The organism is Pantoea sp. K16 (genome assembly GCF_048452805.1).
Taxonomy (GTDB): domain Bacteria; phylum Pseudomonadota; class Gammaproteobacteria; order Enterobacterales; family Enterobacteriaceae; genus Pantoea; species Pantoea agglomerans.
In genome coordinates this window covers 1-57,259 of sequence record NZ_JBLWNV010000016.1, presented here as the reverse complement: position 1 = coordinate 57,259, position 57,259 = coordinate 1, and the positions used below count along the sequence as shown (strand labels likewise).

The window sequence follows — 57,259 nt, the reverse complement described above, 5'->3', positions numbered from 1 at the left end:
AGAGGCTCGCGGCCACTGCCGTAATCTGGCGGGTGAAACCCAGCTGGAACAGGCGGTGATTCTGCTGGCACAATGCCGTGCCGTGGTCAGCAACGACTCAGGCCTGATGCATATCGCCGCGGCGCTGGATCGTCCACTGGTGGCGCTCTATGGACCAAGCAGCCCTGACTTTACGCCGCCGCTGGCAAAGCAGGCGCGAATTATTCGCCTGATTACCGGCTATCACAAAGTGCGCAAAGGCGATGCCGAACAGGGCTATCACCAGAGCCTGATCGATATTCAGCCTGAACGCGTACATCAGACGCTGAGCGAACTGCTCGCGCCACAGGAGGTGCCATGCACGTCCTGATTGTTAAAACTTCATCAATGGGCGATGTGCTGCATTCGCTCCCGGCACTGACCGATGCAATGCATGCCATTCCCGGCATCCGTTTCGACTGGGTAGTGGAAGAGAATTTCGCACAGATCCCTGGCTGGCATCCCGCAGTAGATAAGGTGTTACCGGTTGCGATTCGCCGCTGGCGCAAACACTGGTTTGGCAGTCAGCAGCGTGAAGAGCGCGTGCTGTTTAAGCGCGCGTTACAGTCACGTGAGTACGATATCGTGATTGATGCACAGGGCCTGATCAAAAGTGCCGCGCTGGTCACCCGCTTATCGAAAGGGGTGAAACATGGGCAGGACAGCCGTAGCGCGCGTGAGCCGTTCGCCAGCTGGTGGTATGACATCCGCCATGAGGTCAGTAAGCGACAGCACGCGGTTGAGCGGACGCGCGAACTGTTCGCCAAAAGCCTGGGCTATGAAAAGCCGAAAAGTCAGGGTGACTACGCCATTGCCGGACACTTCCTGCATCATCTGCCCGCTGACGCACATCATTACCTGGTCTTTCTGCATGCCACAACGCGTGACAACAAGCACTGGCCGGAATCACACTGGCGAGAGCTGATTGAGCTGATGCAGCCCAGCGGGTTGCGGGTGAAATTGCCCTGGGGTGCTGAACATGAGCATCAGCGTGCGCAGCGCCTTGCAGAAGGATTTGAGCATGTCGATGTACTGCCTAAGCTGACGCTGGAAGCGATAGCACAACAGCTGGCGGGCGCACGGGCGGTGGTCTCAGTGGATACCGGATTGAGCCATCTGACGGCGGCACTGGATCGCCCCAACCTCACGCTGTATGGTCCGACCGATCCTGGACTGATTGGCGGTTACGGGCAGAACCAACAGGCACTGAGCGCCCCGAATCATAATCTGGCAGAGCTGACTGCTGACACGGTGGCAGAGAAACTGCGGGCCGTTATTACGGAAAACATGCCATGAACTATGTGCTGATCTACCTGCTATTGCTGCCTTTCCGGGCCATAATGCGGCTGTTTTACCGGCCAACCGGACGCAGCCTGATCATCCAGACGGCGAAGATTGGTGATTTTATTAATATCACCCCGATGCTGCGTGCGCTGGGTCAGTCTGAGTTGCTGATCAGCAAAGCGGTGGAGCCGCTGGCGCGTCACGATGACACGGTCAGCCGCTATTTCCTGATTGAAGAGGCGAAGCGCAGCTTTTTTGCCAAACTGAAGCTCGCGTTCACTCTGATGAACCGCTATGACAACGTCTATCTGGTGCAGCCAAACAGCGTGAACCTGTTTTTCGCCGCGCTCTGCAACGCATCGAACAAGCAGTTTCTGCGCACCTATGTGCGTAAGTCCTACCATAAGACCTTCTATCGCAGCGCCAGCGGTATTGTCGACCACACCAAAACGGATTTAACGCTCGACAGCTACCTGAAGCTGATTAATCGTGACTACCGCTACACCGATTTTCCTAAGCATGCGACCTCACCGCTCTGGCAGCCGCCTGCGCCGCCCGCCGCGCTGCTTAATCCGCGCAGCGGTATTAAAATTGGCATCAGTATTTCTGCTGGTAACCGGGCTAAAACCATTCCTGCCAGCATCTGGCAGCAGCTGATGGCGTCGCTGGCTGACCTGCCCTGCACCTTTTATGTGTTTGGCCCACCGGCTGAGCAGCCGTGGCTGGATGAGTTACTGAGCCTGACCGGCCCGAAAGACAATATCGTCAGTCTGATTGGTGAGCTAAAACTGGAAGAGGTTCCGTGGGCCATTGCACAGATGGATTTCTACATCTCCTCTGACTCTGGCAATGCTTATATTGCGGATGCGCAGCAGATACCGGTGATCATGCTTTACGGGCCGTGTGAAGTCCGGGAACAGCGTCCGGTCAATAACGTTTTGTTTATCGGACCGGATAATATTGCTGCGTCGACGTTCGTTTTTGCCACCCGTTTTCAGTTTGATCAGCCTGCTGAAAAATTATTCGGGCTGGATCACGATAAACTGACTAGAATACAAACGTTTATTACTCATAATCTGGAATAGTGAAGCGTAATGGCAATTACCCCTCTTGCTGAGGCCGTTCAGCAAAGTCAGCTGCTGGTTAACACGCTTGCTGACACGGATGATAATCCGGTTCATGTTGCGTTTGGCATCAACTACGCCTACGCGCGTGGCCTGGGCATTACGTTGTTTTCACTTCTCAGCCATCATCCTGATACCGCTTTCCACGCCCATGTTTTTTCAGACTCGCTTTGCGAAGAGGATGTGGAAAAACTGCGTTCACTGGCCACGGGCCATCGTCTGGCGATCACGCTGCATATCTTTAACCGTGCCTGGGTTGATCAGCTGCCTGCGGTCGGACGCTATCCCAAAAGTATCCACTACCGTTTCCTGATCCCGGAAACCGTAGCGAGCTACAGCGATCGGGTGATCTATATTGATGCTGACACCCTGGTGGTGGGCGACTACTCTCGCCTGTTCACGCTGGATATCACTGATTACACGCTGGCGGCCTGTAATGACACACCGCGAGCGCGACATAACCAGTGCGCAAGGCTGGGGCTGAAGCACCACCACTATTTCAACTCCGGCTTTATGCTGATTAATATTCCACGCTGGCTCGAAAGGCAGACCACCGCGCGCATTACCGACGTGCTGGTAACGCGGGGCGCAGAGTTTGGTTTTCCCGATCAGGATGCGCTGAATATCGTGCTGGAGGATGAGGTCCTGATCCTGCCAGACCGCTATAACCACATTTACGACATCATCGCCAATAAAGTCTGGGATCACACGGGCGTGCCTGAAGAGACAGTGATGATTCACTACACCGGTAAATGCAAACCCTGGCATGCATGGGCTGGCAGCGATCTTTCCCACCGCTACTACAGCTATTACCAGCGCTCACCCTGGGCTTCACAACCGCTTGATACACCAAAGCATTATAAAGAGATGAAGCGATTCGCCCGCGTAAAATGGCATCAGAAACAGTATGCTGAAAGCCTGAGCTGGATGATGAAGTATGTCAGTCTCAAGTTTTTTAAACAGAGTGAGCAATAGCACACTCAGGTTTATCAGATTGATGCGGGCGCTGTTATTTCAGCGCCTGACTTTCCCGTCACTTATCCCGCCGGCTGTTTGCCACGACCTCTGTAATAACGACGCTGACAGCAAGCCAGCATAATAATCTGTTTACCTGCGCGATCACATTGCGTAAAAAAAGCGCATATAGCGCATTATTATTGTCGGGCGTGGTTTTTAGTAAAGCAGGGATGCAACATCGTTTTATAATTGTGAACTCCCTGATTTCACTCTGCTGATTTGGAAATGATTTATGACGAGGCAACGCCCTTTCGCAGTGAATACAATGCTGGTGCAGATATTGTCATGAGTACTTCTCCTCTGCTGAGTATCATTACCCCGATGTACAATGCGGGCAGCATGTTTGATGAGTTCATGCAGTCACTGCTGGCGCAGACGCTGACTCTGCTTGAGATCATTATCGTCGATGACGGTTCAACCGATGGCTCAGGCGAGCGCGCCGATCAGTATGCACAGCAGCATTCTCACATTCGTGTGATACATCAGGAAAATGGCGGCGTCTCGCGCGCCCGCAACGCCGGACTGGCGATTGCCCGCGGGAAATATGTCACCTTCCCTGATGCGGATGACACCATGCAACCCGATATGTATCAGACGCTGGTGACGCTGGCGGAGGCAGATAATCTGGATGCGGCACAGTGCAACGCCGAGTGGTTTTTCAAACACAGCCAGCGGGTAAAGCCGCTGATTCCGCTGGATCGCCTGCGCAGCACGCCGGTGCTGAGCGGTGCCGACTGGCTGAATACCGCGCTAAAAACCCATCGTTATATGCATGTGGTCTGGCTGGGCATCTATCGCCGGGAACTGATTGAGCAGCATCAGTTGCAGTTTGAACCCGGCCTGCATCATCAGGATATTCCCTGGACCACCGAGTTTATGCTGCTGGCAAAACGCGTGCGTTATACCGAAGCGGTACTCTATCGCTACTATATGCACGACGCCTCAATCAGCAATCGCAAACGTACCGGCGAGCGCAACGTAGAGTATCAGCGTCACTACATGAAGATTGCGCGACTGCTGGAAGAGCTCAATGACCGCTATCGTGACCGCGTGAAGATCTACCCGTCGTTTCACTATCAGGTGACCCATGAAGCGCTCAGCGTTTGCCACAGTGTAAGACGTGAGCCTGACGCCCGCGCACGCCAGGCAATCATTGCCGAGCTGTTCGCCACCCGGACACACCTGCGCATGTTACGCAACGCCCGGGGAATTAAGCAGTGGTATCAGTTGCTGTTGTGGCTGGCCCGGCTCTATCGCTGGCGTGATAAATAACCTTTGAGGCTGGCTTTATCCTAAAAAGGGTTTGCCCTACAATCGGTTCACTGAATTCTGAGAACTCTTGTTTATGGCCAGCCTGACTCCAGCAAACATCTCTCCAAAAAATATATTACTGATTAAGCTGCGCCATCATGGTGACATGCTGCTCACAACGCCCGCCATCAATGCGCTTCATGAGCGTTATCCGCAGGCCAGCATCGACGTGTTGCTCTATCAGGAGACGCGTCCGATGCTGGAAGCGCATCCGGCTATCCGCCATTTGCACGTCATCGATCGTAAATGGAAGCAGGAGGGCACCTGGCGCAAGCTGGGCCATGAGCGTGCATTAATTCGCGCCATACGTGACGCACATTATGATCTGGTGATTAATCTGGCCGATCAGTGGCGGGCTGCCCTGATTACGCGTCTCTCCGCGGCGCCAGTACGTATCGGTTTCGCTTTTAAAAAACGTGATAACGTCCTGTGGCGATGGTGTCACAACCAGCTGGTCTCCACACACAATCACAGCAAGCTGCATACCGTTGAGCAGAATATGTCGGCGCTGGCACCCCTCGGCATCAGCAGCGACGGCGCACGTGTCTCAATGCACTACAGCGACGCTGACCAGCAAATTTTGCTGACCCGACTGGCAGAACACCAGGTAACCGCGCCCTATATTGTGGTGCAGCCGACCTCACGCTGGGGCTTTAAATGCTGGGAAGAGGAGAGTGTTGCCGCCACGCTCGATCAGCTGGCGCAGCCGGGCCGCAAAGTGGTGCTGACCGCCGGGCCGGACAAACAGGAGCTGGCAATGATCAACCGCATTCGGGCACTGTGTGCGTCGCCGGATGTGGTTTCGCTGGCCGGTCAGTTTACTCTGCCGCAGCTGGCGGCGCTTATCGATCATGCCCGGCTGTTTATTGGTGTCGACTCTGCACCAATGCACATGGCCGCCGCACTTGAAACGCCCTGTATTGCGCTGTTTGGCCCGACCAAGCTGCAGCACTGGCGGCCATGGGGCGACAATAATCATGTCATCTGGGCGGGGGATTATGGCCCGCTGCCCTCACCCGATTCCATCGACACCAAAACAGACCAGCGTTATCTGTCGGCCATTCCGGTGAAGGATGTGGTCGCGGCAGCGAGGAGCTATCTGAATGAGTAAGTTACGGCTGGCGATTGTCCGGCAGAAATATCGTCCGGATGGCGGTGCCGAGCGTTTTATCTCACGCGCGCTGGAAGCGCTGGGCAGCGAGCAGCTCGATCTCAACATCATTACCCGCAGCTGGCAGGGCACACCCAACCCTGACTGGCATCTGCATATCTGTAATCCTGCAAAGCTGGGCCGGGTATCCCGTGAGCGCGGTTTTGCCCGTGCAGCACGCGCCTGCTGGGAGCGCGAAAAGTTCGATATTGTGCAAAGCCACGAGCGCATCGCGGGCTGTGATATTTTTCGCGCGGGTGATGGTGTTCATCGCGTCTGGCTGGAACAGCGCGCCCGCATCGTCTCATCGTGGCAACGACTGAGTGCTGTGCTCAGCCCTTATCATCGCTATGTCCTGCAGGCGGAAGCGGAGATGTTTAACTCTCCGACGCTGAAAGCGGTGATCTGTAATTCTGAGATGGTAAAGCGCGATATCCTGCGCTGTTTCTCGCTCGACGCCGGAAAAATCCACGTTATTCATAATGCTATCGATGCCAGCCGTTTCCAGCCCGCCACGGAAGCTGCACGTCGCGCCACCCGTCAGCAGCTGGCGCTGCCCGATGCGGCCACCGTACTGATTTATGTCGGCTCCGGCTTTGAACGCAAGGGGTTGAAAGCGGCGATACAGGCGCTGGCTGCCAGCGACCGTTATCTGATTGTGGTGGGTCAGGATAAGCAACTGCAGCGGTATCAGCAGCTGGCAAATCAGCTTAACTGTCTGGACCGCCTGCGCTTTGTCGGCGTACAGCAGGATGTGCAGCCGTTCTATCACGCGGCTGATGGCCTGCTGCTGCCCACCCTCTACGATCCTTTTCCTAATGTGGTACTGGAGGCGATGGCCTGCGGCTTACCGGTGATTACCAGCACTGGCTGCGGTGGCGCAGAATTTATTACCGCTGGTCAGGAAGGCTTCGTCTGTGATGCGTTGGATATCAACGGGTTAAATCAGGCTGTTAATGCATTACCGGCGCTTTCCGTCGATTCACGAATGGGTGACGCGGCGCGGCGCAAAATTGAACCTTATGGTCCACAACGGCTGGCGCAGGCGCTGACTTCGCTTTATCAGCAGGTCCTGAGCAGCAACTGACAATGTGGGATGAGTGCATGCGGGGTTTCTGATAACATGCCGCCATCTGATTTTAATCTGCTTTTAGACGCGAATTTGCTGTAACGGTAACTATGACGACCTTTTACACCGCATTGCTCTACTTAATTCAGCCACTGATTTGGCTGCGCCTGTGGCTGCGCGGTCGTAAAGCGCCTGCCTATCGCAAACGCTGGGCAGAACGCTATGGCTATTGTGTCGGCAAAGTTAAGCCCGACGGCATTGTGCTGCACTCGGTCTCTGTGGGTGAAACCCTGGCCGCGATCCCGCTGGTGCGTGCTCTGCGTCATCGTTACCCGACCCTGCCGATTACCGTCACCACCATGACGCCTACCGGCTCTGAACGCGCGCAATCTGCATTTGGCAAAGATGTGCATCACGTCTATCTGCCTTATGATCTGCCGGGTTCGATTAATCGTTTTCTGGATACGGTCAACCCACGCCTGGTGATCATCATGGAAACCGAGCTGTGGCCGAATATTATCCGCATTCTGCACCAGCGTAATATTCCGCTGGTGATCGCCAATGCCCGCCTCTCGGCCCGATCGGCCAAAGGCTACCGCAAGCTGGGTAAATTCATGCGCCGGCTGTTGCAGAGCATCACGCTTATCGCGGCGCAGAATGCGGAAGATGGCGACCGTTTCCTGAGCCTGGGCCTGAAACGTTCTCAACTAACGATTACCGGCAGCCTGAAGTTTGATATTTCCGTGACGCCAGAACTGGCCGCCAGAGCGGTGACGCTGCGTCGTCAGTGGGCGCCGCGCCGTCCGGTGTGGATCGCCACCAGCACGCACGAAGGCGAAGAGGCCATTGTGCTGGATGCCCATCGCCGCCTGCTGCAGACCTTCCCGGATCTGCTGCTGATTCTGGTGCCCCGCCATCCCGAGCGTTTTAACGATGCCCGTGAACTGACGCAGGAACGCGGCTTCAGTTTTATCCTGCGCAGCAGCGGCGAGATCCCGTCTGGCTCAACGCAGGTGGTCATCGGAGATTCAATGGGCGAACTGATGCTGCTATACGGCATTGCCGATCTGGCCTTTGTCGGCGGCAGCCTGGTTGAACGGGGTGGACACAACCCGCTGGAGCCTGCTGCCCATGCGCTTCCGGTTCTGATGGGACCCCATATCTGGAACTTCAAAGATATCTGCAGCAAGTTGCAGGAAGGCCAGGGGCTGATCACCGTCACCGACGTGATTTCGCTGGAAAAAGAGGTCACCAACCTGTTACAGGATGATGATTACCGCCGTTATTACGGACGTCATGCGGTAGACGTGCTGCACCAGAATCAGGGTGCGCTACAGCGTCTGCTACAGTTACTCGAACCGCATCTGCCACCACGGGCCCACTAATGTCAGCACGCCAACGTCTTTCCGTGGTGATGATCGCCAAAAACGAAGCGGAACTGCTGCCTGAATGCCTGGCCTCGGTCAGCTGGGCCGATGAAATTATCGTGCTGGACTCAGGCAGCCATGACAACAGTGTCGACATCGCCACACAGGCTGGGGCGAAGGTCTACCTCAATGATGACTGGCAGGGCTATGGTATCCAGCGCCAGCGCGCGCAGCACTATGCCACCGGCGACATGATTCTGATGATCGATGCGGATGAACGCGTGACACCTGAACTGCGCGCCGCGATTGAGCAGGTACTGGTCGCGCCACCCAGCCGTACGGTTTATAGCCTGGGCCGCAGTAATCTGTTTCTCGGCCGCTTTATGCGCCATAGCGGCTGGTATCCTGACCGAGTAATGCGACTCTATCCTCGCACCTTCCGCTACAATGACAATCTGGTGCATGAATCACTGCAGAGTGACGGCGCGCCAGTGGTGGCATTACCCGGCGATCTGCAGCATCTGACCTGCCGCGATTTAATCGCCTTTCAGCGCAAGCAGCTGGCCTATGCCGAAGCCTGGGCTACGGAACGCCATCGGCGCGGTAAGCGTTGCAGCCTGTTTTCTCTGTTCAGCCATACGCTGGGCGCGTTTATGAAAACCCTGCTGCTGCGTGCCGGTTTTCTCGACGGAAAACAGGGCTGGATTCTGGCGGTGGTCAATGCGCAATATACCTTCAATAAATATTCAGCCCTCTGGGCGCTGAATCATGCTTCGGCAAAAGGGCGAGTATGATCACGAAAGCCATCTATCCCGGAACGTTTGATCCTGTGACGCTCGGCCATCTCGACATCGTGACGCGGGCAGCGCAGATGTTTGATCAGGTCATTCTGGCCGTTGCCGCCAGCCCCAGCAAAAAACCAATGTTCAGCCTGGATGAGCGCGTGGCGCTGGCCGGTGAAGTGATAGCCCATCTGCCCAACGTTGAAGTGGTCGGATTCAGCGACCTGATGGCGAATTTCGCCCGTGACCAGCAGGCGAATGTGCTGGTTCGTGGCTTGCGTGCAGTGTCAGACTTTGAATATGAAATGCAGCTGGCGCAGATGAATCGTCACCTGCTGCCAACGCTGGAGAGTGTTTTCCTGATGCCGTCTGAAGGCTTCTCGTTTATCTCATCTTCGCTGGTCAAAGAGGTGGCGCGTCACGGCGGCGATGTTACCGCCTTCCTGCCCGCGCCGGTGCATCAGGCATTGCTGGCTAAACTGGCTTAATGCTGGCAGTTCGGGCACCAGTAGGTGCTGCGCTGCCCGTGTCTGCCGCTGACAATCGGCGTACCGCATGCCCGGCAGGGTTCGCCTGCCCGCCCATAAACCTGTAACTGCTGTGCAAAATAGCCGGGTTTACCGTCGGTCTGTAAGAAGTCACGCAGTGTGGTTCCGCCCTGCTCAATGGAGCGTAACAGCACCGCTTTGATGGTATTGACCAGCAGTTCCGCTTCGGCCTGCGACAGACTGCCGGCAGCACGATCGGGAATGATCCCGGCGGTAAACAGTGACTCGCTGGCGTAAATGTTGCCCACGCCCACCACCACTTTGTTATCCATCAGCCACTGCTTGATGAGCGTCCGCTTGCCGCGTGACTTCTCAAACAGGTAAGCGCCGTCAAACTCCTCGCTAAGCGGCTCCGGCCCGAGATGTGCCAGCACGCTGCTGCCCGCCAGATCGCTGCTCCAGAGCCATGCACCAAAGCGGCGCGGGTCGGTGTAGCGCAGCACTTTGCCGTTGCTCATGACCAGATCAACATGGTCATGCTTCGCCGCTGGCAGCTCTTCTGACAGCACGCGCAGGCTACCGGACATGCCAAGGTGGATAATGATCCAGCCATGCGGCAGCTCCAGCAGCAGATATTTCGCCCGGCGCTGCACACTGAGCACCGGCTGATCGCTCAGCGCCAGGATCTCCTGCGAAACAGGCCAGCGCAAACGTGAATTACGCACCACGGCGTGAAGGATGGTTTCACCGACCAAATGCGGTTCGATACCGCGACGGCTGGTTTCAACCTCTGGCAACTCTGGCATACCCTCTCCTCAGCGTTTTACACAAACAAAAAACCCGGCCGGAGCCGGGTTTTTAGCAGAACACTAAAATTACTTAATTTTAGCTTCTTTGTAGAGCACATGCTGACGTACAACCGGATCGAACTTTTTCAGTTCCAGCTTCTCTGGTTTAGTACGTTTGTTCTTCGTGGTGGTATAGAAGTGACCTGTACCAGCAGAGGAAACCAGCTTGATCTTCTCACGAATACCTTTAGCCATGATTCAGTTCCTTAGTACCTTAGTACTTCTCACCACGGGCACGCATATCGGCTAACACCGTATCAATGCCCTTTTTATCAATAATACGCATACCTTTAACAGATACACGCAGAGTAACGAAGCGCTTCTCGCTCTCAACCCAAAAACGGTGTGAGTGCAGGTTCGGAAGGAAACGGCGTTTCGTCGCGTTCATTGCGTGGGAACGGTTGTTACCCGTCACCGGACGCTTTCCAGTTACCTGGCAGACTCGTGACATGTCAATATCTCCAAAAATCAAATCAGCTCGAGCTTTAAAAATTAGGTTTGGGCCGCCTCGTCAGGCTTGCAGCCCGCCAGGCGAATTCCATGGAACCCGCTAAGCTGGCCTAACCGCCAAACCCGAGATTCTCAAAGGTGGCGTAGTATACGCCGCTCAGCCCAAGTGCTCAAGTCCCGAACAGATAAAGATCCCGAATGATCGGGCAAAAAGCCGCCACCTGGCGTGAAATTTCCCCCTGTCAGAGCCATCCCCGCTCGGCAAAGGAGACATATTCGCCATGACCAATCACCAGATGATCGAGCAGACGGATGTCGAGTAGCTGGCAGGCTTCGCTGACTTTATGGGTCACTTCACGGTCTGCACGGCTCGGCTCCGCCATGCCCGACGGGTGATTATGCGCCAGTATCAGAGCGGCAGCATTGAGCTTCAGCGCTTCCCGGACGATCTCGCGGGGGTGAACTTCCACGCTGTTAATGGAACCAGAGAACATATTTTGTGCCCGCAGCACCCGATGCTGATTATCCAGAAACAGTGCCATAAAGATCTCACGCTCCTGATGGGCTAACAGACTTTGCAGATACTGGCGCGTGATTTGTGGATTTTCCATTGCGCTTTCGCGGGCCAGCTTACTGGCGAAAAAACGCTTCGCCAGTTCGGCAATCGCATGAAGTTGTGCCAGCTTGGCATCGCCGACCCCTTTGATTTCACCGAATGCCGCTTTGTCTGACGTCATGAGCTGATAAAGCGAGCCAAAACCGTCCAGCATCTGTCCGGCCAGCTCCAGGACGTTCTGTCCAGGCGATCCGGTACGGAGAAAAATGGCCAGTAGTTCGGTATCGCTGAGGGCATGCGCACCCAGCTTCCGGAGTTTTTCCCGTGGTCCCTTTATTTTCATGTCCGCTCTCCCTGAGATGAGCCTCAGCATGGCCCATCATGAAGAGTGCAGCTATCAGTGAAGCTGCAATCTACGAGACGGCTCGCAAACGCAGTCAGTGAAAAGGCGCATCCGCGCTTTTGTGATAAAGTCCGTGCATTCGCCGCCGCGAGCGGCAGAGAGCTTAGTGAGGCCAACATCATGATGGGATTAGCCGGCAAAAAAATTCTTCTTGGCGTGAGCGGCGGTATTGCTGCTTATAAAGCACCTGAGCTGGTGCGCCGCCTGCGCGATCGCGGTGCTGATGTCCGCGTGATGATGACAGAGGGTGCGAAAGCATTTATTACTCCGCTCAGCCTGCAGGCTGTCTCCGGCTATCCGGTATTTGACGATCTGCTTGATCCGGCAGCGGAGGCGGCGATGGGTCATATTGAACTGGCAAAATGGGCCGACCTTATTGTGCTGGCACCGGCCACTGCTGACCTGATTGCCCGTATTACTGCCGGTATGGCAAACGATCTGGTGACGACCGCCGTGTTAGCGACGGCCTCACCCGTGGCAGTGGTGCCCGCTATGAATCAGCAGATGTATCGTGCGGCGGTGACCCAGCATAACCTGCAGAGCCTGCAGGCGCGTGGCGTGCTGATTTGGGGACCGGACAGCGGCAGCCAGGCCTGCGGCGATGTCGGGCCGGGCCGGATGCTCGACCCGCTGGTGATTGTTGACCATGCGGTGCAGTGGGCTACGCCCGTCAACGATCTGCAACATCTCAACATTATGATTACCGCCGGTCCTACCCGTGAGGCGCTGGACCCGGTGCGCTACATCACTAACCACAGCTCCGGCAAAATGGGCTTTGCTATTGCCGCCGCCGCCGCCAGACGCGGTGCACAGGTCACGCTGGTCAGCGGCCCGGTCAACCTGTCTGCGCCAGCGGGTGTGCGGCGAATTGATGTGACCAGCGCGCTGGAGATGCAGGCCGCCGTCATGAGTGAGATAGATAAACAACATATTTTCATTGCAAGCGCAGCCGTGGCAGACTACCGGGCAGCCGATATTGCGGCCGATAAAATCAAGAAACAGGGCGGCGATGATAACGTCACGCTGAACCTGGTAAAGAATCCCGATATTGTTGCCGGCGTCGCTGCACTTCAGGAAAACCGGCCATTCGTCGTTGGATTTGCTGCTGAAACACAGAATGTGGAAGAATACGCCCGGCAAAAACGGGTGCGCAAGAATCTGGATCTGATCTGCGCTAACGACGTCGCTAAAGCCGGACAGGGGTTTAATAGCGACACCAATGCTCTTCACCTTTTTTGGCAGGATGGAGAAAAACGCTTACCGCTCAGCGATAAGTCTCTCCTTGGCCAACAATTAATAGACGAGATTGTCAGCCGTTATGATGAAAAAAATAGACGTTAAAATCCTGGATCCGCGCGTCGGCAAAGAGTTTCCACTGCCGACCTATGCGACTTCAGGTTCCGCTGGGTTAGATTTACGCGCCTGCATTGATGATGTTCTCGACATCGCACCAGGCACCACAACGCTGGTTCCGACCGGCCTGGCAATTCATATTGCCGACCCCGATCTGGCCGCTGTGATCCTGCCGCGCTCAGGCCTTGGCCATAAACATGGCATCGTGCTGGGCAACCTGGTGGGTCTGATTGACTCCGACTATCAGGGACAGCTGATGGTCTCGGTCTGGAATCGCGGCCAGGAAAGCTTCTCGCTGCAGCCCGGCGATCGCATGGCACAACTGGTCTTTGTACCGGTGGTGCAGGCGGAATTTAACCTGGTCGAAGATTTCGACGCCAGCCTGCGCGGCGAAGGCGGCTTCGGCCACTCCGGTCGCCAGTAACCCGCATTACCGACTTTCACTTACGCCCGTTATTTTTTCCTCATCGCCACAGGACGCGTTCCTGTGGCAGATGCGTAGGTGTTGCCTGTTTTTAGGTGAATTTCAGGGGTCTTTAAGGTCATGGCAGAAAAAAAAGTCGCGAAGCGGAATCGTCGCGAAGAGATTTTGCAGGCGCTGGCGCAGATGCTGGAGTCGGGTGATGGCAGTCAGCGCATTACCACAGCCAAACTGGCAGCCACGGTGGGCGTTTCCGAAGCGGCGCTGTATCGTCACTTCCCGAGTAAAACACGAATGTTCGATAGCCTGATTGAGTTTATCGAAGACAGTCTGATTACCCGCATCAATCTGATCCTCAAGGATGAAAAAGAGACCATGACGCGTCTGCGTCTGATCGTGCAACTGATTCTGGGATTTGGTGAGCGTAATCCGGGACTGACGCGCATTCTGACCGGCCATGCATTGATGTTTGAGCAGGACCGACTGCAGGGACGCATCAATCAGCTGTTTGAGCGGATTGAAGTGCAGCTGCGGCAGGTGATGCGGGAACGGAAAATGCGCGAGGGCGAAGCCTTTCAGGCTGATGAGGCGCTGCTGGCAAGTCAGTTGCTGGCTTTCTGTGAGGGTTTACTGTCACGGTATGTCCGTTCTGAGTTTCGTTTCAGTCCTACCGCAGACTTTGAGGCTCGCTGGCCGCTGATTGCCGCGCAGCTGGCGTAAAGCGTAAAAGAAGGCGGGCATTGCGCCCGCCTCTGTTAAATCCCGTACGCTTTCTGATAGGCACGTACCTGAGCCAGATGATCGGCCATCTCAGGCTTCTCTTCCAGCCAGGCAATCAGGTCTGCCAGCGTAATAATTGCGGTCACTTTGCAGCCGTAATCACGTTCCACTTCCTGAATCGCCGACATTTCTCCGCGTCCACGCTCCTGACGATCAAGCGAGACCAGCACGCCTGCCAGAGTGGCGTTGTGCGCACCGATAATATCCATCGACTCACGAATCGCGGTGCCTGCGGTGATCACATCGTCCACCAGCATCACTTTGCCCTGCAGCGAACTGCCAACCAGCAGGCCACCTTCGCCGTGATCTTTCGCTTCTTTACGGTTAAAGCAGTAAGGCACATCGCGGTCATGATGATCCGCCAGCGCCACCGCCGTGGTGGTGGCAATCGGAATGCCTTTATAGGCCGGGCCGAACAGCAGATCAAAATCAACAGCGCCATCCACCAGCGCCTGCGCGTAGAAGCGTCCCAGCAGCGCTAAATCCCGTCCGCTGTTAAACAGACCAGCATTAAAGAAATAGGGGCTTTTACGCCCGGACTTCAAAGTGAACTCACCGAACTTCAGCACCTGCTTGTTCAGGGCAAATTCAATAAACTGACGCTGCCAGGCTTTCATTTCTCACTCCTCAAATAAAGAAAAGGCGACTCTGAGGTCGCCTGTTACATCAATTTTCCAGCGCTGCTTTCTGCGCCTGAATTAATTCCTCAATTCCGCCCCGAGCCAGCGCCAGTAGCGTTAACAACTCTTCATGGCTGAACGGTTCGCCTTCGGCAGTGCCCTGCACCTCGATCATGCGGCCATCTTCCAGCATCACGACGTTCATGTCGGTTTCTGCGGCTGAGTCTTCAACATACTCCAGATCGCACAGCGCTTCGCCTTTGACGATGCCCACTGAAATCGCCGCGACCATGCCCTTCATCGGGTTCGCTTTCAGTTTGCCGCTGGCCACCAGCTTGTTCAGCGCATCAGCCAGCGCCACGCAGGCTCCGGTGATTGATGCGGTGCGAGTGCCGCCATCAGCCTGAATTACGTCACAGTCGAGCGTAATGGTAAATTCACCCAGCGCTTTAAGATCAACCGCGGCGCGCAGTGAACGGGCGATCAGACGCTGAATCTCCAGCGTACGTCCGCCCTGCTTGCCTTTTGCAGCTTCACGCGCCATACGGCTGTGGGTCGAACGCGGCAGCATGCCATATTCGGCCGTTACCCAACCCTGGCCCTGGCCTTTGAGGAAACGCGGAACCCCTTCGTCTACCGAGGCAGTGCAAAGCACTTTCGTTTCGCCGAATTCCACCAGAACGGAACCCTCTGCGTGTTTGGTGTAATTGCGGGTCAATGTGACTGGACGCACCTGTTGTGCGCTACGGCCTGCTGGACGCATGGGTATTCTCCGGCTTGCTAATGATTGGCTGCGCATTATACGGACTTCCTTGTCCGCTGTCTCTTACGCTGGTCTGACGCAGGCATCAGATGAAATTCCCCGCCAGCTGTGGCTAAATGCGCGTTCCTTTCTCTCTGATAAAAAAGACATATGGCCGCCATTCTTCATTTCCTGCTGGCGCTGGTGGTGATCTTCGCCCTTGCGCTGCTGGTCAGTCATGACCGTAAACAGATTCGCCTGCGCTTTATTATTCAACTGATTGTGGTGGAAGCCGCGCTGGGTTGGTTCTTCCTTCACTCTGCCGGAGGTCTGGCGCTGGTCGGTTCGTTCGCCGGTTTCTTTGAGACGCTGCTGGGTTTTGCCGCACAAGGCACGGAGTTCGTGTTTGGCGGAATGAGCAAACAGGGGCTGGCATTTATCTTCCTTGGCGTGCTCTGCCCGATTGTCTTTATTTCGGCACTGATCGGCATATTGCAGCACTGGCGCATCCTGCCGCTGCTGATCCGTATTTTCGGGACGCTGCTGTCGAAGATTAACGGCATGGGCAAGCTGGAGTCGTTCAACGCCGTCAGCACGCTGATTCTTGGGCAGTCGGAAAACTTCATCGCTTATAAAGGGATTCTGGGTGATATCCCGCCGCGCCGGCTCTACACCATGGCAGCGACCGCGATGTCTACCGTTTCGCTGTCGATTGTCGGTGCTTATATGTCGATGATCGAACCGAAGTATGTGGTTGCGGCACTGCTGCTTAACATGTTCAGCACCTTTATTATCCTGTCGATCATCAACCCGATGAAAAGCCAGGATGAGCAGCCTATCGCGCTGGATAAACTGCATGAAGAGCAGAGCTTCTTTGAGATGCTGGGCGAATACATCCTGGCAGGCTTCAAAGTCGCGATGATTATTCTGGCCATGCTGATTGGCTTTATTGCGCTGATTGCTGCCGTCAACGCGCTGTTTGCGGCGGTGTTCGGCTACAGCTTCCAGCAACTGCTCGGCTACCTGTTCTATCCTCTGGCCTGGCTGATTGGCATTCCCAAAGCCGATGCCCTGCAGGCGGCCAGCATCATGGCAACCAAACTGGTGGCGAATGAGTTTGTGGCGATGATTGAACTGCAGAAAGTCGCGGCGGGCATGAGTGCGCGTGGGCTGGGTATTCTGTCGGTGTTCCTGGTCTCGTTCGCTAACTTTGCCTCTATCGGCATTGTGGCAGGCGCAATAAAAGGACTGAATGAGAAACAGGGAAATGTGGTTTCCCGTTTTGGCTGGAAGCTGGTCTATGGCTCCACGCTGGTCAGTCTGCTCTCCGCAGCCTTTGCCGGTCTGTTTATCTGATTATTCAACGGGCGGCAATTCTGCCGCCCGCTTTCGCCTTAGAATCCGACGCAGACGGGTGCATCCACCCGCATAACCGACTCCTGACCAAACCGTTTTTTATAGAGGCTGCGTAACGCCTCAATATCAACGTTGGTGGCGGGGTCGATCCCGTGGATCAGCATCAACGCCTTACTGTTCTCCCGTGCCAGCTGACCGTTCTCGCCCAGCCATTGCCCTTTGGCATCATAGACCGACAGGCCCGCTTTAAACCGTGGCGTGACCTCATTATCCACGAAGTTCATCCAGTCGAGTGAACTCACCCTGCCGCCATCAGGCTTGCTCAGTCCAAACCACAACGTGGTCTGCATCATCATGTCGCCACCCGCACAGATAGGTTGCGGTTTAGTGGGCGGCGAGTGGCGTGCCTGGCAACCTGCCAGCAGCAGAGCCATCACAACAGGAAGGGCAATAACGCGAGACATAGATCAGTCATCCTCACAAAGGGTCAATGGTCATCATAAGTGGCTGTCGCTGAAAGCGGAAATGGTTCGTTATTTTCCTGTGCGACGCTTATGCCTGTTATGCCGTGGCTCGCCTCGCTATACTTCACCCATCTATCCGCAAATTGAGTACCGCTTATGATCCGCAGTATGACCGCTTATGCCCGCAGCGAAGCCAAAGGCGAATGGGGCAGCGCCGCCTGGGAGCTGCGTTCCGTGAACCAGCGTTATCTGGAAACCTACATCCGCCTGCCGGAACAGTTTCGTGGGCTGGAGCCGGTTATCCGCGAGCGCATTCGCCAGCGTCTGACGCGCGGTAAAATTGAGTGCAACCTCCGTTATGATGCCGATCCCAGCGCACAGGGCGAACTGATGCTCAACGAAACGCTGGCGAAACAGCTGGTGCAGGCTGCCAACTGGGTAAAAATGCAGAGCGACGAAGGCGCGATTAATCCGCTGGATATTCTGCGCTGGCCGGGTGTGATGTCTGCGCAGGAACAGGATCTGGATGCCATCAACACCCAGTTGTTGCAGGCACTGGATGGTGCGCTTGATGACTTTATTGCGGCACGCGAAAGCGAAGGTACCGCCCTGAAAGCGATGATTGAGCAGCGTCTGGAAGGCGTCTCGCAGGAAGTCAGCAAAGTGCGTGCGCAGATGCCTGAGGTGATCAAATGGCAGCGTGAGCGGCTGGTCGCCAAACTGGAAGATGCTGAAGTCCAGCTGGAAAACAATCGCCTTGAGCAGGAACTGGTGATGATGGCGCAGCGTGTTGACGTTTCTGAAGAGCTGGATCGTCTGGATGCGCACGTTAAAGAGACTTACAACATCCTGAAAAAGAAAGAAGCAGTTGGCCGCCGTCTCGACTTTATGATGCAGGAGTTCAATCGTGAGTCGAACACGCTGGCTTCGAAGTCGATCAACGCCGAAATCACCACGTCAGCCATTGAACTGAAGGTGCTGATTGAGCAGATGCGCGAGCAGATTCAGAATATCGAGTAAGTTTTCACACCTGCACAGAACATCCCACAAGCCCATGTTAAATGGGCTTTTTTACTTTTCCATGATGCCCATATTCCCCTGTCAAAGTTCACTGGTTTTGGGAGTAAAGTGGGGAACTCGTCTGCTTAACCAGCTATAAATGAATAGTCAGAATGGTGTAGTCCTGAGTCAGGTTTAACAGGTCAGTTATATGGGTAACATTTTTTCCTGTGAGGTCAGGGATAGTCATTGGTCATAATAAAAGGTGGGACTTACACGCCTTCACTTTTCCGACCATGCCGTTTAGTATTACATCAGTCTGCTTAATACCTGCGACTGGTAGTTATATGAACAGGGCTGTAACAAAGAAGCATTGGATTTTACAGATATGTCGATATTAAAATAATTTAGCATTCGATTAATTACATGATTTTTTCAGGATGAAACATTAATATCACAAGGATGTCATCATGCCAGCATTGAAGTTTCCTGCCACCATTTTTCAAACGAAGCACAAGTTTAACGATTACAGCACTGATGATATGAAGTGTGGAGATTTTACTGAAAAACACCTGAGAAGTAATTTAGGCCTGGATGATGTTTCAAATGTCGTCGATCCCTGGACTGGAAAGGAAGTATCAATATTTAACGCCTTCCAGGATACCCGTCGAAAATCCAGAACGGAAATGGCTGAACTTCTTTTCAATGAGTTTCTTCGCCTTTCTATGCCTGCATATTACCTTGGGCAACATCAAATATTCAACAATCTCGTAAAGCATCTTTATCACGGTAACGGAAAAAGCTATTCCAGTCCCTTTCTTGATAGTGCATATAAGACGCTAATATTAGATGGTCAAACATCGCCACTCTCACCACTTACAGTAATCAAATCTTCATTAGATAAAATTATTGTTGATGGACAAAAAAGCTTATCAGTTACAGATAAAGATTTAATAACACAAGCTATAGGCAATTCTATACTTCCTAAGTTTAACCGTTGGGCTGACAGTTTCAATGGATTAGGTATGTCGATACATGATATTCATGCTACAAACATACTGATAAACCAGCTCGATATAACTGATAATGGTTATATCGCAAAAATAACTTTTACAGGGCAAGATCATTTCGGTCTCGATAAAACTGACATCCAGAATCCTAAATTTCATTTTATCAGAGCCTTTCGTATATGGTTTATCCTTCAAAGATGGGAATATTTTGCTTTTAAGCCTTTTTTAACCAATATGAAAGCTGAGTTTGAAATAAATAGCAGGAGAAACTAATGCGAATTAAAAAGATTATTATTTTTATTGTGGCATTGGCATTGTTACTATTGTTTTACGTAAGCTTCTTTAGTTCTCCAAAGGTGCTTGCAATTCATGGTTCTGAAGCTAATAAAGAATTATTAGTTAAAAATATCCCTTTCACTGATAGCGATAAAATCGAGTGGTGGGATAATAATGGAGTTAAAACCATCTCTTCCCCTGAAACTTACAATGTTTCAATCTGGAAGTTTGATGGGAAGTATCAAAAGCGCGCTCCCAGGAACTCAGGTGTTTTTCCAGACCATGATACTGATTACTTATTATGCTTCGACGACATGAAAACAGAAGAAAATTGTATAGACAAGTCAACCTGGATCATGGAAATCACTAAGACAAAGGATGGTTACACTTACTACCGTCTTGATGGCGAGTCTTACTATCGAAAACCTTCTGGTGAACTGGTCAAAGGTGAAAGATTTACGACAACCATCAAGCCAGTAAGCTGATGAGCTTGTAGCTATGCTCATTGGATAGTGGATTGATGGGCAGAATAGTAAACCGTCATAAAAATCAAAGTAAACCATTAATTTTTATAGGTTTTAATTAAAGTTACCATTTGGATTCAGAATATCGGGTAATATCCACTCACCAAAGCGCTCGCAGTGGCGCTTTGTTCCCCTCTCAGGCGCTGTCAGCACTTAAAGAGTTAGCTCCTTCCGCGAATTGATCGCTTTTTCAGCGCGGCCAGCATCAGAATCAGGTAAAGATAAATAAATAATCATTTCCAGACTGTTCCTGAAACGGCCTCGCTTACAATTAAAGCTTCTCCCAGACCAAGATTAACTAGTTGAAAAATAATAATTTTATCGGATTAATGTATTTTTATAGCCGGTTTTGCTGCATATCCATGAAACAGGTCAATCCTGTCGACTCCTGACTTTACCTTTATTTGAAGGCACTTTTTGATAAAATGTTGGTCGAAATCAGTACAGCTGTACCGCCTTAAGACTCATGGAAGTGCTCTTTGTGCGATGCATCCCTCTATCCCATGAAGGTTGTTAATGAAAAACACCGGAAAATTTAGCAGTTCGCTGCTGCATCCGCGTTATTGGTTTACCTGGTTTGGCCTTGGCGTACTCTGGCTGCTGGTCCAGCTCCCCTATCCTGTTCTTATGCGTCTCGGTGCCGGTGCCGGCAAAATCTCTCGCCATTTCCTGCAGCGCCGCGAGCGTATTACCCGTCGTAACATCGAACTCTGCTTTCCGGGCATCAGCGAAGAAAAAACAGAACATATGATTGCCGGCAATTTCGCGTCGCTTGGGATGGCGCTGGCTGAAACCGGTATTGCCTGGTTCTGGTCTGACCGTGCGGTAAGACGTCTGTTTAAAGTGTCGGGAATGGAAAACCTGCATGCCGCGCAGAAAGAAAAGCGAGGCGTGATGCTGATTGGTGTACATTTCATGTCACTGGAGCTGGGCGGCCGCATCAGCGGACTCTGTCAGCCAATGATGGCGATGTATCGCCCACACAATAACCAGGCGATGGAGTATGTGCAGACTAAAGGCCGGATGCGCTCAAATAAAGCGATGATCGACCGTCGTGATCTACGCGGTATGGTTAATGCCCTGAAACAGGGTGAATCGGTCTGGTTTGCGCCTGACCAGGATTACGGCCCTAAAGGCAGCACCTTTGCGCCGCTGTTTGCGGTGGAAAAAGCCGCCACGACTAACGGGACTTTTGTTCTGTCGCGTCTGGCGAAGCCAGCGATGGTGCCAATTATGCTGATTCGTAATCCAGGAAATGATGGCTACCATTTGATCATCGAACCGATGCTGGAAAATTATCCTCATACGGACGAGGCTGCTGCTGCTGCTTATATGAACAAAGTGATCGAAAATCAGATCCTTCGCGCACCCGAACAGTATCTTTGGCTGCATCGTCGCTTCAAAACCCGGCCACCGGGTGAAAAGTCGCTCTACGTCTGAGTTAACTGATAAAGCAGGCCTCGTGCCTGCTTTGTTGTTTTAATCCGCTGAACGACATCTGCTTTACGTCCACTCTCTCATCCCCGTTTGCTGTGCTCTCATACTGCCTCTGCCGTTATAGCTACCCCTGCAGTTTCTGCTGTTCAGCACACCTGTCTGCTTCCGGCAGGCTGGTATCAAAGAGATAATTAAGGAATGATGAATCCCCTTACCTCGTCAGTGCCGGACAATCTTATGGATATCAACGATACACAGCAGTGGCAGCGTCCGCTGATTGATGATCGCCTTACGCCCTATATTGAAGTGGATGCAGAGCGCCTGGAGCAGAACCTGCAGCATATGCAGCGCAAAGCCAGTGCGGCAGGCGTCGCGTTGCGACCCCATATCAAAACGCATAAAAGCGTCTGGATTGCGCAGCGTCAGATCGCGTCCGGTGCACAGGGTGTTACCGTCTCTAAGCCCAGCGAAGGCATCAGCTTTATTCAGGGCGGTGTTCGTGATCTGCTATTAGCCTACCCGATTGTGCAACCGCAAAGCGTGGCTGAATTGCTGCGCCACGCCGTGCTTCATCAGGCAAAGCTCACCCTGATTGCGGACAGACTGCAGGGCGTGGCGGCTATTGCTGATGCCTGCCAGCAGCAACCGGAATGCGACCTGGCGGTAGCGATTAAGGTTGATGTTGGATTACATCGGATAGGTGTCAATCCTGATACAGATGAAGCGGTGCTGATTGCTCAGGCGCTGCAGGACAAAGGGTTACGCTTTGCCGGATTAGTGTCACATGCTGGCCACGCTTATGGTGCCGGGAATGCCGCGGCCATTGCGGATGTCGCCCGGCAGGAAACGGCATTGATGCAGCGAGTACAGGCAAAACTGCAGGCGGCTGGTTTTACCGACTGCCCTCTCTCTGTAGGTTCAACGCCTACGGCGCTGGCAGCAGAGATTGCACCCTGCATTAATGAAATCCGGCCAGGAAACTATGCACTACTGGACCTTACCGCCTGCCGTCTCGGATTAAGTCACGTCGATCAGCTGGCAATGAGCGTCATTACCCGTGTCGTGGCGGTGAACGATCATTTCGCGATTGTGGATGCCGGGTCAAAAATGCTGAGTTCGGATAAAGGGCCACACGGCACCAATGCCAGCGGCTTTGGTGTGGCAGCCGACGAAGCGGGTCAGACTTATGAAGTGACAAAATTATCTGAGGAGCACGGTTTTCTGCTTTATCAGGATCGCCGCCCTGAAGTCGGCACGCTGCTGCGTATTTTCCCTAATCACAGTTGTGCCGTGATGGCGCAGTCGGACGGCTTTGTTCTGCGGCACGCTAACGGCCATAGCGAAGATCATGTGGTTTCTGCGCGCGGCAATTTCATCTGAGTCAGTGGCAGACAGCATCATCCGTTGTCTGCCATTTGTACGAAACCCTTTCAACACCACACTTCTGCTGTTACAACGTTTTAACAAGCCTGACCACATGCTTTAATGCCTTTTTAGCTTATTCACCGGAGGTTACATGCTCTCCTCTCGCACTCTGAGCCTGACGATTCCACGTCACTGGTTAGATCTTTATGAAACCATCTGGAAGCCAGAGTTTTTCCCAAAGTGGGCTTCCGGGCTGACGCACAGTGCGTTAGAACCCGATGGCAATCGCTGGCGTGCTAAAGGCCCCCAGGGCAATGTGAAGATCCGGTTCTCGCCACATAATCCGTTTGGGGTAATGGATCACTGGATTGATAGCGGCTCGGGAAAGGAGATCTACGTACCGATGCGCGTGATAGCAAACGAACAGGGCGCCGAGGTGATGGTAACGGTTTATCGCCAGCCATTTACTTCAGATGAGAAATTTAAGCAGGATATTGAATGGGTTAGCAACGATCTTGAGAAACTCAACCAGCTTCTTACACAATAAATCAATGACTTAGCGCGCCTTTTTCTCTGCATTTATCACTGGCCGTTAATGAAAAAAAATAGAAAAACTTTCGACGATAAAGCATAAAGCGCTTATCTGATTACTCATCATCCTTACGCATTTATCACCAACCCTGCTTAAGCATCGCTGCCAGGAAAAATCCTGGCAAAATCCTCTGAAAGGCAGGCGACCCCCTCTGATTTCGGGCCTCCTGGTTTGCCGCACAAACAATTTCTAACTGACCCATACATTAATCATTAACAATCGTTTATTAGCAATCTGCTGAGGATTTAATATTTATCATGCATAAAGTGAAACCATTTATTTCTGTGGTCACGTAATCAGACTTTTCTTATGGTGTTAAATTAAATAAAACAATGTATAAATCATTCCACACACAGCAATACCCATAATGATAAAGCAGGAAAAAAGTCATGGACCGCTCAACGTATCCTTTGTTATCAGAAAAAGAATGCGTTGAGATTGCCGCAAGGATGCTGGCAGGAGAATATAAAACTACAACAGGATTTATTCGTGATCTGGCGGAATTCTTATTCGCTGAAGGGAATTCCGCCATGACACGAAACAGCGATTTTACCAGGGATATCTTTTTTATCCAGGCATCATTTGATTGAATCCATAATAACATGGCAAGCCTGTAAAGCGTTTTCAGGACTTCGGCCGGAAAAATTGCACTAACAAACGGTGTTACAGCAACCTCTCCTTGCCGTTACACAACTATTTAATTCTCACAGAGTCGATGGACTCTAACGAGTATATTATGGCAATACGTGAAAGCAGTCTGAATGGCGCAAAATGGTCTCTGCTCTCTTCAATCAAAATTATTGGCATTGGCGTATTACAACTCTCGTTGCTGGCGCAGATTCTGCAGGCGAATGAGCTCAATCTGCTGGCGATCGCCGTGATAGCTTTACTGGCTATCGATACTCTGGCCGATCGGGGCTTCTCAAATACGCTGATCCGCCGCTCGATTCTCTCTATCAATGACCTCTCCACGATCTACTGGGGTAATATGTTGATGGGGGTCGCGGTGTTTGGTCTGTTATTTACTGGCAGCCATCTGCTGACCAGCCTTTTTGATCAGCCTGAACTGGCATTAATGCTGCAGATGGTCTCAGTGGTGTTTATTATCATCCCACAGGGTCAGCATTACCGTGCGATATTACAGCGCGAAAAACAATATACCCGTATCGCTTTTGCTGAAACCTCCTCGGTATTAGCCGGGCTTGCCGTCACCTTATTTACCGTATGGCTGACCCCTTCAGTATTGTGTGCGATCTGGGGTTACCTGGCGATGGCATCCATTCGTATGCTGATTTATTGCTACTACGGTCGTTCATGGTTCCAGCCGGAATACCGTTTTAGCCTGAATGCATTTTCTAAAATTCGTGCAAGAAACAAATAATAAAATAAGTCTGTATGGTGGGCTCTGAGCATCCGAAACGATGCGTTGGCGTGCTGTTAACCAGCACGCCTTTTCTTTTTATTTAGTCTGTCGCAATATTTACCTGATCGATTCTTTTCCCGCAGCATCCAGCCCTTTTTTATCTCCTGTATAAACTGGTTTTCGACCAGCGGCTATCTGGCGATCGTCGTCAGTTCACCGCCCGCCCTGGGTCGGAAAACCCCGCGCCGGAACGCGCAAACCCTCTGTACGTTGTTTCCTTTCAACTTTTTCAATCACCTGCCGCAGTCCCTTCGCAAAAAAGTCTTTCTATGATGACGCCAGCGCTGGCTGGTATAAACTGCGCTCATCCCGGACGCCGATCGCCAGAAAATCTTCGGCGCCGTCTCTCAAGCAATGCCGTAGTCTTGCCGCCGTCTTACTGGAGTCTGCTATGTTACTGACCGTTCTCTACATTATTGGTATTACTGCTGAAGCCATGACGGGTGCGCTGGCGGCGGGACGTCGCAAAATGGATCTGTTCGGTGTCATCATTATCGCGTCCGTGACCGCCATTGGTGGCGGTTCGGTGCGCGACATCCTGCTGGGTCACTATCCGCTGGGCTGGGTGAAACATCCCGAATACATCATGATTGTTGCAGCGGCGGCGGTAGTGACCACTTTCCTGGCCCCCCTGATGACGCATCTGCGCAAAGTGTTTCTGGTGCTCGATGCGTTAGGACTGGTGGTCTTTTCTATTATCGGCGCGCAGGTTGCGCTCGATTCAGGACACGCCATGATTATTGCCGCGATAAGTGCGGTCATTACCGGCGTCTTTGGCGGCGTACTGCGTGACATGTTCTGTAATCGCATTCCGCTGGTGTTTCAGAAGGAACTCTACGCCGGTATCGCTTTCGCCTCTGGCTGGATGTATATCCTGCTGCTGAAAACCACACTGGCGCATGAAGCGGTGATTATCATTACCCTGCTGTTCGGATTCTTCGCGCGTTTACTGGCGCTGCGCTTCCGTCTTGGTTTGCCGATTTTCAACTATCCCCATCCCGAGCATTGAGGATGCGGGAATTCCCTGCTGTCTCAGAAAAGCGATCAGCGCCTGCAGGCGGGCATCATGGAACTGCGCAACCAGGCGCTTTGCCAGCGCCGCACCGACACCCGGTAAAGCTTGCCAGTCCCTGACATCCCGCTGCGTTAAGCTCTCCCACTGCTGATCGGGCAGCGCATTGAGGGCCTTCCGCGGCAGTGAAACACCTAAGGCATCCACCCAGCGACGAAGCGGCTGCTGACGGGTGAGATTAAAACGGTGCCAGAGCTGACCCGCCCGCTCCCGAGAGAGGCCCGTTGCGGCGGCGATCTGTTCCGGTGTTAACGTCAGCCAGCCGAACAGGTGCGTCATACTGCCGGTTTCCAGTAAGTGCAGCCAGGTGCTGCGCTCAACGCCAGGAATATTCAGCACCGTTTTCTGACTGAGCCAGCGTAATTTTGCCAGTAGCTGCTTCTGGCATTCAGCGCTGAAGGTGTAACAACTCAGCGGCGTGTAGCGCGACGCGTCGGGAGGCTGAGGATAGTGCCGCTCTGCCACGCGCCAGATCACCCGCTCCAGCCGGGGAATGCCCTGGCCTGCCAGACTCAGTGTGATGACATCTCCCGCCACGATATCGCTCTCCTGCCAGCGACGCAGCGATCCAACATTGACCCGCCTGACCGTCTTATCATCCAGCTGTACCGGCTGCAGATTAAGTACCGCGGCTATCTTCCCGGTTCGGCCGACTGGAAAATCGACGGAGAGCACTTCAGCGCTGACTTCCGGAGGCTGATATTTCCAGGCAACGGCCCATGTTCCCTCTCCAGGCAGCCAGTTTTTGCCCGCAGGTCGCAGGCTCTGATGAACGACGACACCGTCAGTGACAAAGGGTAGCGCAGCATGAAACCAGCGCTCCCGCCACGCTGCAACCTCCTCTTCGTCTTTAACGCTGTGGCTCCATTTTGCGGCAACGCCCAGTCCCCATCGGCTGAGTTGCTGAAGGCGTTCCCTCATCGTGGCGGGGCCATCTGGCCAGGCCCAGATAAAAATATCGAGCGAGTCCAGCAGAGGAACCCGCTGCTTGCTCATCATGGCGCCAGCGACCTGTGAGCGCGCATTCCTGCCGCCATCAACCGCCTGCTGATGACCGGTCATCGACAGAAACAGCTCACCCTGCAGCACAACCTCTTCAAGTCCGGTCTCGATCTGCAGCGGAATCGCAGGGATCCAGGCGGCTTTAGCCAGCCACTCTTCACCGCGTAATCCATCACCACGACTCAACAGTGAAACCAGTCTGCCGTGGCGATAAACCAGGGAAACGGCAATGCCATCCACTTTCGGCTGCACCCAGAGATCGTGCCGCCCCTGCATCCAGTAAGCCAGGGCCAGCTTGTCGCGCATCTTTTTTACGCCCGTGTGGGCGACCGGATGCAGGTGCTCACCCTCACCCGGCAGTTGCGGTGCGTAAGCGGGCTGCGGAAGGTTAAAGCAGTGTTGCCAGTGATTCAGTCGCTGCTGCAGACTGTCATAATCTGCATCAGCCACCGGACTCTGCCCCTGACGATAGTAAGCATCATCCCAGTGCTGCAGCTGCTGTTGCAGACGACGGATCTCTTCTGTCGCCCGGGTGGGAGTCCAGACCGGACAAAGGGCGCTATGCGCAGGCCATAGGACGATCCACAGAGCAGCCGCAAACAGCGGCCAGCCGAATCCTTTCATGATCTCTCTCCTGACGTTTTGCAGCATTCAATACCAGTGCTTCAGCGTCAGCCAGAGGTGATGTTCAGCTATGGAAGGAATGCCGTCGCAATCAGGGGATAATTACAGTCGTCCGACAGAGATTTGCGCGAAGATGCGCAAAAGTTGGGTGTTGCCGCTGCGCAAACGCTGCGTGGCGGCGGGAAGCTGTGTATACTGTGCAGGAAATCGACTCCGCTTTTAATCAATTCAAGAAAACCATGGCTCAAGGCACGCTCTATATTGTTTCTGCTCCCAGCGGCGCAGGTAAATCCAGCCTGATTCAGGCGCTGTTAAAGACCCAGCCGTTGTATGATACGCAGGTCTCTGTTTCGCACACGACGCGCGGTATGCGTCCGGGTGAAACCCATGGCGAACATTACTTTTTTGTTGAGAAGCATGAATTTGAGCAGATGATCGCGGAAGAAGCTTTCCTCGAACATGCCAAAGTTTTCGACAACTATTACGGTACCTCGCGCCATGCTATTGAGCAGGTGCTGGCAACCGGCGTTGACGTGTTTCTCGACATCGACTGGCAGGGTGCGCAGCAAATTCGCACCAAAATGCCTGGCGCACGCAGCATCTTTGTTTTACCGCCTTCGAAAGAAGAGCTCGATCGCCGTCTGCGCGGTCGTGGCCAGGACAGCGAAGAGGTGATCACGCGTCGCATGGCTCAGGCGGTAGCGGAAATGAGCCACTACGCCGAGTATGACTATTTAATTGTGAATGATGATTTCGATCTGGCGCTGTCCGATCTGAAAACCATTATTCGCGCAGAACGTCTGCGTATGGCGCGTCAGAAGGCGCGTCACGATGCTTTAATCAGCAAACTGTTGGCAGTCTGAATACAGTTTCAGTATGATGCGCAGTCATTTCTTCATCTGTGGAGTAGCACACCTATGGCACGCGTAACCGTTCAGGACGCAGTAGAAAAAGTTGGTAATCGTTTTGACCTGGTGTTGGTCGCTGCACGTCGTGCACGTCAGATGCAGGTAGGCGGCAAAGATCCACTGGTTCCGGAAGAGAACGATAAACCTACCGTTATCGCCCTGCGCGAAATCGAAGAAGGTTTGGTCACCAATCAGATTTTAGATGTGCGTGATCGTCAGGAACAGCAAGAGCAGGAAGCCGCTGAGTTACAGGCCGTTACCGCTATCGCTGAAGGTCGTCGTTAACAGCCACCTGCAGGTCGCCCTTGTATCTGTTTGAAAGTCTCAATCAACTGATTGAAAAATACTTGCCAGAGGAGCAGATCAAGCGCCTCCAGCAAGCCTACCTTGTCGCACGTGATGCCCACGAGGGACAGACACGCTCCAGCGGTGAGCCTTATATCACCCATCCGGTTGCCGTGGCCTGTATTCTGGCGGAAATGAAGCTCGACCATGAAACTCTCATGGCCGCGCTGCTGCATGACGTGATCGAAGATACGCCTGCCACTTACCAGGACATGGAACAACTGTTCGGTAAAAGCGTGGCGGAACTGGTCGAAGGCGTTTCCAAGCTGGATAAGCTGAAATTCCGCGACAAGAAAGAAGCGCAGGCAGAGAACTTCCGCAAGATGATTATGGCGATGGTGCAGGATATCCGCGTCATTCTCATCAAGCTGGCTGACCGCACCCACAATATGCGCACTCTCGGCGCATTACGCCCGGACAAACGTCGCCGCATCGCGCTGGAAACGTTAGAGATTTACAGTCCGCTGGCGCACCGCCTGGGTATTCATCATCTTAAAACAGAGCTGGAAGAGCTCGGTTTTGAGGCCCTCTATCCGAACCGTTATCGGGTCATTAAAGAGGTGGTGAAAGCCGCGCGCGGTAATCGTAAAGAGATGATCCAGAAGATTCTTTCTGAGATCGACGGCCGTTTGCAGGAAGCGGGCATTCCCTGCCGCGTCAGCGGGCGTGAAAAGCATCTTTACTCGATTTACCGCAAAATGACGCTGAAAGAGCAGCGTTTTCACTCGATCATGGATATCTATGCCTTTCGCGTCATCGTGAAAGATCTGGATACCTGCTATCGCGTTCTGGGCCAGATGCACAGTTTGTATAAACCGCGTCCGGGCCGCGTCAAAGATTACATCGCCATCCCCAAAGCGAACGGCTATCAATCGCTCCATACCTCAATGATTGGTCCGCACGGCGTGCCGGTCGAAGTACAGATTCGCACCGAGGATATGGATCAGATGGCGGAAATGGGGGTCGCTGCGCACTGGGCTTATAAACAGGCGGGCGAAAGTGGCACCACCGCACAGATTCGCGCTCAGCGCTGGCTGCAAAGCCTGCTGGAACTGCAACAGAGTGCGGGCAGTTCGTTTGAATTTATTGAAAGCGTGAAGTCCGATCTCTTTCCCGATGAGATCTACGTCTTTACACCTGAAGGCCGTATTGTTGAACTGCCAACCGGTGCGACGCCGGTGGACTTCGCTTATGCGGTCCACACAGATATCGGCCATGCCTGCGTTGGCGCACGCGTTGACCGCCAGCCTTATCCGCTGTCGCAAACCCTGACCAGCGGTCAGACGATTGAGATCATCACCGCGCCTGGCGCCCGTCCTAACGCCGCCTGGCTCAACTTTGTCGTCAGCTCCAAAGCCCGCGCAAAAATTCGTCAGCTGCTAAAAAACCTCAAGCGCGAAGACTCCGTCAATCTGGGTCGCCGCCTGCTCAGCCATGCGCTGGGCGGCAGCCGTAAACTGGCTGAGATTCCGCCTGAGAATATCAGGCAGGAGCTGGATCGTATGAAGCTGACCTCGCTTGACGATCTGCTGGCAGAAATCGGTCTGGGCAATGCGATGAGCGTGGTGGTGGCAAAGAACCTGTTGCAGGCTGACAGCAACGCCATCAGCAGCAACAGCAAGCGCGGTAAACTGCCGATCAAAGGTGCAGATGGCGTGTTGATTACCTTCGCCAAATGCTGCCGTCCGATTCCCGGTGACCCGATTGTTGCCCATGTCAGTCCCGGCAAAGGGCTGGTGGTGCATCATGAATCCTGTCGGAATATTCGCGGCTACCAGAAAGAGCCCGAAAAATTCATGCCGGTCGAGTGGGATAAAGTCACCGAGCAGGAGTTCGTGGCGGAAATCAAAGTCGACATGTTTAACCATCAGGGCGCACTGGCTAACCTGACGGCGGCAATCAACACGGCCGGTTCCAATATTCAGAGCCTGAATACCGAAGAGCGTGATGGCCGCGTTTACAGCGCCTTTATCCGCCTGACCGCACGTGATCGCGTCCATCTGGCGAATATCATGCGTAAAATTCGCGTGATGCCGGATGTGATCAAAGTCCATCGTAACCGTAATTAGGCATGAACGATCAACGATTTGCCCGGATTCAGGCGATGCTGGCACTGCGCCAGCACGATCTCACGGTCTGTATGGAGCAGGTGCATAAACCGCACAATGTTTCCGCAGTGATCCGCACGGCGGACGCCGTCGGCATCCACGAAGTGCATGCCGTCTGGCCGAGCCAGCGGATGCGCACTCAGGCTTCCGCATCTGCCGGAAGCAACAGTTGGGTGAAAGTGGTCACCCATCCCACCATCGGCGATGCTGTAAAAAAGCTCAAACAACAGAAGATGCAGGTTTTAGCGACCCATCTCTCTGCCGATGCCGTGGATTTCCGTGAGATCGATTATACCCTTCCGACCTGCATCCTGATGGGCCAGGAAAAAACCGGCATCACCGAAGAAGCGCTGGCGCTGGCCGATCGGCAGATTGTGATTCCGATGGTGGGTATGGTGCAGTCGCTGAATGTCTCGGTTGCCTGCGCGCTGATCCTGTATGAAGCACAGCGGCAGCGGCAGAACGCGGGGTTGTACCTGCGCGACTACAGCCTGCTGGACGAAGATGAGCAGCAACGTCTGTTGTTCGAAGGCGGATTCCCGGTGCTGGCGCGGGTCGCAAAACAGAAAGGTTTACCCTATCCGCGCATCAATGCGCAGGGCGAAGTCGACGCCGATCCCAGCTGGTGGGCAACCATGCAATCGACCGGTAAAAGAAGATGAAAGGCCGTCTGCTGGATGCCATCCCGCTCAGTACCCTGACCGGCGTCGGTGCCAGCCAGGCGGCAAAGCTGGCCAAAATTGACCTGCATACCATTCAGGATCTCCTGCTTCATCTCCCGCTACGCTACGAAGATCGTACCCAACTTTATGCCATTGATGATCTGCTGCCCGGTATCTGGGCCACAGTAGAAGGTGAAGTGCTGCATACGGACATCACCTTTGGTCGCCGCCGGATGATGGTGTGCCAGATTAGCGATGGCAGCGGTGTACTGACGATGCGCTTCTTTAATTTCAATGCCGGAATGAAGAACAACCTGTCGCCGGGCCGGCGCGTCACCGCGTATGGTGAAATTAAACGCGGTCAGCGTGGCGCTGAGATTATCCATCCCGAATACCGGATCCAGGGCGAACAGAGCAATGTGACGCTGGAAGAGACCTTAACGCCGGTTTATCCCACCACCGAAGGTATTCGGCAGGCCACGCTGCGTAATCTCACCGATCAGGCACTGACGCTGCTGGAGAGCTGCCCGATTGCCGAACTGCTGCCGCAGGAACTGAGCGGCGGTTTAATCAGCCTGCCAGATGCGCTCCGCACGCTGCATCGTCCCCCACCCGATCTAAAACTCAGCGAGCTGGAGAGTGGTCGTCATCCGGCACAACGCAGATTGATTCTGGAAGAGCTGCTGGCGCACAACCTCAGCATGCTGGCGGTACGCGCCGGTGCTCAGCGCTATTACGCTTTACCGATGCTTCCCCGGCACAACCTTAGTGACCAGCTGCTGGCTGCGCTGCCCTTTTCACCGACCAATGCGCAGAAACGCGTGGTGGCGGAGATAGAGAAAGATCTGGCAAATGACTTTCCGATGATGCGGCTGGTGCAGGGTGACGTCGGCTCGGGTAAGACACTGGTCGCCGCGCTTTCTGCGCTGAACGTTATCGCACATGGTAAGCAGGTTGCCCTGATGGCGCCGACCGAACTGCTGGCTGAACAGCACGCCAGTAACTTCCGCCAGTGGTTTGCGCCGCTGGGCATTGAAGTGGGCTGGCTGGCCGGAAAACAGAAAGGCAAAGCCCGCCATGCACAGCAGGAAGCGATAGCCAGCGGTCAGGTGGCGATGGTGGTGGGCACACATGCTCTGTTTCAGGAGCAGGTGCAGTTCAACGGTCTGGCACTGGTCATTATTGATGAGCAGCACCGGTTCGGCGTCCACCAGCGACTGGCGCTGTGGGAGAAAGGTGAGGAGCAGGGCTTCCATCCGCATCAGCTGATCATGACCGCCACACCGATTCCGCGCACCCTGGCGATGACCGCTTATGCCGATCTCGATACCTCCACCATTGATGAGCTGCCGCCGGGACGTACACCGGTGACCACCGTGGCTATCCCCGATACCCGACGCGATGAGATTGTGGCGCGGGTTGAGCATGCCTGCCGCGAAGGGCGTCAGGCCTACTGGGTCTGCACCCTGATTGAAGAGTCAGAATTGCTGGAAGCACAGGCGGCAGAAGCCAGCTGGGAATCCCTGAAAACGGCGCTGCCCGACTTAAACATCGGGCTGGTGCATGGCCGGATGAAGCCTGCGGAAAAACAGGCGGTGATGCAGGCGTTTAAAGCGAATGAACTGCAGCTGCTGGTGGCGACGACTGTGATTGAGGTCGGCGTGGACGTGCCGAATGCCAGCCTGATGATCATCGAAAACCCGGAGCGGTTAGGGCTGGCGCAGCTGCATCAGCTGCGGGGCCGTGTGGGCCGTGGTGCCGTGGCATCACACTGTGTACTGCTCTACAAAGCGCCGCTGAGCAAGACGGCGCAGAAGCGTTTACAGGTGCTACGCGACAGCAATGACGGCTTCGTCATTGCCCAGTTCGATCTGGAGATTCGCGGGCCGGGTGAACTGCTGGGCACGCGTCAGACCGGCAATGCCGAATTTAAAGTGGCCGACCTGCTGCGCGATGCGGCGATGGTGCCCGAAGTTCAGCGTGTGGCGCGCCACATCCACCAGCACTATCCCGAACAGGCCAGCGCATTGATTGAACGCTGGCTGCCAGAGAACACCCGTTATACCAACGTCTGAATGATCCCCATCTGATTCGGCTTTTTTATCCCTGTCGGGCAAACGATTGCTTTTAGCCTGCGGATGATTACAATCGCCACATTATTTTTTGGGAAGAACAGAAGATGTCCACTAATCCGCAGCCAGAACAGCCTTCCGCCACGCAAAGCGAACTGATTTATCGTCTTGAAGATCGTCCTCCCCTGCCACAAACGCTGTTTGCCGCCGGTCAGCATCTGCTGGCGATGTTTGTCGCGGTCATTACCCCCGCGATTCTGATTTGTCAGGCGTTAGGGCTGCCCGCAGAGGATACCCGGCACGTGATCAGCATGTCGCTGTTTGCATCGGGTGTGGCATCACTGCTGCAAATCAAAACATGGGGGCCGGTGGGTTCGGGCCTGCTGTCAATTCAGGGCACCAGCTTCAACTTCGTTACGCCCTTGATTATGGGCGGCATGGCGCTAAAAAATGGCGGCGCTGACGTGCCCACCATGATGGCGGCGCTGTTTGGTACGCTGATGGTCGCCTCCTGTACCGAAATGGTGCTGTCACGCGTATTGCACCTGGCGCGCCGGATCATTACGCCGCTGGTTTCCGGTATCGTGGTGATGATTATCGGCCTGTCGCTGATTCAGGTAGGGCTGACCTCCATTGGAGGCGGTTTCAGCGCGATTAACGACCATACTTTTGGTGCGCCGAAAAATCTGATGCTGGCAGGGGCTGTGCTGCTGGTGATCGTGCTACTTAACCGGCAGAAGAACCCCTACCTGCGCGTTGCCTCCCTGGTCATTGCCATGGCGGTGGGCTATCTGCTGGCCTGGGCGATGGGCATGCTGCCTGCCGCCGGCATCCCCACCGATCAGCCGCTAATCGTGGTGCCGACCCCGCTCTATTACGGGCTGGGCTTCGACTGGAATCTGCTCATCCCGCTGATGCTGGTGTTTATGGTGACCTCTCTGGAGACTATCGGCGATATCACCGCCACCTCAGATGTGTCAGAGCAGCCGGTCAGCGGACCCCTCTATATGAAACGCCTGAAAGGCGGCGTGCTGGCGAATGGCCTCAACTCCTTTGTCTCCGCGCTGTTTAATACTTTCCCGAACTCCTGCTTCGGTCAGAACAATGGCGTAATCCAGTTGACCGGTGTTGCCAGCCGCTACGTGGGCTTTGTTGTCGCGCTGATGCTGATTGTGCTGGGGCTGTTCCCGGCGGTCAGCGGGCTGGTGCAGATGATCCCTGAACCGGTACTCGGCGGCGCCACCATTGTGATGTTCGGCACCATCGCAGCCTCGGGTGTCCGCATTGTGTCACGCGAGCCGCTTAACCGCCGCGCCATCATGATTATTGCGCTGTCGCTGGCGGTGGGCCTGGGCGTTTCCCAGCAGCCGCTGATCCTGCAGTTTGCGCCTGACTGGCTGAAAACCCTGCTCTCTTCCGGTATTGCGGCGGGCGGCATTACCGCTATCGTACTCAACCTGATTTTTCCGCCAGAGAAGTAAGGCCAGAGGCAGGCTTCGGCCTGCCTGCTAATTATTCGGATTTACATCCAGGCTGTTGAGCTGTAACGGTAATTCAGGCATAACAACCTCTCACCGGATTTAACTCGGGAAGGATGCTATGAAATTTATTGGAAAGTTTTTCCTCACCTTACTTTTGCTGCTGCTTTTCACCCTGGTCGTGATCTATGTTCTGTTGCAGACACAGTGGGGTGCAGGCTGGTTTAGCCGTTGGGTGAGTGACAAAACCGAATGGCATCTCTCCCTGAGTAAAATTGAACACAATTTCTCCTCTCCCTCTCACATCATTCTGGATGACTTCAGCTTTGGTCACGATGGACAGCCTGCAGTTCTGGTGGCGAAACGGGTCGATCTCGGTCTGGCACTGATTCAGTTCAGCGATCCGCTGCATTTCAGCAGCCTTGAGCTGCGCGACGGAGAAGTGAATCTGGCCAATCTGGCGCCAGGCAGCGCGCTACCGATTCAGGCCGATCGACTGCAACTCAACAATATGCGTATCGACAGCCCCAACAGCGCGTTACCGCTGTTTGCTCAGCAGGTTAATGGCGGCATTCTGCCGTGGAAACCCACTGCCCTTGATATGCTGGGCCGCGATGCCCGCTTCCAGATGAGCGCAGGCAGCATGACACTGAATAATGTGCCGGGTGAAAACGTACTGATCCAGGGCAGTGTCTCCCAGGGTCGGATGCGCTTTGACAATATTGGTGCCGACCTGGCGCGTGGCTCTATGACCGGCAACGGTGAGCGCGATGCCCAGGGCAACTGGAAAATTAATCAGCTGCGACTGAACGACATCCGTCTGCAGACCACCAGCAGCCTGAAAGATTTCCTGCATAGCCTGCAGGTTGTCCCCTCGATCGCTATTACGCGGCTCGACATGACCGATGCCCGCCTGCAGGGGCCTGACTGGGCGGTAACGGATCTGGATCTGACGCTGAGAAACGTTAACTGGCAGGGTGATGACTGGCAGAGTAACGATGGTTCGCTGGCGCTGAATGCCAGCAATTTTATCAACGGTGGATTCGAACTAAATGACCCCATCGTTAACCTGGACTTCTCACCGCAGGGCGTGGCGCTGACGCAGTTCAGTTCACGCTGGGCAAATGGGGTAATTCGGGCTGACGGTGACTGGTCGCGTAGCGATAAACGCCTGACACTGAAAAACCTGGCGGTGGCGGGACTGGAATACACTCTGCCGCAGGACTGGCGCGATCGCTGGCAGGCGACACTGCCCGCGTGGCTGGATAGCGTAGAGGTGACGCGCTTCACCTCTAACCGAAACCTGATTATCGACATCAATCCGGCTTTTCCCTTCCAGCTGACCTCACTGGATGGATCCGGTGAAAACCTGCTGCTGGCGCAGCAGCACCAGTGGGGGATCTGGTCGGGTAAGCTCAGCCTGAACGCGGCAGAATCAACCTTTAATCGCACCGACCTGCGTCATCCGTCGATTGCGCTGAGCGCTGACCAGCAGCAGATTCAGGTTACGGAGCTGAGTGCGTTCAGTAATAAGGGTCTGCTCGAAGGGACGGCCACCGTAGGCCAGCAGCCAGCCCGTCCGCTGACGCTGCAACTGACAGGTCGTGCTGTACCGGTGAATGTGTTGCAGAACTGGGGATGGCCCGCGTTGCCGTTAACCGGTGACAGTAATATGCAGCTGCAGCTGAACGGTGCATTAACCGCAAATCAGCCGCTGCGCCCGACGGTTAATGGCAGTTTGTCGGTGACAACCGACAGTCAGCAACTGCAGCAGACCATGCAGGCTGGCGAGGTACGTTAACAACAGATCAGGGCCGCCGAAGCGGCCCTGATGATTAGTTGATACGCGCGCCGGATCCCCCCTCTTCCAGCGGCCCATCAGGATCGGCGGGCAGGACGATATAGACCCCTTCAAACACAGCGCCACACTCATCATTGCCAAACAGCTCAACTTCGAGCTGCACACGCGCTTTACGTCCGCGCGCCAGGCGGTCGAGATCGCCGCTTAATGAGCCCAGATCGGCAATCGCGCCAGGCCGTCCGCTGATGGGGTGGCTATAGCGAATGTGCGCATCCGCCAGAATAATGGTGCCACCCAGATGACGCTCGCGCAGCAGCAACCAGATCAACCCCCAGCCGGTCAGCGTTGCCAGCGAAAACAGGCTGCCAGCGAACAGCGTCTGGTGTGGATTCTGGTTGCCCGCTTCCGGCATGGTGGTGATAAATTTTTGCCCGGTAAACTGCAGAATACGGACGCCCATCTTTTCGCTGAGCGGGATATGATCATACCAGGCCTGTTGCAGCTGACCGCACCAGTCGGCGCGATGCAGGATATCGTCAAGCGTGACGACCGGTTTGATCATCAGAAAGTGACGAACCGGCGTCGTCTGCGGCGCGGTAATCTCGCCCTGATTGATGTAGCCGAGTTTAGCGAAGAAAGCGACAGCATCTTCGCGGGCGCTGCAGGTGACCCGCTTAGCCCCTTCCTGACGCGCCACGGATTCCAGCGTCATCGCCACCAGAGTACCCAGTCCCTTGCCCTGAACCGAGGGATGAACGGCCATGAAGCGGATAGCGGCCTCATTGTCGGCATTAATATAGAGACGGCCGATGGCGACCGGATTTCCCTGCTCATCAACCACCATCTGATGATGCGCCAGCGCATCCCAGGCGTCACGTTCCGACCCCTGCGGCTGACGCAGAGGTTTACGCAACATCTCCCAGCGGAACTGATAATAGATATCCAGCTCTTCCGCCGTCTGTGGCACGCGAAGGTGATACATGTAATGTTTCTCCCGCTCGGATGTGTGGCCAGTTCCCTGCCGCTCAGCTGACGCTCTCACACCTGTAACCAGAACGTCACAGGACCATCATTCACCAGCGAGACCTGCATATCCGCAGCAAAACGGCCATTAGCCGTGGTGATGCCCTGCTTGCGACAGCAGTCGCTGAAATATTCATACAGCCGCTCGGCTTCAGCGGGCTCGGCGCCACCCGAAAAGGAGGGACGCATCCCTTTTTGGGTATCTGCGGCCAGCGTAAACTGTGACACCACCAGCAAGCTTCCGCCCGCCTGGCGAACACTCAGGTTCATTTTGCCCTGCTCATCACTAAAGATGCGATAGCCCAATACGCGTTCTGCGAGACGTTCCGCATGCGCGTTGTCATCGTCCTTTTCCACGCCCAGCAAAACCAGTAAACCGGCATCGATTTCACCGACCACTTCCTGATTGACGCTGACGCTGGCGCGCTGTACGCGTTGAATCAATGCAATCATGTTTCCTCGCGTTGCTCCTCTTTGTGTTGCTGCTTTAACTGCCGATAGTCGGCTAACGCAACGGTGATTTCAGCGCCTAACAACACAATACACCAGGTCCAGTAGACCCAGAGAAACAGAATGGGGATCACGGCCAGTACGCCGTAGATCAGCTGATAAGAGGGGAACATAGTAACATAGAGCGCAAAGCCCTTTTTGCCCAGCTCAAACAGCGCACCGGCAACCAGCGCGCCAATCAGCGCATCGCGCGGCGGCACTCGCTGGGTAGGAACGATGCTGTAGAGCAACCAGAAGGCGAGCCACGACAGCAGGAGCGGGAAAATACGCAGCATCTGATCGACCAGGCTGGTGACGCCTGTCGCGTTAATCCAGCGCAGCGACAGCAGATAGGAGCTGATCGCCAGACTGGCACCGGCCAGTAACGGGCCAAGTGTCAGGATCATCCAGTAGACCGCAAAGGAATAGACCATCGGCCGCTTCTTGTTGCTGCGCCAGATGGTGTTTAACGCGGTATCGACGGAATGCATCAGCAGTAAGGCGGTAACAATCAGGCCGACCGCTCCGACCGCCGTCATCCGGTTTACGTTAGCCACAAACTGCTCAAGATAGCGTTGCAGCGTGTTACCTGCAGCCGGCATCAGATTGGTAAAGACAAAGTGCTTCAACTGCACACTGATATCAGAGAAGACCGGAAACGCCGCAAACAGGGCAAACACCACCGCAATCAGCGGCACCAGCGCCAGCAATGAGACATAAGCCAGATTACCGGCCTGGGTCGTCATGCCATCCTCATCAATGCGTTTCCACAACAGTTTGAGCCACAACCAGAACGCATGCAGCCCGGGACGAAATTTACGTGACATCATGAATTACTGTTGACCTGCAAACCAGTTGGGTACCGTTTTACTGTCAGTAACCAGTACACTTTCAATACCCAGGGCGCGGGCCGCCTCAATATTCTGTGGATTATCGTCAAAAAATACCGCCTGATCGGCAGCCACACCTTCTGCGTCCAGCACATGCTGATAAATCCGGGCTTCCGGTTTACGCATGCCCAGCTCCTGGGAGAGATAGAGCTTGTCGGCTGCCTGCTGCACGTCCGGATACTGTGTTGGCCAGAATTCGCAATGCAGTTTGTTGGTGTTAGAGAGGATCACCACCCGATGGCCCTCCAGCCGCAGCCGGTTCATCAGCGCCAGGATTTCCGGACGCACGTCAACGAATACCGCCTGCCAGCCAGCGGCAAACTGTTCATAGCTCAGCGCGATTTCCAGCTTTTCACACAGCGCCAGCGCGAAATCTTCATCGCTGATCTCGCCACGTTCGTGTTGTTCAAACGCCTCATCCATCTGGAAATGGCTTTGCAGCGAGGCCAGCGGCACACGACTAAGGTCACTCCAGACACCCAGCACGCGGTTAAAGTCGATATCGATAATCACATTGCCCAAATCAAAGATATACAGCATGGTGTGTCTCCTTCTGTTCCCTGGAGTATTCACTCTAGCGGCAAAAGGGCAGGCTGAACAGGCACTCGCGGAGAGAAAAGCGTAAACGGCAGCGGGCAGGTAAAAAGCGCGACATATCCCACAAATAATCGCTGGCCCGGCTGAAGAGGCAGGAATTTCAGGCAAAAAAAAAGCCCCGCAGGCGGGGCTCTTTATCAGTTAAAGGCGCAATTATGCGTCTTTAGGACCACGTGATGCACGTTTACGGTCATTTTCAGTCAGGTGACGTTTACGGATACGCACTGACTGTGGTGTAACTTCTACCAGTTCGTCATCATCGATGAACTCGATCGCCTGCTCAAGGGTCATCTTGATTGGCGGAACCAGCGTCGTGGCTTCATCAGTACCTGAAGCACGCATGTTGGTCAGTTTCTTACCGGTCAGGCAGTTAACTGTCAGGTCGTTAGAACGGCTGTGAATACCGATGATCTGGCCTTCATAGACTTCTGCACCGTGACCCAGGAACAGCTTACCGCGGTCCTGCAGGCTGAACAGTGCAAACGCAACTGCTTTACCCTGACCGTTGGAGATCAGTACGCCGTTCTGACGCTGGCCCACTTCGCCCGCACGAATGTCATCGTAGTGGCTGAAGGTAGAGTAGAGCAGACCGGTACCGGAAGTCATGGTCATGAATTCGTTACGGAAGCCGATCAGGCCACGGCTTGGGATCACGTAGTCGAGACGTACGCGGCCTTTGCCATCCGGATCCATGTTTTTCAGATCGCCCTTACGTTCACCCATGGCTTGCATGACTGAACCCTGGTTGTTCTCTTCGATATCCAGCGTAACGTTCTCGAATGGCTCCTGTTTACGGCCATCGATTTCGCGGAAGATAACTTTCGGACGGGATACCGCCAGTTCGAAACCTTCACGACGCATGTTTTCGATCAGAACTGACAGGTGAAGCTCACCACGACCTGATACGCGGAACGCGTCAGCATCTTCGGTTTCTTCAACGCGCAGTGCCACGTTGTGAACCAGTTCTTTGTTCAGACGCTCAAGGATCTGACGTGAAGTCACGTACTTACCTTCTTTACCGCAGAACGGTGAGGTGTTGACGTTAAAGAACATGGTAACTGTTGGCTCATCGACACTCAGTGCTGGCAGCGCCTGCACGTTCTGTGGATCACAGATGGTGTCAGAGATGTTCAGCTCGCCCAGACCGGTGATAGCAATGATATCGCCCGCTTCTGCCAGGTCGCTGTCGATACGCTCAAGACCCAGGTGAGTCAGGACTTTACCGACTTTACCGTTACGGGTTTTGCCTTCGCTATCGATGATAGTGACTTGCTGGTTAGGCTTAACTTTACCGCGCTTGATACGGCCGATGCCGATCACGCCCAGGTAGTTGTTGTAGTCCAGCTGAGAGATTTGCATCTGCAGTGGGGCGTCAGCCTCAACCTGCGGAGGCGCAACGTGGTCGACGATCGCCTGATACAGCGGGGTCATATCGTCAGCCATGTCGGTGTGCTCAAGACCAGCAATACCATTCAGCGCAGAGGCGAAAATGATAGGGAAGTCGAGCTGCTCATCAGTAGCATCCAGGTTAACGAACAGGTCAAAGACCTGATCAACAACCCAATCCGGACGCGCACCAGGGCGGTCTACTTTGTTGATAACCACAATCGGCTTCAGACCATGCGCGAACGCTTTTTTGGTCACGAAGCGGGTTTGCGGCATAGGGCCATCCATCGCATCTACAACCAGCAGCACCGAGTCCACCATGGACATGACGCGCTCAACTTCACCACCGAAGTCGGCGTGTCCCGGGGTATCAACAATGTTGATACGGTAGTCATTCCACTTAATGGCGGTGTTTTTTGCGAGGATGGTAATCCCACGCTCTTTCTCCAAATCATTGGAGTCCATCACGCGCTCTGTTGCTTCGGTACGGGCATCAAAAGTACCGGATTGTTGCAGCAGTTTGTCAACCAGGGTGGTCTTTCCATGGTCAACGTGCGCGATGATGGCGATGTTACGCAAATTTTCGATCACAGCTTTGCCTCAGGCATTAGAAATAGCGCGTTATTGTACACTGATTAAGCGGAAGACTGAACACGATCACACTTTTCACTGAAAGTTTATTGCATGGAGACCAATTTGCCCTGTTAGCGGTGCAGAAAATGCACTAAGTTGGTCTGATGCACCAAAATAGTGCCACCAGATGACCGTTAAGCACCACACTGGTGCAATAAAACGATCGTGGTGCAGCCGCTTTATGACAAAAAGGTGCACCACAAGGCGATTTAAGCATCATCAAAAAAGTTGGCACAGAATTCGCTTTATCTAAATCAAGCGTAAACGCCAGACAGATGTCGGTTGAAGAGCGTGCCGGAAGAGGTTGGTCAGGGAGTTGTTTTCCCGCAACGTATTCCGGAAACGACGTTTCCTCGCCATGTAGATAATGAAAGACCATTTCCAGGAGAGTTGAGTATGTCCGCTGAACACGTTCTCTCGATGATGAACGAGCATGAAGTTAAGTTTGTTGACCTGCGTTTTACCGATACCAAAGGTAAAGAACAGCACGTTACGATCCCTGCTCACCAGGTTAACGCTGACTTCTTCGAAGAAGGCAAAATGTTCGATGGTTCGTCTATCGGCGGCTGGAAAGGCATTAACGAATCAGACATGGTGCTGATGCCTGACGCCACCACGGCGGTCATGGATCCTTTCTTCGAAGATTCTACGCTGATCATCCGTTGTGACATCCTCGAGCCAGGCACCATGCAGGGCTACGACCGCGATCCACGCTCTATCGCTAAGCGCGCTGAAGATTTCCTGCGCTCTTCCGGCATCGCTGATACCGTACTGTTTGGACCAGAACCAGAATTCTTCCTGTTCGATGACATCCGTTTCGGCTCATCGACGTCCGGTTCACACGTTGCTATCGACGATATAGAAGCAGCATGGAACACCGGTAAAGAGTACGAAGGCGGTAACAAAGGTCACCGTCCAGGTCTGAAAGGCGGCTACTTCCCGGTTCCACCGGTTGACTCATCACAGGACATTCGTTCTGCCATGTGTCTGACCATGGAGCAGATGGGCCTGGTTGTTGAAGCGCATCACCACGAAGTGGCGACCGCGGGTCAGAACGAAGTGGCAACCCGCTTCAATACCATGACCAAAAAAGCGGACGAAATTCAGATCTACAAATATGTGGTTCACAACGTTGCGCACGCTTACGGCAAAACCGCGACCTTTATGCCGAAGCCTATGTTTGGCGACAACGGTTCAGGCATGCACTGCCATATGTCACTCTCCAAAGGTGGCCAGAACCTGTTTGCCGGCGATAAGTACGGCGGCCTGTCTGAAATGGCGCTGTTCTACATCGGCGGTATCATCAAGCACGCTAAAGCGATCAACGCCCTGGCGAACCCGACCACCAACTCTTACAAGCGTCTGGTCCCGGGTTACGAAGCACCGGTTATGCTGGCTTACTCTGCCCGTAACCGTTCAGCCTCAATCCGTATTCCGGTTGTTGCCAGCCCGAAAGCGCGTCGTATCGAAGCGCGCTTCCCGGATCCAGCGGCTAACCCATACCTGGCGTTCACCGCACTGCTGATGGCTGGCCTGGATGGCATCATCAACAAAATCCATCCTGGCGATGCGATGGACAAAAACCTGTATGACCTGCCACCGGAAGAAGAAGCTGAGATTCCAAAAGTTGCAGGCTCTCTGGAAGAAGCGCTGAATGCACTGAACGAAGACCGCGAGTTCCTGACCCGCGGCGGAGTATTCACTGACGAATCGATCGATGCTTACATCGAACTGCGTAAAGCAGAGATGGATCGCGTTCGCATGACGCCACACCCGGTTGAGTTCGAGCTCTACTACAGCGTTTAACTGGTCAGACGTTTTTTGTTGCCGTGGAAACTTTTAGCCCATCTTCGGATGGGCTTTTTTCTCCGCGAATTCACCGTTCATTCGCCCTCTTTTCGGCTTAAAGACTAAAATGCACCTCTTTAGTGCAGAGGAACGCTGTATGGCAACTGGCTCTCTGCCCGATGCAGGGCAGATTCTCAACGCGTTAATCAACAGTATTTTGTTGGTGGATAACGATCTGGTTATTCATTACGCCAACCCGGCGGCGCAGCAATTACTGGCGCAAAGCTCACGCAAATTGTTCGGCACGCCGTTACCGGAATTAACCGGCTACTTTTCGCTGAATATCGAGGTGATGCGCGAGAGTCTTGAGGCTGGCCAGGGATTTACTGACAGTGAGGTCACGCTGGTGGTAGATGGTCGCGCGCACATTATGTCGCTGACCGCCCAGCGGTTACCCGATGGCTTAATCCTGATGGAAATGGCGCCGATGGATAATCAGCGTCGTCTCAGTCAGGAGCAGTTACAGCACGCCCAGCAGGTGGCCGCTCGCGATCTGGTTCGCGGCCTGGCCCATGAGATTAAAAATCCGCTGGGAGGATTGCGCGGCGCGGCACAGCTTTTATCCCGCGCCCTGCCCGATCCCTCGCTGAATGAATATACCAAAGTGATTATTGAACAGGCCGACCGGTTGCGGAATCTGGTTGATCGTCTGCTGGGGCCGCAGCAGCCGGGCATGCACATCACGCAGAGCATTCATCAGGTGGCCGAACGGGTGGTCAATCTGGTGTCGATGGAGCTGCCGGAGAATGTCTCGCTGGTACGGGATTATGATCCCAGCCTGCCGGAACTGCCGCACGATCCCGATCAGATTGAACAGGTGCTGCTTAACGTGGTACGCAATGCGCTTCAGGCGCTGGGCGACGATGGCGGCACCATTATTATCCGCACCCGCACGGCTTTCCAGCTGACGCTGCACGGCACGCGTTATCGGCTGGTGGCACGTATTGATATTGAAGATGATGGCCCCGGCATTCCGGCCCAGCTGCAGGATACGCTGTTTTATCCGATGGTCAGCGGACGCGAAGGCGGTACCGGTTTAGGCCTCTCCATCGCCCGTAGCCTGATTGATCAACATTCAGGAAAAATAGAATTTAACAGTTGGCCGGGACACACCGAATTCTCGGTTTACCTGCCTATTCGCCAGTGAGGTTTCTATGCAACGAGGGATAGTCTGGATCGTCGATGACGATAGCTCCATCCGCTGGGTGCTTGAACGCGCGCTCACTGGAGCCGGTTTGAGCTGTGCGACTTTTGACAGCGCAAGCGAGGTGCTGGATGCCCTCTCAACCAAGACCCCGGACGTTTTACTGTCAGACATTCGCATGCCCGGTATGGATGGCCTGGCGCTGCTGAAACAGATTAAACAGCGTCATCCGATGCTTCCGGTCATCATAATGACGGCGCATTCAGATCTGGACGCAGCCGTCAGCGCCTATCAGCAGGGTGCCTTTGATTACCTGCCTAAGCCGTTCGATATTGATGAAGCGGTTGCGCTGGTCGAGCGTGCTATCAGCCACTATCAGGAGCAGCAGCAGCCACGTAATCAGCCGGTCAGCGGACCCACCACCGATATCATCGGTGAAGCGCCCGCGATGCAGGATGTGTTCCGCATCATCGGGCGATTATCGCGCTCGTCGATCAGTGTGCTGATCAACGGCGAGTCCGGTACCGGTAAAGAGCTGGTGGCCCATGCGCTGCATCGCCACAGCCCGCGCACCAAAGCGCCCTTTATCGCGCTCAACATGGCGGCGATCCCCAAAGATTTAATTGAATCAGAACTGTTTGGTCACGAAAAAGGCGCCTTTACCGGGGCGAACCAGATCCGTCAGGGCCGTTTTGAGCAGGCGGATGGCGGCACGCTGTTTCTGGATGAGATCGGTGATATGCCGCTGGATGTGCAGACCCGTCTGCTGCGCGTGCTGGCCGATGGCCAGTTCTATCGCGTTGGTGGCTATGCGCCGGTCAAAGTGGATGTGCGTATTATCGCGGCGACCCACCAGAATCTGGAATTACGCGTACAGGAAGGCAAGTTCCGTGAGGATCTGTTTCACCGCCTGAATGTGATTCGTGTGCATCTGCCGCCGCTGCGTGAGCGTCGTGAGGATATCCCGCGTCTGGCGCGTTATTTCCTGCAGGTGGCGGCGCGTGAGCTGGGTGTGGAAGCGAAGATTCTGCATCCGGAAACCGAGACAGCGTTAACCCGACTGCACTGGTCAGGTAACGTGCGTCAGCTGGAGAACACCTGTCGCTGGCTGACCGTGATGGCTGCGGGTCAGGAAGTCCTGATTCAGGACCTGCCCGGAGAACTGTTTGAATCCAGTACGCCGGAGAATCCGGTGCAGTCGCTGCCTGACAGCTGGGCAACACTGCTGGCACAGTGGGCCGATCGCGCTCTGCGTTCCGGTCATCAGAATCTGCTGTCAGAAGCCCAGCCGGAGATGGAGCGCACGCTGCTCACTACTGCGCTGCGTCATACGCAGGGCCACAAACAGGAAGCGGCACGTTTGCTGGGCTGGGGACGAAACACGCTGACGCGCAAGCTCAAAGAGCTGGGCATGGAATAAGCGGTTCAGTTCGGGCTGGTGAAGTCTGCCAGCCCGTTTCTTCAGATAACGCGGGAGAACTGCTGCTGACGCGCTTTCTGACGCAGATAGCGATCAAAGCACATGCAGATATTGCGGATCAGTAACCGGCCAATTCCCGTCACCTCCAGCCCCGTAGCGGTTAGTTCCACCAGCCCATCAGCTATCAACGGTTTCAGCAGCGCCAGATCCTCAGCAAAATAGTCGCTGAAGCGAATGCCCCATTGCGCTTCTGTCGCGGCAAAATTCAGCGAGAAGTTACAAATCAGCGTTTTTATCACGTCCCGACGCAGGCAATCATCGTCGGTTAAGGCGATGCCACGCCACAGGCCATTTCCCTGCTGTTCCACACAATTGTACCAGGTATTAAGGTCTTTCTGGTTCTGCGCATAACTGTCGCCAATCATGCTGATGGCAGAGATGCCAAGCCCCAGCAAATCGCTGTCGCCCTGCGTCGTGTATCCCTGGAAATTGCGATGCAGCTGGCCTTTGCGCTGCGAGATAGCCAGTTCATCCTGCGGCTTCGCAAAGTGATCCATTCCAATGAACTGGTAGCCCTGCTGAGTCAGAGTTGCGATGGTCTGCTGTAAAATATCCAGCTTTTGCTGAGCCGATGGCAGTTCACCCTCTTTGATTTTACGCTGTGCCGCGAACATCGCCGGCAGATGCGCATAGTTAAAGACGCTAAGACGATCCGGGCTCAGCGCCAGTACCCGCTCCAGCGTCCAGGCGAAGCTGGCGGGCGTCTGCAGGGGTAAACCATAGATCAGGTCAATGCTGGTCGAGCTGAACCCCTGTTCACGGGCACGCGCCATCAGCCCGAAAATCACCTCTTCATCCTGTACCCGGTTAACCCGCTCCTGCACCGATTTGTTGAAGTCCTGCACCCCCATGCTCAGCCGGTTGAATCCCAGCGATCGCAGGTGATCAATCACATCCAGCGCAATTTCCCGGGGATCTACTTCGATCGACATTTCGGCATCATCGGCCACGCTGAAATGCTGCTTCAGTAAACCCACCAGCCGGGAAATCTGCGCATTGTCGAGGAAGGTTGGCGTACCGCCGCCCCAGTGAAGCTGCGTGACCTGACGCTGACGAAACAGCGGCGCACGCTGAATAATCTCCTGCTCAAGCACATCCAGATAGCGGTCCGCTTTGTGGCGCTGACGCGTCACTATCTTATTGCAGCCGCAGAAGTAGCAGAGACGATGGCAGAAGGGAATATGGACATAGAGCGACAGCGGACGCTCAGGGTAACGCGCCACGGCACGCTGGAAGTCGTTTTCCGCGTACTGCTCGCTGAACTCCAGCGCAGTGGGATAGGAGGTGTAACGCGGGCCGGCATAATTGTACTTTTCAATTAACGCCTGATCCCACTCAATCTGCTGCGATGGCATGCTCACTCCTTCCGGTGACGTCGTCTGAGAGAAGGTCGCGAAGAAGAGGAGATAAAAGGTGAGCGGGATGAGACCCGACGTAAACGTTGCTTCAGACGCGACAGGCGTCGTAGTTTAAACAATAACCACAGCAGATAACATGTCGCCAGCAGCGCGAAAATTGATCCAGGCCAAAACATTGTCGTTTACCTGTTAAGCGCGGCATGCGGGTAACGCATGCCGATCAAATTTGCTTAGTTGCCTTTCAGCAGACGGTACATATCTTCTTCAGCCTGCTCATCTTCGGCATCATCCATCACAATGCCTAACTGCTCCATCAGTTCGTCGATACGATCCAGCGAGGCATCCAGCCAGCCCTGATCTTCAGCCGACAGCGTTTCGCCATTTTCCAGCCGATCCAGCAGCGCATCCAGACGTTCGTCATTTTCCAGCTTCGCCAGCTCTTCTTCTGGTGTCAGACGCACTTTCTTCTCTGCTGCCGGTTTTTCTGCGCTTTTCTTTGGTTTAACGGCGGCGGTTTTTCCTTCAGCGATCAGGGCCACCGGTTTTTTACTCCCGATGCGCGGATCTTTCACGCTGTCCGCCTGACGTCCGCCATTGTTTTCGGACGCAGCCGGATTAGCACGGCTGCCAGATGCATGTCCGCGATGCTTTTTATCACGTTTGCGATCGCGTGCTTCATGGTTGATATCGTCACGCGATTTGCGTTTGGCTTTGACGGCAGGTTTGCCGTTAGCAGCTCGTGCAGGTTGCTTCATAGTATTCGGTCCCGGCTTTTTTTATTCAGTATAGAATTGCGGCGAAATCTAGCAGAAAGTAGACAAAGAAAAAAGGCGACAGCTCAAGCTGTCGCCTTATTTCATACCTTCATAAGAAGGAATCATGTTTTAAATCCTTTTCGGCTCGTAACATCCCGGTTAATCCCGCGCCTGCTCAACTCCTGAGCTATTCCTTATCCCTGTCTGGCCGCATCCCTGACCCTGTTCCATTCCATCGCTCATAACCCTCCTGGTATCCCTGAGCGCATCATCCTGATGTGTGCTGCCGTGCACTGCACACTAATGTAGACCAACTGGTAAAAGCCTCAAGTCAGTGTCAAAAATAGTTAGTTCAAAAAAAGAACGTTTTAAGATAAGGGTTTGAATTACATATTTTTTTATTTTTAGTAATTAAAGTAAAAAGCGAAATAACCCGCACCGTGAATGGCAAATCTCTTACAAAGTTTGTTACCGAGATGCGATTGAGCACTTTCGCGTCATAACGCGTATAATCGCCCGCATTGCCTTAATGCGTTTTCTGGAGTGTCACCTTGTCTGAATTGAATTACCACGTTACCCACTTTGTCATGAGCGCGCCGGATATCCGCCATCTGCCTGCCGATACCGGAATTGAGGTGGCTTTCGCTGGCCGCTCGAACGCGGGAAAATCGAGTGCGCTGAATACGTTAACCAATCAGAAGGGTCTGGCGCGTACCAGTAAAACGCCGGGACGTACGCAGCTGATTAACCTGTTTGAAGTGAAAGAAGGTAAGCGTCTGGTCGACCTGCCCGGTTACGGTTATGCCGAAGTCCCGGAAGAGATGAAGCTGAAGTGGCAGCGCGCGTTAGGTGAATACCTGCAAAAACGTCAGGCGCTGAAAGGACTGGTTATCCTGATGGATATCCGTCATCCGCTGAAAGATCTCGACCGGCAGATGATTCAGTGGTCAGTGGAAAGTGGCATTCCGGTGCTGTTGCTTCTCACTAAAGCAGACAAACTGGCCTCAGGTGCCCGTAAAGCGCAGCTCAATGTCGTGCGTGAAGCCGCACTCGAATTTGTTGGTGATGTGCAGGTAGAGCTCTTCTCATCGCTGAAGAAAATCGGCGTGGATAAGGTTCGTCAGAAGCTGGACAGCTGGTTTAATACGCTTGAACCTGCGGTTGAAGATCAGGACGCGGAAGAGTGAGTGGCAACCTTGTGCCGGTGATGCTGACGGTACAAAAAGCCCAATAAAAAACGCCCCAGTCACAGAATGACTGGGGCGGCTAAATTCAGCCAAATCCGATTACGTGAAGTAAAAGGTCTGAAAGATAGAACATCTTACCTCTGTACCCTACGCGACGAACTTTACCTGATTTTCTGTGCGTGACAAAGGCTTTTTTGTTGCTTACTTACATGAAACAGGACTTTTTTTACCATGCACGTCACAAAAATAGCGTTGCGATGTAGTTTAATGACGAAAAAAATGTTTAGACCATAAGCAGTTAGAAAAGCGTTTTCTCTCAGTGCCAGCGTTGACCACGCTAAACCGGTCAACTAAACGATTTTCTTATACCTGATTCAGGGCCGGTTCTGCTCTTCAGAACCGGCCACACGCATCGAATCAGTGGGCTTCATCCCAGTTGTCACCCACACCGACCTCAACCAGTAAAGGTACGTCGAGCTGCACGCTACCTTCCATCAGCGCACGGATTTTCTGGCTCGCCTCTTCAACCGCCTCGGCTTTGACTTCGAACACCAGTTCATCGTGAACCTGCATGATCATTCTGACGGCATTGTCGTTTTGCTGTTCCAGCCAGTTATCCACGGCAATCATTGCCCGCTTAATGATATCCGCTGCCGTTCCCTGCATCGGCGCATTGATCGCGGCACGTTCAGCGGCTTTCCGGCGAATGGCGTTACCGGATTTAATATCGGGCAGCCACAGCCGACGGCCTTCCAGCGTTTCGACATAGCCTTTACTCGCCGCCAGCTGGCGTGTGTTCTCCATATAGCGCAGGACGCCCGGATAGCGTTCAAAGTAGAGATCCATATACTTTTTCGCTTCACCCGCACCGATATTCAGCTGACGCGACAGACCAAAGGCGCTCATGCCATAAATCAGACCAAAGTTGATCGCTTTGGCGCTGCGACGCTGTTCGCCGCTGACCTTATCCAGCGCCACGCCAAACACTTCGGATGCCGTCGCGCGGTGGATATCTTCGCCCTGGGCAAAAGCGTCCAGTAATCCTTTGTCCTGAGAGAGATGCGCCATGATACGTAGTTCGATTTGTGAATAGTCTGCCGCCACAATGCGATGGCCTTTGGCCGCAACAAATGCCTGACGGATTCGGCGTCCTTCATCATTACGCACCGGAATGTTTTGCAGATTCGGATCGGCAGAGGATAAACGTCCGGTTGCGGTGACGGCCTGATGATAAGAGGTATGTACCCTGCCACTGATCGGATTGATCATCAGCGGTAATTTATCCGTATAAGTAGACTTAAGTTTGGATAAGCCGCGATGCTCCAGAATCACTTTGGGTAACGGATAATCAAGTGCCAGCTCGGCTAACACCTCTTCGCTGGTTGAAGGCGCGCCGCCTGGTGTTTTCTTCGTGGGCTTAATGCCCTGTTTTTCAAACAGGATCACCTGAAGCTGCTTGGTGGATGAGAGGTTGAAGGGTTCCCCCGCCAGCTCATGCGCTTTCAACTCAAGCTCAGCCAGTCGGGCCGTCAGCTCTTTCGAATGCTGCGCCAGAATAGACTGATCGATCAACACACCGTTGCGCTCTATGCGCGAAATCACCGTCAGTAACGGCATCTCAATCTGTTCGAAGACTTTTTTCGGACCCGCTTCTTTCTCCAGCTCTGGCCACATCTTCAGATGCAACTGCAGGGTCACATCTGCATCTTCGGCAGCGTAATGGGATGCCTGCTCTAACGCGATTTGATTGAACGTCAGCTGATTTTTGCCTTTACCGGCGATCTCCTGGAAGGTCACGGTTTTATGGTTAAGCCAGCGAGCGGCCAGGCTATCCATGTCATGTTTGCCCACCACGCTGTTGAGGATATAGGACTCAAGCATGGTGTCGAATTTGATACCGGCCAGTTCAATGTCGTAGTTTTTCAGCACGCCGCGATCGTATTTCAGGTTCTGGCCAACTTTCCATGCGCTCTCATCTTCCAGCAAGGGCTTGAGCTGTGCCAGAACGGTAGCGCGATCCAGTTGATCAGGCGCATCAAGATAGTCATGGGCAACCGGCAGATAGGCGGCTTCACCGGGCGCCACCGCGAAGCTGATGCCGACGATATTAGCGCTCAGGGTATCCAGCGCGTCGGTCTCCAGATCAAACGCAAAGACTTCGCTGTTTTTCAGCTTCTCCAGCCAGCTATCAAAGAGATCCTGATCCAGAATGGTGACATAACCCTCGGTCGGTAACACGCTGCTGGTTTCAGCCACCGGGGCCGGTTCATCGGCCTGCGCTTTTTGCGCCTGCGTAGTGCTCTTTTTACCCTGCAGCCATTTACCGTCCTGCAGGTCACTCAGCCAGCGTTTGAACTCGTAACGACTGAACAGGGCCTGCAATGCCTCTGTATCGGGCTCAGTGACTGTGAGCTCTTCACAGGGCAGCGCCAGCTCAACGTCTGTCTTAATGGTCGCCAGCTGATAAGAGAGAAACGCCACATCACGATTCTGCTCAAGTTTGGTCGCCATGGTTTTGGCACTACGAAAGCCGAGATCGGCCACTTTGTCCAGATTGTCATAGATCGTCTGCATGCTGCCCAGCCCCTGCAGCAACGCCTGTGCCGTTTTCTCACCGACGCCTGGCACGCCAGGAATGTTGTCGGAGCTATCACCCATCATGGCAAGGAAGTCGATGATCAATGCGGGTGGAACACCATATTTCTGCTCAACCTCTTCTGGTCCCAGAATGGTGTTGCTCATGGTGTTAATCAGCGTGATGGCGGGCGTGACCAGCTGCGCCATATCTTTGTCGCCGGTGCTGATCAGTACTGAGAGACCCTTTTTCTCCGCTTCCAGCGCCAGCGTACCGATGACATCATCAGCCTCGACGCCGCTCACAGCCAGCAACGGCAGCCCCATCGCCCGCACCATCTCATGCAGCGGCTCAATTTGTGCACGGAGCTCGTCAGGCATCGGGGGACGGTGAGATTTGTAATGCTCAAACAGCTCGTCCCTGAAGGTTTTGCCTTTGGCATCGAATACCACAGCAACGTGACTCGGATTGTATTGCGCCAGCAGGCTTTTCAGCATGTTGAGCACGCCGTACATGGCGCCAGTGGGTTCACCTGCACTGTTGGTCAGCGGCGGAAACGCGTGATACGCGCGATAAAGATAGGATGAGCCATCGACCAGAATCAGGGGATTTTCTGCTATTTGCGCCATAAGTCTGTGTAGTCTTCGTTGCTATGAGTTGGGCTATAAGGATGCCACAACCAGGCAGAAATGGTGAACTAAGGCGTGCCACGTCTGGAGTTTTTCACGCTTTTGGGGACAGGATCGCAACGATCGTTCTGTGGATAACTTTGTGCGTAAAAATTATAACGCGCTGTTTTTCAGGAAAATAAATAATCGGAACCTGAATAAAAACCATAAATTTCATTGGTTTATTTAATTTCCGTGACCCGATCGCTATTTTTAATAGCGCGATCCCTTGTGTGGATATTAAATTTATGCCCTGGAGATGGACAAAAATTGGCCCGTTGTTCAAAGGCATAAAAAAAACGCCAGCAGAGCTGGCGTTTAACGGGGGTGTGAGGCTGATTACTTCTGGCTTACCAGGAATTTAACCACGTTCGCATAGTCTGCGACGAAATTATCCATAGAGCTGGTATCAAGACCGCCGTTGTTAACCATGTATTTGCCATTCACGAAAATAGCAGGCACACCACGCAGATCAACATCAGCAGCGGCTTTTTGCTGCTGCGCAACCAGCGCTTTTACGGCGAAGCTGTTCCAGGCTGCATCATAGTCCGCCGCAGAGATACCGGCCGCTTTGACAAAGGTCTCTTTCAGACTGGCAGGATCGGTGATGGTCTGCGTTTTCTGAATGCCATCGAAGATCGGTGCTGTCACTTTATCTTCAACGCCCAGCGCCATCGCGACAGCCCAGGCCTGGGTCACGACCGGCCCCAGCTCTCCACCGAGAAAATCGACGTGGTATTTCACCATCTTAGTGTCAGCAGGCAGATTCTTTTTCACCGCGTCATTGACGTGATAAATACGTTCAAACTGATAGCAGTGCGGGCAGAAGAAGGAGAAGAACTCCATCACCTGAGGTTCGCCGGCCACAGGTTTAGGCAGACTCACATATTGTTTACCTTCAGTGAACTGGGCAGCAGATGCGCTGAATGCCAGCACTAAACCCATCAGTGCAAACCAAATTTTTTTCATCGTGAAAAATTCTCCTGACTACGTCATTAATATTGCGGTGTCAGCTGCAGAGGAGGTTCCTGCAACAGCTTCTCCTGCTCGGTAAAGAGTGAAATTTGCCTGCGCCAGAAATCTTCATCTGTCATCCAGGGGAAAGCGCGCGGAAAAGCGGGATCCTGCCAGCGTCGGACAACCCAGGCCAGATAATAAACCATGCGCATGGCGCGTAAAGGTTCAATCAGTGACAATTCATTAATATCAAAATCACTGAACTCACTGTACGCCTCCAGCAGTATATCCCATTGAATACGCTGTTCCTGACGATCGCCGCTGATCAGCATCCAGAGATCCTGCACGGCCGGGCCATTACGGGCATCATCCAGATCGACAAACAGCGGTCCGTCACGCCACAGGATATTACCCGGATGGCAGTCGCCATGTAATCGTAGCGGCTGCCACGTGGTGTGCCACTGTTGTTGCAGCGTGTTTCCCAGCTTATCGATAGCCTGTAGCAGTGCGACTTTAAGCGATGCAGGCACTAACAGAGAGTGCTCCAGCACCTGCCGGGGTTCATGCAGATATTCATCCAGACCGATGGCAGGCCGATGCCTGAACAGCGCTTTACGCCCGGTCTGATGAATGCGGCCCAGGAAGCGGCCTACCCACTCCATCTGATCTTCGTTGTCTGTCTCATATTGCCGTCCGCCCAGGCTGGGGAATACGGCAAAGAAGAAGCCAGCGTGACTGTGCAGTGTCTCACCCTTTAACCGCAGTGGCGCCGCGATGGGCACTTCGTCAGCCAGCAGATCAAGTGCGTACTGATGTTCTTCAGCAATCTGTTCGGCACGCCAGCGCTGTGGGCGATAAAACTTCGCAACATAGCGGCGTTTTTCGTCGTCGCTGAATTGATAAACCCTGTTCTCGTAGCTGTTCAGGGCTGTCAGACCCGATTCGACGCGAATTCCTGTTTCCCAGAGCGCATCAAGCAACACGTCGGGATTCAATGTCTGGAAGTTAAAAGCAGCGTCGCTCATCATGTTACCTGTAGTTGCCCTTGCAAATAGCAGCCAAGGATAACACTACTCGTCCTGTTTAATGACACCCCGTGCGCGGAGCAGTGCTGTTTTGAAATCAACTTCATAATCTTTTTTCAGGCCTGGGATCTCATCATCGCTGGCTGAGTCACGCATCTTGAGATGGTAAATTAATACATCATCGGTTAATTCACTTAACGGGCCACGGAAACCAGATTCCTGAGCCAGTTTCTGCAAAAATGTGACCAGATTAAGATCAGGCTCTTTTTGCCAGGCGGGTTGCAGCAACTCGATTAACTCGTTTAAACGATGGCATTTCATTCAGATTTCTCCTTTCACAGTGCGTCATCAGCGAGGGCACAGTCATGACAATATTAACCGGCATCATTCTGGCCGGTGGTCAGGGCCGCCGTATGGGTGGTCAGGACAAAGGGTTAGTACAGCTGGATGGCAGGCCGCTTTATCAGCATGTCCTTGAACGGCTCAGGCCACAAGTCGACATTGTCATGATTAACGCGAATCGTAATATTGATCGCTATCAGTTAAGCGGATGCCGCGTGGTGCAGGACGTCTTTGAGGATTATCCCGGTCCGCTGGCCGGGATCTACAGTGGGTTGCGTGAGATTGAAGGGGAATGGGCGGTATTCAGCGCCTGCGACACCCCCGCTATCCCGCTCAACTTCGTGGAGCGGCTGATGCAACAACGAGGCGATGCCCCCGCAGTGTGGGTGCGCTCACAGTCGCGCGATCATCCTACGCTGGCGCTGATTCATCGCGATCTCCGTACGCCACTCGGTGAATACCTGCAGGCTGGTGAGCGTCGCCTGATGCAGTTCCTGCTCGATCAGGGTGGACATGCGGTGCTGCTGGATGATGATGAATCGCTATTCCTGAATGTGAATACGCCTGATGACCTTAGGGACTATCCTGCCGGCAATATGCCGGACGGAAATGGTCGTCAGCCAGCATAATGTAAAGTCCAGTAGCAGAAGATCCAGCCCGATAGTAACAATTAACGGGACGTCCTTATTTTTGCAAAAAAAAGAGCTTTTTTATCTCTGGATGACGATGGCTACAGTTATTCGTGGAATAAGAGTCGCTGAGCATTCTCAGCCATTGCAACATCGGATGACTGATTACCAGTAAAATAGCTTCAGACAGGGATAGAGAAAAAAGGGGCAGCACGCCTGATATTTAAAATGGCAGGTGATGCCCCGGACGATCAGAGCATTATCAGCCAGCGTTCAAAATATTTGTCCAGACTGAGTCTGCGCGTGCCATTGAATCAGCAGTACCTTCCGCAGCACCGACTACCAGACCAAAAACAACGCCCCAAATGCCACCAAACAGGCCGCCTAAAACACCCTGTGCTGGAGCCAGGATTCCACTGGTTACGCCATTAGTATTAGCAGAGATGTTCCAGCCCGCCCATGCAACGCCCATTCCGCCAGCAAACATTCCGATAACTGCACCACCGATGCTGTCTAAGATCCCAGTAGAGGCGGCACCTGATACTAATTCTGTTTCAGCAACAGTCAGTTCTTTCATTTTAATCTTCCTTAAATTAGTTAATGCTCAATAGAAATCCATCGGAGACATTTAATTAAATGTCGAAATTAGTTTCGATCAAGCACTAAAAAATGTAAATAGAATAAAATCCATTCATTCTAAATGCTATGCGTTAGTCCTGTTAGCAGGTTTATTATCATATTAGCTTAATAAGTTGGTAACTTATTAAGCTATAAATTTCAAAAACTTTGTATCTGCTTGTCTTTATTTTATATTTTGATCTAATGATTATTATAGTTTCCTGTGTTTACCAGGCTACTGGTAATTCAAAAAGGAAATGGAGGAACCTGGAGGCTACCGGAGCAGGCTTACAGGTCAAGTTTTCAGCTTAACGTGGCAAAGTGCAGACGTAAAAAAGCCCCGCACTTTCGTGC

56 protein-coding genes (1 of these 56 cut by a window edge) are annotated in these 57,259 nt (G+C 53.7%); 35 read left to right on the top strand and 21 right to left on the bottom strand.

What is annotated here, in order from left to right:
- The 10 genes from rfaF to coaD form a co-directional block, all read left to right on the top strand.
- Positions 1–349: the 3' end of an ADP-heptose--LPS heptosyltransferase RfaF gene (rfaF, locus tag ACK13D_RS19245; RefSeq protein WP_010258260.1), read on the top strand. It extends 707 nt beyond the left edge of the window; the window shows 349 of its 1,056 coding nt (coding positions 708–1,056); its start codon lies beyond the left edge, outside the window; the stop codon is at positions 347–349.
- Entirely contained in the window at positions 337–1,314 is a 978-nt protein-coding gene (rfaC, locus tag ACK13D_RS19240; RefSeq protein WP_089415158.1) for a lipopolysaccharide heptosyltransferase RfaC, read from the top strand. The genes rfaF and rfaC overlap by 13 nt, the downstream gene beginning before the upstream one ends.
- Positions 1,311–2,387, top strand: coding sequence for a glycosyltransferase family 9 protein (locus ACK13D_RS19235; RefSeq protein WP_050680319.1), 1,077 nt, complete (start codon positions 1,311–1,313; stop codon positions 2,385–2,387). Before rfaC ends, ACK13D_RS19235 begins: the two co-directional genes overlap by 4 nt.
- 9 nt (positions 2,388–2,396) lie before the next feature.
- A complete protein-coding gene (locus ACK13D_RS19230; RefSeq protein ID WP_418796991.1) occupies positions 2,397–3,401 on the top strand; it encodes a glycosyltransferase family 8 protein in 1,005 nt (334 codons plus the stop codon).
- Between the two features lie 327 nt (positions 3,402–3,728).
- On the top strand, positions 3,729–4,715 hold the full coding sequence (locus tag ACK13D_RS19225) for a glycosyltransferase (RefSeq protein ID WP_191914759.1): 987 nt from the start codon (positions 3,729–3,731) through the stop codon (positions 4,713–4,715).
- Positions 4,716–4,788: 73 nt separating this feature from the next.
- Positions 4,789–5,865 (top strand): putative lipopolysaccharide heptosyltransferase III, encoded by a 1,077-nt coding sequence (rfaQ, locus tag ACK13D_RS19220; protein WP_418796990.1) that lies wholly within the window; start codon positions 4,789–4,791, stop codon positions 5,863–5,865.
- Entirely contained in the window at positions 5,858–6,991 is a 1,134-nt protein-coding gene (locus ACK13D_RS19215; RefSeq protein ID WP_010258274.1) for a glycosyltransferase family 4 protein, read from the top strand. Before rfaQ ends, ACK13D_RS19215 begins: the two co-directional genes overlap by 8 nt.
- Positions 6,992–7,083: 92 nt before the next feature.
- The gene (gene waaA / locus ACK13D_RS19210; RefSeq protein WP_010258275.1) at positions 7,084–8,358 is read left to right on the top strand and encodes a lipid IV(A) 3-deoxy-D-manno-octulosonic acid transferase; all 1,275 of its coding nucleotides are present in this window, start codon (positions 7,084–7,086) and stop codon (positions 8,356–8,358) included.
- A complete protein-coding gene (locus ACK13D_RS19205) occupies positions 8,358–9,134 on the top strand; it encodes a glycosyltransferase family 2 protein (RefSeq protein WP_052271773.1) in 777 nt (258 codons plus the stop codon). Before waaA ends, ACK13D_RS19205 begins: the two co-directional genes overlap by 1 nt.
- Positions 9,131–9,610 (top strand): pantetheine-phosphate adenylyltransferase, encoded by a 480-nt coding sequence (coaD, locus tag ACK13D_RS19200; protein WP_010258279.1) that lies wholly within the window; start codon positions 9,131–9,133, stop codon positions 9,608–9,610. Before ACK13D_RS19205 ends, coaD begins: the two co-directional genes overlap by 4 nt.
- Here the strand turns inward: coaD and mutM are convergent.
- The 4 genes from mutM to radC form a co-directional block, all read right to left on the bottom strand.
- Positions 9,607–10,416: a bifunctional DNA-formamidopyrimidine glycosylase/DNA-(apurinic or apyrimidinic site) lyase gene (gene mutM, locus ACK13D_RS19195; RefSeq protein ID WP_010672095.1), complete on the bottom strand. Its 810-nt coding sequence runs from the start codon at positions 10,414–10,416 to the stop codon at positions 9,607–9,609. The two genes, coaD and mutM, sit on opposite strands and share 4 nt — an antisense overlap.
- Positions 10,417–10,485: 69 nt before the next feature.
- Positions 10,486–10,653: a 50S ribosomal protein L33 gene (gene rpmG, locus ACK13D_RS19190; RefSeq protein ID WP_003024094.1), complete on the bottom strand. Its 168-nt coding sequence runs from the start codon at positions 10,651–10,653 to the stop codon at positions 10,486–10,488.
- 19 nt (positions 10,654–10,672) lie between these two features.
- The gene (gene rpmB, locus ACK13D_RS19185; RefSeq protein WP_006121249.1) at positions 10,673–10,909 is read right to left on the bottom strand and encodes a 50S ribosomal protein L28; all 237 of its coding nucleotides are present in this window, start codon (positions 10,907–10,909) and stop codon (positions 10,673–10,675) included.
- Positions 10,910–11,150: 241 nt separating this feature from the next.
- A complete protein-coding gene (gene radC / locus ACK13D_RS19180; protein WP_010258361.1) occupies positions 11,151–11,807 on the bottom strand; it encodes a RadC family protein in 657 nt (218 codons plus the stop codon).
- A 180-nt stretch (positions 11,808–11,987) separates the two neighbouring features.
- Between radC and coaBC the strand changes: the two genes are divergently transcribed.
- The 3 genes from coaBC (at position 11,988) to slmA (ending at position 14,361) form a co-directional block, all read left to right on the top strand.
- Positions 11,988–13,208 carry a bifunctional phosphopantothenoylcysteine decarboxylase/phosphopantothenate--cysteine ligase CoaBC gene (coaBC, locus tag ACK13D_RS19175; RefSeq protein WP_029519510.1) on the top strand — a complete coding sequence of 407 codons (1,221 nt, stop codon included), beginning with the start codon at positions 11,988–11,990 and terminating at the stop codon, positions 13,206–13,208.
- Positions 13,186–13,644, top strand: coding sequence for a dUTP diphosphatase (gene dut / locus ACK13D_RS19170; RefSeq protein WP_022624903.1), 459 nt, complete (start codon positions 13,186–13,188; stop codon positions 13,642–13,644). Before coaBC ends, dut begins: the two co-directional genes overlap by 23 nt.
- A gap of 120 nt (positions 13,645–13,764) precedes the next feature.
- Positions 13,765–14,361 carry a nucleoid occlusion factor SlmA gene (gene slmA, locus ACK13D_RS19165; RefSeq protein WP_010258372.1) on the top strand — a complete coding sequence of 199 codons (597 nt, stop codon included), beginning with the start codon at positions 13,765–13,767 and terminating at the stop codon, positions 14,359–14,361.
- A gap of 35 nt (positions 14,362–14,396) precedes the next feature.
- On the opposite strand, the gene pyrE is transcribed toward slmA, so the two are convergent.
- Together pyrE and rph are read right to left on the bottom strand one after the other, a co-directional pair.
- A complete protein-coding gene (gene pyrE, locus ACK13D_RS19160; protein ID WP_010258375.1) occupies positions 14,397–15,038 on the bottom strand; it encodes an orotate phosphoribosyltransferase in 642 nt (213 codons plus the stop codon).
- 49 nt (positions 15,039–15,087) lie between these two features.
- Positions 15,088–15,804 carry a ribonuclease PH gene (gene rph, locus ACK13D_RS19155; RefSeq protein ID WP_010258378.1) on the bottom strand — a complete coding sequence of 239 codons (717 nt, stop codon included), beginning with the start codon at positions 15,802–15,804 and terminating at the stop codon, positions 15,088–15,090.
- A 150-nt stretch (positions 15,805–15,954) separates the two neighbouring features.
- On the opposite strand from rph, the gene ACK13D_RS19150 reads away from it, so the two are divergent.
- Positions 15,955–17,139, top strand: coding sequence for a NupC/NupG family nucleoside CNT transporter (locus tag ACK13D_RS19150; protein ID WP_031591888.1), 1,185 nt, complete (start codon positions 15,955–15,957; stop codon positions 17,137–17,139).
- 38 nt (positions 17,140–17,177) lie between these two features.
- On the opposite strand, the gene ACK13D_RS19145 is transcribed toward ACK13D_RS19150, so the two are convergent.
- Positions 17,178–17,603: a DUF3574 domain-containing protein gene (locus ACK13D_RS19145; RefSeq protein ID WP_010672099.1), complete on the bottom strand. Its 426-nt coding sequence runs from the start codon at positions 17,601–17,603 to the stop codon at positions 17,178–17,180.
- Between the two features lie 156 nt (positions 17,604–17,759).
- Here ACK13D_RS19145 and ACK13D_RS19140 point away from each other — a divergent pair, with 156 nt between their 5' ends.
- The 9 genes from ACK13D_RS19140 (at position 17,760) to ACK13D_RS19100 (ending at position 26,238) form a co-directional block, all read left to right on the top strand.
- Entirely contained in the window at positions 17,760–18,623 is an 864-nt protein-coding gene (locus tag ACK13D_RS19140) for a YicC/YloC family endoribonuclease (protein WP_010258384.1), read from the top strand.
- A gap of 449 nt (positions 18,624–19,072) precedes the next feature.
- Complete coding sequence (locus tag ACK13D_RS19135; protein ID WP_163799706.1) at positions 19,073–19,885, top strand: DUF3289 family protein; 813 nt, start codon at positions 19,073–19,075, stop codon at positions 19,883–19,885.
- Entirely contained in the window at positions 19,885–20,373 is a 489-nt protein-coding gene (locus tag ACK13D_RS19130) for a DUF943 family protein (RefSeq protein WP_346550639.1), read from the top strand. Before ACK13D_RS19135 ends, ACK13D_RS19130 begins: the two co-directional genes overlap by 1 nt.
- 555 nt (positions 20,374–20,928) lie before the next feature.
- Positions 20,929–21,852, top strand: a complete 924-nt coding sequence (lpxP, locus tag ACK13D_RS19125) for a kdo(2)-lipid IV(A) palmitoleoyltransferase (RefSeq protein WP_022624898.1) — start codon at positions 20,929–20,931, stop codon at positions 21,850–21,852.
- A 234-nt stretch (positions 21,853–22,086) separates the two neighbouring features.
- Entirely contained in the window at positions 22,087–23,229 is a 1,143-nt protein-coding gene (locus ACK13D_RS19120) for an alanine racemase (protein WP_061902121.1), read from the top strand.
- 136 nt (positions 23,230–23,365) lie between these two features.
- Complete coding sequence (locus tag ACK13D_RS19115) at positions 23,366–23,761, top strand: hypothetical protein (RefSeq protein ID WP_010258391.1); 396 nt, start codon at positions 23,366–23,368, stop codon at positions 23,759–23,761.
- Positions 23,762–24,195: 434 nt separating this feature from the next.
- Positions 24,196–24,396: a hypothetical protein gene (locus tag ACK13D_RS19110; RefSeq protein ID WP_010258393.1), complete on the top strand. Its 201-nt coding sequence runs from the start codon at positions 24,196–24,198 to the stop codon at positions 24,394–24,396.
- Positions 24,397–24,542: 146 nt separating this feature from the next.
- The gene (locus ACK13D_RS19105; RefSeq protein ID WP_010258395.1) at positions 24,543–25,187 is read left to right on the top strand and encodes an oligosaccharide flippase family protein; all 645 of its coding nucleotides are present in this window, start codon (positions 24,543–24,545) and stop codon (positions 25,185–25,187) included.
- Between the two features lie 433 nt (positions 25,188–25,620).
- The gene (locus tag ACK13D_RS19100; protein WP_010258398.1) at positions 25,621–26,238 is read left to right on the top strand and encodes a trimeric intracellular cation channel family protein; all 618 of its coding nucleotides are present in this window, start codon (positions 25,621–25,623) and stop codon (positions 26,236–26,238) included.
- Here the strand turns inward: ACK13D_RS19100 and ligB are convergent.
- Entirely contained in the window at positions 26,176–27,927 is a 1,752-nt protein-coding gene (gene ligB / locus ACK13D_RS19095) for an NAD-dependent DNA ligase LigB (protein ID WP_346550638.1), read from the bottom strand. The genes ACK13D_RS19100 and ligB overlap by 63 nt on opposite strands.
- A gap of 239 nt (positions 27,928–28,166) precedes the next feature.
- Here ligB and gmk point away from each other — a divergent pair, with 239 nt between their 5' ends.
- From gmk to ACK13D_RS19060, 7 genes are all read left to right on the top strand, one after another.
- The gene (gmk, locus tag ACK13D_RS19090; protein ID WP_010258405.1) at positions 28,167–28,790 is read left to right on the top strand and encodes a guanylate kinase; all 624 of its coding nucleotides are present in this window, start codon (positions 28,167–28,169) and stop codon (positions 28,788–28,790) included.
- Positions 28,791–28,844: 54 nt separating this feature from the next.
- On the top strand, positions 28,845–29,120 hold the full coding sequence (rpoZ, locus tag ACK13D_RS19085) for a DNA-directed RNA polymerase subunit omega (RefSeq protein WP_003851346.1): 276 nt from the start codon (positions 28,845–28,847) through the stop codon (positions 29,118–29,120).
- A 20-nt stretch (positions 29,121–29,140) separates the two neighbouring features.
- Positions 29,141–31,249: a bifunctional GTP diphosphokinase/guanosine-3',5'-bis pyrophosphate 3'-pyrophosphohydrolase gene (gene spoT / locus ACK13D_RS19080; RefSeq protein WP_010258411.1), complete on the top strand. Its 2,109-nt coding sequence runs from the start codon at positions 29,141–29,143 to the stop codon at positions 31,247–31,249.
- A gap of 2 nt (positions 31,250–31,251) precedes the next feature.
- Positions 31,252–31,950 carry a tRNA (guanosine(18)-2'-O)-methyltransferase TrmH gene (gene trmH / locus ACK13D_RS19075; RefSeq protein WP_010258414.1) on the top strand — a complete coding sequence of 233 codons (699 nt, stop codon included), beginning with the start codon at positions 31,252–31,254 and terminating at the stop codon, positions 31,948–31,950.
- Entirely contained in the window at positions 31,947–34,025 is a 2,079-nt protein-coding gene (recG, locus tag ACK13D_RS19070; protein ID WP_022624892.1) for an ATP-dependent DNA helicase RecG, read from the top strand. Before trmH ends, recG begins: the two co-directional genes overlap by 4 nt.
- A gap of 104 nt (positions 34,026–34,129) precedes the next feature.
- Positions 34,130–35,503, top strand: a complete 1,374-nt coding sequence (locus ACK13D_RS19065; RefSeq protein ID WP_010258420.1) for a nucleobase:cation symporter-2 family protein — start codon at positions 34,130–34,132, stop codon at positions 35,501–35,503.
- Between the two features lie 118 nt (positions 35,504–35,621).
- Positions 35,622–37,301, top strand: a complete 1,680-nt coding sequence (locus tag ACK13D_RS19060) for an AsmA family protein (protein WP_033766530.1) — start codon at positions 35,622–35,624, stop codon at positions 37,299–37,301.
- 34 nt (positions 37,302–37,335) lie between these two features.
- Here the strand turns inward: ACK13D_RS19060 and fabY are convergent, their stop codons facing one another.
- The 5 genes from fabY to typA all read right to left on the bottom strand — a co-directional run bounded on the left by fabY (position 37,336) and on the right by typA (position 42,277).
- Complete coding sequence (gene fabY, locus ACK13D_RS19055; protein ID WP_010258423.1) at positions 37,336–38,283, bottom strand: fatty acid biosynthesis protein FabY; 948 nt, start codon at positions 38,281–38,283, stop codon at positions 37,336–37,338.
- A 56-nt stretch (positions 38,284–38,339) separates the two neighbouring features.
- Positions 38,340–38,777 carry a D-aminoacyl-tRNA deacylase gene (gene dtd / locus ACK13D_RS19050; RefSeq protein WP_418796988.1) on the bottom strand — a complete coding sequence of 146 codons (438 nt, stop codon included), beginning with the start codon at positions 38,775–38,777 and terminating at the stop codon, positions 38,340–38,342.
- A complete protein-coding gene (locus ACK13D_RS19045) occupies positions 38,774–39,643 on the bottom strand; it encodes a virulence factor BrkB family protein (protein WP_010672108.1) in 870 nt (289 codons plus the stop codon). The genes dtd and ACK13D_RS19045 overlap by 4 nt, the downstream gene beginning before the upstream one ends.
- Positions 39,644–39,646: 3 nt before the next feature.
- Positions 39,647–40,243, bottom strand: coding sequence for a glucose-1-phosphatase (yihX, locus tag ACK13D_RS19040; RefSeq protein ID WP_010258428.1), 597 nt, complete (start codon positions 40,241–40,243; stop codon positions 39,647–39,649).
- 210 nt (positions 40,244–40,453) lie between these two features.
- Positions 40,454–42,277, bottom strand: a complete 1,824-nt coding sequence (gene typA, locus ACK13D_RS19035; protein WP_010258429.1) for a ribosome-dependent GTPase TypA — start codon at positions 42,275–42,277, stop codon at positions 40,454–40,456.
- Positions 42,278–42,715: 438 nt separating this feature from the next.
- On the opposite strand from typA, the gene glnA reads away from it, so the two are divergent.
- The 3 genes from glnA (at position 42,716) to glnG (ending at position 46,731) form a co-directional block, all read left to right on the top strand.
- The gene (gene glnA, locus ACK13D_RS19030; protein WP_010258434.1) at positions 42,716–44,125 is read left to right on the top strand and encodes a glutamate--ammonia ligase; all 1,410 of its coding nucleotides are present in this window, start codon (positions 42,716–42,718) and stop codon (positions 44,123–44,125) included.
- Positions 44,126–44,264: 139 nt separating this feature from the next.
- Entirely contained in the window at positions 44,265–45,314 is a 1,050-nt protein-coding gene (gene glnL / locus ACK13D_RS19025) for a nitrogen regulation protein NR(II) (RefSeq protein WP_008926971.1), read from the top strand.
- A gap of 7 nt (positions 45,315–45,321) precedes the next feature.
- Positions 45,322–46,731: a nitrogen regulation protein NR(I) gene (gene glnG / locus ACK13D_RS19020; RefSeq protein WP_010258440.1), complete on the top strand. Its 1,410-nt coding sequence runs from the start codon at positions 45,322–45,324 to the stop codon at positions 46,729–46,731.
- Between the two features lie 41 nt (positions 46,732–46,772).
- Here the strand turns inward: glnG and hemN are convergent, their stop codons facing one another.
- Together hemN and yihI are read right to left on the bottom strand one after the other, a co-directional pair.
- Positions 46,773–48,146, bottom strand: a complete 1,374-nt coding sequence (gene hemN / locus ACK13D_RS19015) for an oxygen-independent coproporphyrinogen III oxidase (protein ID WP_418796987.1) — start codon at positions 48,144–48,146, stop codon at positions 46,773–46,775.
- A gap of 233 nt (positions 48,147–48,379) precedes the next feature.
- Complete coding sequence (gene yihI / locus ACK13D_RS19010; protein WP_010258445.1) at positions 48,380–48,904, bottom strand: Der GTPase-activating protein YihI; 525 nt, start codon at positions 48,902–48,904, stop codon at positions 48,380–48,382.
- 551 nt (positions 48,905–49,455) lie between these two features.
- Here yihI and yihA point away from each other — a divergent pair.
- Positions 49,456–50,091: a ribosome biogenesis GTP-binding protein YihA/YsxC gene (gene yihA / locus ACK13D_RS19005; RefSeq protein WP_010258448.1), complete on the top strand. Its 636-nt coding sequence runs from the start codon at positions 49,456–49,458 to the stop codon at positions 50,089–50,091.
- 85 nt (positions 50,092–50,176) lie between these two features.
- Here the strand turns inward: yihA and ACK13D_RS22075 are convergent, their stop codons facing one another.
- The 5 genes from ACK13D_RS22075 to ACK13D_RS18985 form a co-directional block, all read right to left on the bottom strand.
- Positions 50,177–50,224: a spot 42 RNA, inhibition of DNA synthesis gene (locus ACK13D_RS22075; RefSeq protein WP_071892919.1), complete on the bottom strand. Its 48-nt coding sequence runs from the start codon at positions 50,222–50,224 to the stop codon at positions 50,177–50,179.
- Positions 50,225–50,508: 284 nt separating this feature from the next.
- Entirely contained in the window at positions 50,509–53,295 is a 2,787-nt protein-coding gene (polA, locus tag ACK13D_RS19000) for a DNA polymerase I (RefSeq protein WP_418796986.1), read from the bottom strand.
- 378 nt (positions 53,296–53,673) lie between these two features.
- The gene (dsbA, locus tag ACK13D_RS18995; protein WP_010672112.1) at positions 53,674–54,303 is read right to left on the bottom strand and encodes a thiol:disulfide interchange protein DsbA; all 630 of its coding nucleotides are present in this window, start codon (positions 54,301–54,303) and stop codon (positions 53,674–53,676) included.
- A gap of 26 nt (positions 54,304–54,329) precedes the next feature.
- Complete coding sequence (locus tag ACK13D_RS18990; protein ID WP_010258460.1) at positions 54,330–55,316, bottom strand: serine/threonine protein kinase; 987 nt, start codon at positions 55,314–55,316, stop codon at positions 54,330–54,332.
- Positions 55,317–55,361: 45 nt separating this feature from the next.
- A complete protein-coding gene (locus ACK13D_RS18985) occupies positions 55,362–55,637 on the bottom strand; it encodes a YihD family protein (protein WP_033759287.1) in 276 nt (91 codons plus the stop codon).
- A gap of 44 nt (positions 55,638–55,681) precedes the next feature.
- Here ACK13D_RS18985 and mobA point away from each other — a divergent pair, with 44 nt between their 5' ends.
- Positions 55,682–56,287: a molybdenum cofactor guanylyltransferase MobA gene (gene mobA, locus ACK13D_RS18980; protein WP_418796985.1), complete on the top strand. Its 606-nt coding sequence runs from the start codon at positions 55,682–55,684 to the stop codon at positions 56,285–56,287.
- 262 nt (positions 56,288–56,549) lie between these two features.
- Here mobA and ACK13D_RS18975 read toward each other — a convergent pair whose 3' ends face one another.
- Positions 56,550–56,864 carry a hypothetical protein gene (locus ACK13D_RS18975; protein ID WP_010672113.1) on the bottom strand — a complete coding sequence of 105 codons (315 nt, stop codon included), beginning with the start codon at positions 56,862–56,864 and terminating at the stop codon, positions 56,550–56,552.
- Positions 56,865–57,259: the final 395 nt, after the last annotated feature.

Bases quoted from the DNA above. Each gene is read 5' to 3' on its own strand.
- rfaC (WP_089415158.1), top strand. From the start codon at position 337: ATGCACGTCCTGATTGTTAAAACTTCATCAATGGGCGATGTGCTGCAT.
- ACK13D_RS19235 (WP_050680319.1), top strand. From the start codon at position 1,311: ATGAACTATGTGCTGATCTACCTGCTATTGCTGCCTTTCCGGGCCATA.
- ACK13D_RS19230 (WP_418796991.1), top strand. From the start codon at position 2,397: ATGGCAATTACCCCTCTTGCTGAGGCCGTTCAGCAAAGTCAGCTGCTG.
- ACK13D_RS19225 (WP_191914759.1), top strand. From the start codon at position 3,729: ATGAGTACTTCTCCTCTGCTGAGTATCATTACCCCGATGTACAATGCG.
- rfaQ (WP_418796990.1), top strand. From the start codon at position 4,789: ATGGCCAGCCTGACTCCAGCAAACATCTCTCCAAAAAATATATTACTG.
- ACK13D_RS19215 (WP_010258274.1), top strand. From the start codon at position 5,858: ATGAGTAAGTTACGGCTGGCGATTGTCCGGCAGAAATATCGTCCGGAT.
- waaA (WP_010258275.1), top strand. From the start codon at position 7,084: ATGACGACCTTTTACACCGCATTGCTCTACTTAATTCAGCCACTGATT.
- ACK13D_RS19205 (WP_052271773.1), top strand. From the start codon at position 8,358: ATGTCAGCACGCCAACGTCTTTCCGTGGTGATGATCGCCAAAAACGAA.
- coaD (WP_010258279.1), top strand. From the start codon at position 9,131: ATGATCACGAAAGCCATCTATCCCGGAACGTTTGATCCTGTGACGCTC.
- mutM (WP_010672095.1), bottom strand. From the start codon at position 10,416: ATGCCAGAGTTGCCAGAGGTTGAAACCAGCCGTCGCGGTATCGAACCG.
- rpmG (WP_003024094.1), bottom strand. From the start codon at position 10,653: ATGGCTAAAGGTATTCGTGAGAAGATCAAGCTGGTTTCCTCTGCTGGT.
- rpmB (WP_006121249.1), bottom strand. From the start codon at position 10,909: ATGTCACGAGTCTGCCAGGTAACTGGAAAGCGTCCGGTGACGGGTAAC.
- radC (WP_010258361.1), bottom strand. From the start codon at position 11,807: ATGAAAATAAAGGGACCACGGGAAAAACTCCGGAAGCTGGGTGCGCAT.
- coaBC (WP_029519510.1), top strand. From the start codon at position 11,988: ATGATGGGATTAGCCGGCAAAAAAATTCTTCTTGGCGTGAGCGGCGGT.
- dut (WP_022624903.1), top strand. From the start codon at position 13,186: ATGATGAAAAAAATAGACGTTAAAATCCTGGATCCGCGCGTCGGCAAA.
- slmA (WP_010258372.1), top strand. From the start codon at position 13,765: ATGGCAGAAAAAAAAGTCGCGAAGCGGAATCGTCGCGAAGAGATTTTG.
- pyrE (WP_010258375.1), bottom strand. From the start codon at position 15,038: ATGAAAGCCTGGCAGCGTCAGTTTATTGAATTTGCCCTGAACAAGCAG.
- rph (WP_010258378.1), bottom strand. From the start codon at position 15,804: ATGCGTCCAGCAGGCCGTAGCGCACAACAGGTGCGTCCAGTCACATTG.
- ACK13D_RS19150 (WP_031591888.1), top strand. From the start codon at position 15,955: ATGGCCGCCATTCTTCATTTCCTGCTGGCGCTGGTGGTGATCTTCGCC.
- ACK13D_RS19145 (WP_010672099.1), bottom strand. From the start codon at position 17,603: ATGTCTCGCGTTATTGCCCTTCCTGTTGTGATGGCTCTGCTGCTGGCA.
- ACK13D_RS19140 (WP_010258384.1), top strand. From the start codon at position 17,760: ATGATCCGCAGTATGACCGCTTATGCCCGCAGCGAAGCCAAAGGCGAA.
- ACK13D_RS19135 (WP_163799706.1), top strand. From the start codon at position 19,073: ATGCCAGCATTGAAGTTTCCTGCCACCATTTTTCAAACGAAGCACAAG.
- ACK13D_RS19130 (WP_346550639.1), top strand. From the start codon at position 19,885: ATGCGAATTAAAAAGATTATTATTTTTATTGTGGCATTGGCATTGTTA.
- lpxP (WP_022624898.1), top strand. From the start codon at position 20,929: ATGAAAAACACCGGAAAATTTAGCAGTTCGCTGCTGCATCCGCGTTAT.
- ACK13D_RS19120 (WP_061902121.1), top strand. From the start codon at position 22,087: ATGGATATCAACGATACACAGCAGTGGCAGCGTCCGCTGATTGATGAT.
- ACK13D_RS19115 (WP_010258391.1), top strand. From the start codon at position 23,366: ATGCTCTCCTCTCGCACTCTGAGCCTGACGATTCCACGTCACTGGTTA.
- ACK13D_RS19110 (WP_010258393.1), top strand. From the start codon at position 24,196: ATGGACCGCTCAACGTATCCTTTGTTATCAGAAAAAGAATGCGTTGAG.
- ACK13D_RS19105 (WP_010258395.1), top strand. From the start codon at position 24,543: ATGGCAATACGTGAAAGCAGTCTGAATGGCGCAAAATGGTCTCTGCTC.
- ACK13D_RS19100 (WP_010258398.1), top strand. From the start codon at position 25,621: ATGTTACTGACCGTTCTCTACATTATTGGTATTACTGCTGAAGCCATG.
- ligB (WP_346550638.1), bottom strand. From the start codon at position 27,927: ATGAAAGGATTCGGCTGGCCGCTGTTTGCGGCTGCTCTGTGGATCGTC.
- gmk (WP_010258405.1), top strand. From the start codon at position 28,167: ATGGCTCAAGGCACGCTCTATATTGTTTCTGCTCCCAGCGGCGCAGGT.
- rpoZ (WP_003851346.1), top strand. From the start codon at position 28,845: ATGGCACGCGTAACCGTTCAGGACGCAGTAGAAAAAGTTGGTAATCGT.
- trmH (WP_010258414.1), top strand. From the start codon at position 31,252: ATGAACGATCAACGATTTGCCCGGATTCAGGCGATGCTGGCACTGCGC.
- recG (WP_022624892.1), top strand. From the start codon at position 31,947: ATGAAAGGCCGTCTGCTGGATGCCATCCCGCTCAGTACCCTGACCGGC.
- ACK13D_RS19065 (WP_010258420.1), top strand. From the start codon at position 34,130: ATGTCCACTAATCCGCAGCCAGAACAGCCTTCCGCCACGCAAAGCGAA.
- ACK13D_RS19060 (WP_033766530.1), top strand. From the start codon at position 35,622: ATGAAATTTATTGGAAAGTTTTTCCTCACCTTACTTTTGCTGCTGCTT.
- fabY (WP_010258423.1), bottom strand. From the start codon at position 38,283: ATGTATCACCTTCGCGTGCCACAGACGGCGGAAGAGCTGGATATCTAT.
- dtd (WP_418796988.1), bottom strand. From the start codon at position 38,777: ATGATTGCATTGATTCAACGCGTACAGCGCGCCAGCGTCAGCGTCAAT.
- ACK13D_RS19045 (WP_010672108.1), bottom strand. From the start codon at position 39,643: ATGATGTCACGTAAATTTCGTCCCGGGCTGCATGCGTTCTGGTTGTGG.
- yihX (WP_010258428.1), bottom strand. From the start codon at position 40,243: ATGCTGTATATCTTTGATTTGGGCAATGTGATTATCGATATCGACTTT.
- glnA (WP_010258434.1), top strand. From the start codon at position 42,716: ATGTCCGCTGAACACGTTCTCTCGATGATGAACGAGCATGAAGTTAAG.
- glnL (WP_008926971.1), top strand. From the start codon at position 44,265: ATGGCAACTGGCTCTCTGCCCGATGCAGGGCAGATTCTCAACGCGTTA.
- glnG (WP_010258440.1), top strand. From the start codon at position 45,322: ATGCAACGAGGGATAGTCTGGATCGTCGATGACGATAGCTCCATCCGC.
- hemN (WP_418796987.1), bottom strand. From the start codon at position 48,146: ATGCCATCGCAGCAGATTGAGTGGGATCAGGCGTTAATTGAAAAGTAC.
- yihI (WP_010258445.1), bottom strand. From the start codon at position 48,904: ATGAAGCAACCTGCACGAGCTGCTAACGGCAAACCTGCCGTCAAAGCC.
- polA (WP_418796986.1), bottom strand. From the start codon at position 53,295: ATGGCGCAAATAGCAGAAAATCCCCTGATTCTGGTCGATGGCTCATCC.
- dsbA (WP_010672112.1), bottom strand. From the start codon at position 54,303: ATGAAAAAAATTTGGTTTGCACTGATGGGTTTAGTGCTGGCATTCAGC.
- ACK13D_RS18990 (WP_010258460.1), bottom strand. From the start codon at position 55,316: ATGAGCGACGCTGCTTTTAACTTCCAGACATTGAATCCCGACGTGTTG.
- ACK13D_RS18985 (WP_033759287.1), bottom strand. From the start codon at position 55,637: ATGAAATGCCATCGTTTAAACGAGTTAATCGAGTTGCTGCAACCCGCC.
- mobA (WP_418796985.1), top strand. From the start codon at position 55,682: ATGACAATATTAACCGGCATCATTCTGGCCGGTGGTCAGGGCCGCCGT.
- ACK13D_RS18975 (WP_010672113.1), bottom strand. From the start codon at position 56,864: ATGAAAGAACTGACTGTTGCTGAAACAGAATTAGTATCAGGTGCCGCC.